Source organism: Alexandriicola marinus, from assembly GCF_004000435.1.
GTDB lineage: Bacteria > Pseudomonadota > Alphaproteobacteria > Rhodobacterales > Rhodobacteraceae > Alexandriicola > Alexandriicola marinus.
The window spans coordinates 1-54,430 of sequence record NZ_RBVZ01000008.1 but is presented as its reverse complement, the minus strand read 5'-3'; the positions used below and the strand labels follow the sequence as shown (position 1 = coordinate 54,430).

Below are 54,430 nucleotides of genomic sequence, written 5' to 3'. Positions count from 1 at the left end.
GGGTGCATCCCTCTCGCTGGCCTCGGGCGATACGCTCTTGCGGGCGGTGGTCACGCTGGCCTGTGTCACCCTGTTCCAGACACTGGCGCTGGGGGCCTGGTTGCTCTGGCGCGAGCGTGGCGAAATCGGCCGCGTGTTCGCGGCATGGCGCGTCGCGGGCCTTGTCGGGATCACAAGCATGATCGGATCGGTCTGCTGGTTCACGGCCTTCACGCTTCAGACGGTGGCCTATGTCAATGCGCTGGGGCAGGTCGAGTTGATCCTGTCGATGGCTGTTTCGATCCTGTTCTTCCGCGAGCGGATGACATGGCGCGAAGGGCAGGGACTCGTCCTGCTGTCGGCAAGCGTTCTGGGCCTCGTTCTCGTGACCTAGTCGAGCGGCCTGCGCCCGCCAAGCCGCGTGACCAGGTGCGCCTCGTCATCGTTGCGAAAGAACGGCACGTCATCAGGCGGCGTCGTGCCCGCGATGCGACCCGACAATTCGGCCAGGACCACCTCGGTGATGAAGGGCAGATCAAAGTCGCGCGCCGTATCGAGGGGTATCCACTGCAAATGGTTCAACTCGTCCTCGGCCCGCGAGAAATCGTCGGGATCGGTGGCCAGCGCTTCAGCGCGGGCGAGAAAGAACCGCGCGTCGAACCGGCGCGGCCGGCCCAACGGCGTCACGGCGCGAAAGATATAGGTCAGTTCGGCCCCGCTGGGCGCAAAGCCCGCCGCCGCGAATCCGCGCCAGCCGCGGGGCGGCGGCTCCGCCCAGCCGTGCGGATCGCCAAGGATCAGGCCGGTCTCTTCCCACAATTCGCGCAGGGCCGCGGCGGCAAGGGCCTCGGGCGTGCAACCGCTTTCACGGCCAAGCGCGGCATGGGTGTCTGGCCTCAGCGGTCTGGCCAGCGGGATCGTTCCGTCCACCGCATCGACCGCGCCGCCGGGAAAGACGAACTTGTTGGGCAAAAACGCAGCACCCGCGCCGCGCTGACCCATCAGGATGCGTGGCCGCGTGTCCTCATCGCGCATCAGCACGATGGTGGCGGCGTCGCGCAACTGGCTCTTGTCTGTCATGGGGCGCTGGGCTCCCGCCCGGTTATCAGCCTGTCTGGCCGAAACCGTGCATCCGCCGCGCCCATTGGAACGCCACGACCACGCCTTTCAGCCTGGGCAGAAGGTAAAGCGACAACGCCACGCAGCCAATGGTAAAGATCGTGGCCAGAACCAGCGGTTCAGGCCGGAACCGGGTGAACGCGATGTGGATCAGCGGTGCCATCAGGTGCCCCACCACGAGGATCGTGAGGTAGGCCGGGCCGTCATCGGCCCGATGATGCGAGAGATCTTCGCGGCAGGACGGGCATTGATCGCGCACCTTGAGATAGCCGTCGAAGATATGTCCCCGTCCGCAATTCGGGCAGCGCCGGCGAAACCCACGCAGGATCGCGGGTTTGGTCGGACGGTCGTCCTCGTCGGTGCCGGTATCGGAAGCGAGGGGGGATTCGAGCGATTGTTCGGACATGGAAACCTCTTTCGGCGCCTTTCTCTGCCTCGTTCCGTGAAAAGAAAACCCCGATCCTGTTCTTTGCGGCGCCATGACGCGGGCCGGATAATTTTTGCCCGCGCGCGACGGAACGCTCCGGGCCCGGCGTATCACTCGGGATTTCGGCGATAAGGCCGGGGAAAACGAGGCTGAAGAAAGTGGAGAACACGATGTCACATGGCATGATCAAGACGGGCGCGCTGGTCGCGGCGATTGCGGTGGGCTTTGCCGTTACCGGTGTCGCGGCGCAGGGCAACGGCCCGGATGGCACACAGGGCCGCGGCGGGATGATGGCGTTCGAGACGCTCGATCTTGACGGCGACGGGATAGTCACCGAGGCCGAACTTGCCGGTGCCGCGGAGGCCCGGTTCGCCGAGGCCGATCTGGACGGCGACGGCGCGCTGTCGGCAGATGAACTGACTGCACAAGCCGAGGCCCGGATGGCGGCCAGCCTGGCAGACCGGATCACCGGGATGATCGAACGGTTCGACGAAAATGGCGACGGTCTGATCCAACCCGCCGAGATGGCCGATCGTGGCCCGGATGCGGGCCGGTTCATGGCGCGGTTCGATGCCGATGGCGACGGGTCGGTCAGCGCGGAGGAATTCGACACCGCGCGCTCGGATCACGGTGGCCGTCGTCACGGCGGTGGCAAGAACGGGGATCGGCATGGCCCTCGCGACCGCGGCTGATGGCAGGGGCTGGGCGGACCGCTGGTCCGCCCTTGCCGATGGACGGGGCAGGGCCCCGCGGCTAGGAAGGCAGGCCATGACGATGCCTGCCCAACACGACGCCGCAGAAACGGCACAAGGCGACGAGGAGGGAGCCCTTCTTGTCGCCTATGCCAATGGCGATCCCGATGCGGGGCGTGACCTGACCCTGCGGCTTGCGCCACGGATTCTGGCACAGGCGGTCCGGATGCTGGGCGATCGCGCCGAGGCGGAGGATGTCACGCAGGAGGCGTTGATCCGGTTGTGGAAACTCGCGCCCGACTGGCGGCAGGGTGAGGCGCGTGTCACGACGTGGCTTTATCGGGTGACCGCCAATCTGTGCACGGATCGCCTGCGCCGCAGAGCAAGGGCCGTGCCGATCGACACCGTGGCCGAACCCGAGGACGACCGGCCCGGCGTATCCGACACGATGATGGGGTCGGCCCGGATGACGGCTCTGGCTGCGGCGCTGGCCGAATTGCCGGAGCGACAGGCGCAGGCCGTGGCGCTGCGGCATCTCGAGGGGTTGGGCAATCCGGAGATCGCCGAGATCATGGACATCACTGTCGAGGCGGTCGAAAGTCTGACGGCCCGCGGGAAACGGGCCCTTGCGGCGCTCCTCGCTCACCGGAAGGCGGAACTGGGATATGAAGATGACTGATGAAACCGACCAGAGCCTGATTGACGCCCTTCTCGAGGATGTGGCGCAGCATCCTGTCGCGCCGATCGATGCGGTGTTGATGGCGCGTCTGGTCGAGGATGCCGACAGGCTTGTCCCCCGACCCGAGCCGGTGGCGGGCGCCATTGCCGCGACGGGCTGGCGCGGCGTGCTCGATCTGATGGGGGGATGGCCCGCCATGGGAGGTTTGGTCGCGGCCGGTGTCGTCGGGCTGTGGATCGGCCTCGCCCCGCCCGATCTGGTCGATGACGCGGTGGCCGGGCTGCTGGGCGGCACGGTCGCGGTTGATCTGACGGGCCTTGGCGACAGCCTCGGGATGGAGGGATAGATGGCCGATGCCAAGCAAGCCCCGGGCGGCACGCCGCGCTGGCTTAGGATCGTGCTGGTCGTGTCGCTGGGCGTGAACCTCGCGGTGGCGGGCCTTGCCATCGGGTCCGCCTACAAATGGCGGACGGATGGCGGGCCGCCCCGGTCGGTGGACCTGACGCCTGGCCCTCTGAGCCGCGCGCTTACCCCGGAGGATCGCCGTGCCGTCATCGAAGAGATGCGCGCGCGAGGGGAGGGTCAGCGGCCCGGGTTCCGCGAAATCCGCGGCCGAAGCGAGGATCTGCTGATCCTGCTGCGCGCCGATGATTTTGACGCGGGCGCCTTCGCCGAAACGCTCGACCGCATTCGCGACATGGCGCTTTCATTTCAGGAGGACGGGCAGGCGGCGATCATCGCGCGGATCTCCGAGATGTCGCCCGAGGACCGGCGCGCCCTCGCCGACCGTCTCGAAGAGCAAAGCCGCAGAGGGTCGCGCGAGGATGACCGGACGGACCGGACCGACGGCTAGAATTGCGGGCCCCGGCGCCGCCACCTGTCAGGCGGCCGAGGGGCAGAGCGTGACGGTGTTCCGGCCCGCCGTCTTGGCCGCGTAAAGCGCTGCGTCGGCGCGGGCATAAAGGCCCGTGATCCCGGCCTCGGAGCAGGCTTCCGCCCCGCCGAGCGCCACGCCGACAGACAGGGTCACTGTCACATTGGCGCGCAGGATCGCCTCTGCCCGGTCGGAGTCACCGAAAGGCGCGGTCCGGGTGACAGAGATCGGCTGCTCGGCCACTCTCTGCCGCAGGCTGTCGGCCAGGCTCTGGGCCTCGGCCTCGGTCGTGTCAGGCAGGGCGATCAGGAATTCCTCGCCCCCGATCCGGCCGACGATCCCGCGCGGTTCGACCTGCTCGCGCAGGATCTGGGCGACGCCGCGCAGGACCTTGTCCCCTGCGCTGTGGCCAAACTGGTCGTTCACCGATTTGAAATGGTCGATATCGAGGACCATTGCCGCAAATCGGCGCCCCGAGATGGCCGCCTGCTCCGCCAAACGGGCAAGCTGCGCCATGGCATAGCGGCGGTTGTAGAGGCCGGTCAGGGGATCGGTGATCGCCGCGCGCAGACCGTTTCGGACCTTGTCGCGCATCCGGTCGGCCTGGCCCTTCTGGCGCAGGACATTGCGGATGCGGATCGCCAGTTCGGCTGTGCTGACCATGTGGCTGACCACATCATTGGCGCCGAGGTCCAGCGCCGTGGCGGCCAGATCGGGTGCCTCTGCAGGCAGGATGGCGATCTGTGCCGCGTGACGCCCCGATGGCCTGCTGCGAAGATCGGAAAGCAGGCGCAACAGATCGCCGGGAGACAGATGGGCACCGACACCATCGATCAGGAACAGGTCGGGCTCCGGTGGGGCATCCTCTGACAGGTCTTCGCCCGGTGTCAGGAATTCGACCCGGTCGTTCATCGCGACGGTCGCGGCCTCGATTGCGGGTTTGAGTACACTTTCCCGCGCGGACAGGACAACGATGCGCCTCGGACCGTGAAACTCCTCGTCGGCGTCGGCAAAGCCGGCGGAATATTCCTCGACCGACGCGAAATCATCCAGGGCATCGCGATTGCGCAGGATCGACCGGATACGCGCCAGAAGCAGCCCCTCGCAAACCGGCCTGTCGAGCACCTCTGTCGCACCGGCCTTGAGCGCGGCAAGGCGCGCGGCAGGGCGATCGGTGCTCGCCAGGCCGATGATCGGGATTGGCCTCGCGGGGGCGTCGTGGTTCAGGCCGAACGTGGACTTGAGCGATTCGATGACGCCGCTTCGAGTCATCCGGCGGCAGAATTCCAGAACCGCCGGTAAGCCCTCATCAAGACCAAGAAGGATCAGGTCGGGCTGTGCCTCGCCCAGTCGGGCCATCGCATCCGCCGGACCATCGGCGCACAGGACCCTGTAGTTCGCGGATTCGAGAGCGCTTCGCAGCGTGATCCTGTTCGTAAAGACCGGATCGACAAGAAGGACGAGACAATTCATCCGGTTTCCCTTTCGGGCTTCTGCCCCTTTTCAACCACTACATTCGGTGGGAATGGTTAAGAATGCGTTTCTGCGACAGGGGAGCCCGCCATGACACCGGATCGAGCCGAAGATATCGCGGTGCAGGCGCTGGTCTGGATCGCCGGGCATGAAGACCTCGGGGCCGTGTTTCTTGGTGCCACCGGGGCCGCCCCCGAGGAGCTGCGCCAAAGGGCCTCGGATCCGGTGTTCCTATTGTCGGTTCTCGAATTCCTGACGATGGATGATGCCTGGGTCATGGGGTTCTGTGATGCACAAACGCTTGATTACGCCCAGCCGATGATGGCACGAAAGGTGTTGGCAGGTCCGGGACAGGACGGCTGGGACTAGAGGCGCCCGGTGTGCCGTCGCCTTGTCATGCGAGGCCGGTCGCCCGCCAATCCGTCACGTCACGATCATTTTGCCCAAAAGCGACGATCCCCGTCGCATTCTGGCCGATGCCGCACCGTCTGACCTGCGACGATCTGTTCCGAGTGCAGCGGAGTTTCGGATATGGATCAGGTCTTGAACCGGCGCAGACGATCGGGCGGACGCGCGGGCAATGCCGCGCGGCGCGGCAGTTCGGGGATCGAACAGAGCGCCTGGCGGCTCCCTCTTAATACCGACAGGCCGACCGAGCCGCTTCCGGCCGAAGGGGTTGCTGCGATCCATAATGGCGCGATGCGGGTCCTTGAAGAGATCGGGATCGAGTTCCTCAATGAAGAGGCGCTGAGCCTGTTTCGCAAGGCAGGGATGACAGTCGATGGCACGAATGTCCGGATGGGCCGCGATTGGGTGATGGAGATGGTGGGCCGCGCGCCCGCGCAATTCGACATCACCCCGCGCAACCCGGCGCACAGGATCACGCTCGGCGGTGGGCATATCCTGTTCGGCAACGTCTCTTCTCCGCCCAATTACTGGGACCTCGAGCTTGGCCGCAAGGTGCCGGGGACGCGCGCCCATTGCGCCAACCTGCTGCGGCTTACCCAGTTCTTCAACTGCATTCATTTCGCAGGTGGATATCCGGTCGAGCCGGTCGATATCCATGCCTCCGTCCGGCACCTCGACGTGCTCTTCGACAAGCTGACCCTGACGGACAAGGTCATGCACGCCTATTCTCTCGGGCCCGAGCGGGTCGAGGACGTGATGGAGATGGTCCGGATCGCCGGTGGCCTGAGCCACGAGGAATTCGAGGCGACGCCGCGGATGTACACCAACATCAATTCGACCTCGCCGCTCAAGCATGATGTGCCGATGATCGATGGCTGCCTTCGGCTGATCCGGCGGGGGCAGGCGGTGGTGGTGACGCCCTTCACCCTCGCGGGGGCGATGGCGCCGGTGACGATGGCGGGTGCAGTGACCTTGTCGATCGCAGAGGCCCTCTCGGCGATCGCATTGTTCCAATACGTGGCGCCGGGCTGCGCCTGCGGGATCGGGACGTTCACCTCGAATGTCGACATGAAATCCGGTGCCCCCGCCTTCGGCACCCCGGAATACATGCGGGCCACCCAGATGACCGGGCAGATGGCGCGATTCTACGGGCTGCCGATGCGGGCAAGCGGGGTCTGCGCCGCCAATGTCCCCGACGGGCAGGCCATGTGGGAGACGTCGAATTCGCTGTGGTCTGCCGTTCAGTCGGGCGCCAACATGGTCTATCACGCCGCGGGCTGGCTTGAGGGCGGGCTGATCGCCAGCCCCGAGAAATTCGTCATGGATTGCGAGATCCTGCAGATGATCCAGCGCTATCTGGAGCCGTCGATCTGCGCGACCGGACCCGAAGAGATCGCCGTCGAAGCGATCCGGGAGGTCGGCCCACGCGGGCATTTCTTCGGGATCGAGCACACCCAGGCGCGCTATGAAGAGGCATTCTACCAGCCGTTCGTATCGGATTGGCGGAACTACGAGGCTTGGGATCTGGCGGGCGGGGTCTGGACGCCGGACCGGGCCCATGGTGTCTACAAGTCCATCCTTGCGGAATTCGAGCCACCGCCCATGGATGCGGCGATCCGGGACGAGTTGGCCGCATTCGTCGACAGGCGCAAGGCCGAGGGCGGCGCGCCCACGGATTTCTGACGCGCGGCCAAAATTTCGAAATTTTGGCAGCCCTCCAAAATTCTGGAATTTTGGACCGCCCCCATCCTTGTGATCGGGATCGGGCCATCCGGGCGTCAGCTTTCCGGGTCCATTGTCGATCTCGCAGTGTGGCGGCGGGTGCCGTTGCGGCGTTCAAGATCAGCCGATTATGGCAGAGAGGCGCGAGCCGCGCCCGACCCCGCTGACTGGGGAAAAGGCAGCGCCCCGCTAGCCGCGGGCCCGGGCGCTGCCAGTCCACGAACCTGCGCTGGCCCTAGCTCTCTGCGAGGCAGTCGGCCAGATCATCGGCCAAAGCCCGGAGTGTCGCGATATACAGGTCCGGCCCCGGTTCTGGATCGCGACCCTCGGGATCGGCGAGGACGATGCGGGCCCCAGTGACGCTGGCCACGAGGTCCACGGTCTCTGACGGTGTCTCGATATCCGACAGAACACATGCGACGCCCTCGTCCGCCATCAATTCGCGAACCTCAGCCAATCCGCGGGGGCCCACATCATGCGCCCCGGGCGGCAGAATCGCACCGCTTGGCGCCATGTCGAAAGCGCGGGAAAAATACCCGTAGGCATCATGCCCCACGACGAAGGCCCCACCCCGATGAGGGGCCAGGATATCGTTGATCTCGCTCTTCAGCGCTGCGATCTCGGTGGCGAATGCTTCGAGGTTTGCCGCGAATGCGGCGGCCTCATCGGGGGCGAGGCGCGAGAGTTCTGCCGAGATTGTCCCGGCCCATGCCAAGGCGACGTTTGGGTCAAGCCAGGCATGGGGGTCGACCACGTCACCGGCGTGGTCGTCCGTGTGCTGCTCGTCATGGTCATGATTGTGTTCGTCCTCATGCTCATGCTCATGCTCATGGTCTGCGTCCGCGTGATCATCGTGATCATCGTGGTCGTCGTGATGTTCGTCATGCTCGTCGCCGTGGCTGTGCGCCACTCCGGCCAGTGGCTCCCAGCCGTCGGTCGCCAGCAATTCCACATCGCGCGCCTGCGGAGACAGGGAGGCCAGCGCAGGGGCAAGCCAGGGCGTCAGGTCCTCCCCCGTCCAGAACATGAGGTTTGCCGAGGCGATCGCCCGGGCCTGCGACGGGCGAAGGGCGCCGTGATGGGCCGAGTAATCGCGTGAGAGCAGTAATGCGGGTTCAACTGCCGTGCCTTGGGCGATCCGGGTCGCGAGGCTGTGCATGATCGGTGTATCTGCTATGACGACCGGAGCTTCCGCAAGTGCGGGCAGGGGAAGAAGTGACAGGGCGGCGGCAATAGGTTTCATCGGGTCCTTGAGTGTCTGTTACGGGTCTCGTATAATTAGTATGTTATAACATAACAACCAGAAAGTCCGCAATGACCGACGGTTTCGACCGACATGACCATTCCGCCTGTGTGAAGACGGCGCTTGCCGCTGCAGAAGCCGCCTGTGCGGAGCGTGGAGTTCAGCTGACGCCGGTCCGGCGCCGGGTTCTCGAGATCCTTCTCGAGAATCATGTGGCGATGGGGGCCTATGATGTGCTGGCTCGCCTGTCGGAGGAGGGGCTGGGGTCCAAGCCACCCGTGGCCTACCGCGCGCTGGGGTTTCTGACGGAGCAGGGCTTTGCCCACCGGATCGAACGGCTCAACGCCTTTGTCGCCTGCGCGCGGCCCGGCGCGGACCACGATCCGGCCTTCATGATCTGCCGCTCCTGCGGCACCGTGGCCGAAGCCGGGCAGGCCCGGGGCGGGCCGCTTGCGCGGTCGGCACAGGCGGCGGGCTTTGTCATCGAACAGGCGGTCGTCGAGGCCGAGGGCCTTTGCCCGTCCTGCCAGACCGGAGCGCAAGCATGACGTTGATATCGGCCGAGGGGCTGCGCGTCCGGCAGGGCGGCCAGATCGTGTTGCGGGATGTGAACCTCACCATCGAACCGGGCGAGATCGTCACGATCGTCGGGCCCAATGGATCGGGCAAATCGACGCTGTTGCGCGCGCTGATCGGCGCTGTCCGCCCCGAGGCAGGGCGTGTTGTCCGGTCGCGGGGCCTGAAGATCGGCTATGTGCCGCAAAGCCTCAAGATCGACACGACCCTGCCGTTGACGGTGCGTCGGTTTCTGGACCTGCCGATGCGGGTCAGCGATGCGCTGGCCGAGGCCGCGCTTGACGAGGCCGGAGTGGCCCACGTCGCGCAAAAGCAGCTGGCCGAGCTTTCGGGCGGTCAATTTCAACGCGTGCTTCTGGCCCGTGCGATCATCGGCAAGCCTGACATCCTGATGCTTGACGAGCCGACCCAAGGCCTTGATCAGCCGGCGCAGGCCGCATTCTACAAGCAGATCGAGGCGCTGCGCGATGAACTTGGCTGTGCCGTCCTTATGGTCAGCCACGAGTTGCACGTGGTGATGAGCGCCTCGGACAGGGTGATCTGCCTCAACGGGCATATCTGTTGCGAGGGAACCCCGGAGGTCGTCCGGGCGGCACCGGCGTGGCGCGAGCTGTTCGGCACAGGCACACAAGGCGCGCTGGCGCTCTACCGCCATGATCACGACCACGACCACGATCATGACCACGATCACCATCACGGCCATGATCATGCGCAGGGCCACGCCCATTCCGACGCGACGCTCGAAAGCACCGGACAGTGATGTTCGATGCCTTCCTGTTGCGTGCGGCCCTTGCCGGGCTCGGCACGGGCCTTGCCGCGGGCCTGCTGGGTTGTTTCGTCGTCTGGCGGCGGATGGCCTATTTCGGCGATGCGACGGCCCACGCCGCGATCTTGGGCGTGGCCCTGTCGCTGGTGACGAACCTGCCGATCTTTGCGGGTGTTCTGGTCATGGCGCTTGTCATGGGGCTCGCGCTCGACCGGCTGGACAGTCGCGGCCACGAGGTGAACACGGCGCTGGGTGTGCTGGCGCATTCGGCGCTGGCGCTGGGGCTTGTCGCGGTTGCGCTTTTGCCGGGGCGGCAGGTGAACCTCGATCTTTATCTCTTTGGGGATGTGTTGACCGTCGGATGGGGCGACATCGCGGTGATCTGGGGCGGCGCGGCGGTTGTCATCGGGCTCTTGTGGTGGTTCTGGTCGCGGCTTCTGGCGTCGACCCTGACGCCGGATCTGGCGCATGCGGCGGGCTTTGATCCGCGCCGGGATCAGCGGCTTTTAACCCTGGCGATTGCCTGCGTGGTCGCGGTCGCGATCAAGGTCGTGGGCGCGCTTCTGATCGCGGCCCTTCTGATCATGCCGGCCGCCGCGGCGCGGGGCCTGTCGCGCACGCCCGAGGCCATGGCGATCCTGTCGATGACGATCGCGGGCATCGCGGCCGTCGCGGGCCTGTGGATGGCGGTCTGGCTCGACACGCCGGTGGGGCCGAGCATCGTTTGCGTCGCGGCGGGGATCTATCTGCTTTCTCACCTCGCAACCGGGCGTTAGTCTTTTCGCGGTTCTGTAACGTCCCGCCCTTCCGGAGTGCCGCTCATGTTTCGAAGTATTCTTTCGCTGGTCATCGTCTTTTTCGCCAATGTCGGGCTCGCGCAGGGTAGTTGCACCACACCGGCCAATGTTCAGGCGCTGGCCGATGGTCTTGGTCAGGGGATCAACGCGGCGCGGCAGGGGCAGGGGCTTCGGGCCCTGCGCGGGGATGCCGACCTCATGCTGGCGGCACAGCGCCATGCCTGCGACATCGCGCGCGATGGCCAGATGACCCATCAGGGCAGCGACGGCAGCAATTCGGCCCAGCGGGCGCAACGGGCCGGGTTCGACACCTGCCTCACCGCCGAAAACTTGGCGTTCGGCTTTCCTCGTGCAGAACAGATCGTGGCCGGCTGGATGAATTCCCCGGGCCATCGCCGCAATATCCTTCTGGATCGCGCGACACATTACGGCATCGGCATCGCGAATGGTCCGCAAGGGCCGATGTGGGTCATGCTTTACGCCCGCCAATGCTGAACGATTGCCCGGGGAACGCGCCCAAGAGGAGGATCAGCGGGTGACATTGATCGGGATCAACGACTTGCCGCCGCCCGGTCCGGATGATGCCCCATGGAAAACGCTGTTGTTCTGACAACGCTGGGTGTGCTGTTTCTGGCCGGTCTGGTCGCCGACCAGTTCGGCAGCATGACCCGGCTGCCCCGTGTCACGATGCTTCTTCTGCTTGGTCTCGGGGCCGGGCAGGCGGGGTTCGACCTCATCCCCGAAGACGTGACCTTATGGTTCGATGCCATCTCCATCGTGGCGCTGACGATGGTGGCCTTTCTGCTGGGCGGCGCCCTGTCGCGCGATAACCTGCTCAGCCATGGCCGGGCGATCCTCGCGATCTCGGTGGCAATCGTGCTGGCAACACTGGTGATGGTCTCGGCCGGGTTGATCCTCGTCGGAGTTCCGCCGGGGCTGGCCCTGATCCTCGGAGCCATCGCGACCGCGACCGCCCCCGCGGCCATGGCCGATGTCATCCGGCAGTCGGGCATCAGCAATCCCTTTACCGACACGCTCAAGGGTATCGTCGCGATCGACGATGTCTGGGGGCTTCTGGTCTTCAGCATCGCGCTTGTCCTTGCGGGGCAGGCGGCCAGCTGGGGCGACGTGGCGGTCGGTGCGGCCCGGGATTTGGGTGGCGCGGTCGTTCTCGGGATCGTTCTGGGCATTCCCGCGGCCCAGCTGACCGGCCGCCTGTCCCCCGGAGAGCCGCTACAGGCCGAGGCGATCGGTGTCGTCTTCCTGTCGGCCGGTCTGGCCCTGTGGTTCGAAGTGTCGTTCCTCGTGACGGGCATGACCGTCGGCGCGGTGGTGACCAACCTTGCCCGGCATCACGAACGCGCCTTTCACGAGATCGAGAACCTGCAATGGCCGTTCATGATCCTGTTCTTCCTGCTGGCCGGGGCATCGCTTGAGGTGGAGGCGCTGTTCCTGCTGGGCTGGACCGGGGTGATCTACATGGTGTTGCGCATCGTCGCGCGATGGATCGGTGGCATCGTGGGGTCATGGATCGGGGGGGTCGACGGGCGGGACAAGGTCCTGTTCGGCCCCGCGCTCCTGCCGCAGGCGGGGGTCGCGGTGGGCATGGCGCTTGTGGCCGGGGATACCTTTCCCCAATGGGCCGCTTCGATCATGGCGCTGACGATTGCCAGCACCGTTGTCTTCGAGATCATGGGCCCGCCGATCACGCTTGCAATAATCCGTCGGCAGGCGCGCGGCGGGTCAGGGTCCTAGACGTCGAGCCAGATCGTGACGGGCCCATCATTGACCAGCGCCACCTTCATGTCCGCGCCGAACCGGCCCCGCTCGACCTGCGGCCCAAGTCCGGCCAGCGCCTCGGCGAAAGCCTCGTAGAGCTGTTCGCCGTCGGCCGGCGGGGCCGCCGCGGAAAACCCCGGCCGGTTGCCGCGCGATGTATCGGCCGCCAGCGTGAACTGGCTGACGACAAGGGCCGCGCCGCCCACATCCAGCAGCGATCTGTTCATGCGCTCGGCCTCGTCGCGGAAGATGCGCAGTTTCGCGATCTTGGCGGCAAGCGCCGCGGGCTTGTCGGCCGTGTCGCCCTGCATCGCGCAGACGAGGATCAGAAGCCCCGGCCCGATCTGGCCGATGATGGTGCCGTCAACCGTGACAGAGGCCTCGCTGACGCGCTGAACCAGCGCCCTCACAGCTCGTCTGCCCAGGGTGGATTGGCCCCGGCGCGCGACACGGTGATGGCTGCGGCCCGCACACCAAGAGAGATCGCCTCGCCGATCACGTCGACCCCCAGCGTGGGCAGGATGTCCTTGCGCAGAACGCCCGCCGCATGCAGCGAGGCCAGCACGCCCGCGTTGAACGTATCGCCCGCGCCGACGGTGTCGCCCACCTCGACAGGGTTGGCGGCGACCTTGATCTCGTCGGTGGCGGTGTAGCCCGTCGCGCCTTCGGCACCGCGGGTGATCAGAACAAGGCTCGGCCCCGTCTCGAGAACCGATTTTGCCAGCGTGTCGATGCTGCCTTCGCCGCACAGCCAGTGCAGATCCTCGTCCGACAGCTTTACGATGTCGGCCCGCGCCATCATCCGCTCGATCCGCTGCCGGTAGGAGGTTTCTTCGCTGATGAAGCTTGTCCGGATGTTCGGGTCGATCATCGTCACGGTGCGTTCGGCCTGCCATGCCTGAAGGGTTTCATAGGCCGTGCCGCAGGGTTCGACCACGAGGCTGATCCCGCCAAAGAACGCGGCTTCGGGCGCGATGTCGGGCAGGTTTTCCTCTGACAGCATGCGCCCGGCGGTGTTCTCGTCATAGAACGCATAGCTGGCCTGACCGTTCTTGAGCGTGACGAAGGCGAGAGTCGTGGGCCGGTCGGAGATATGGGCCGGGCTCGCATCGACCTTTGAATCGGCGAGGGAGGCGCGCAGGATGTCGCCGAACAGATCCGAGGACAGGCCCGAAAAGAAGGCCGACGGCGCACCAAGCCGCCCCAAAGCAATGGCCGTGTTAAACACCGCGCCGCCCGCATAGGGCGCAAAGGCGGCTTCCCCCGCCTCGGTTTCACGGGGCAGCATGTCGATCAGGGCTTCGCCGCAGGAAAGGATCATGGGGATCTCCGGTCTTGTGTTAGCGCCAACATCTCCGTCTAGACCGCTGTTTTTGACTCTGGTCAAGGCGGCGGTGCGGATTTCGTGATTTCAGAATGACGTTGATCGAGTCGCAATGAAAGGAGGAGCGATCATGGTTGAAACGAACCAGACAAGCGGATTGTGGCCATCTCTCTACGAGCCCTTCCGGAATTTCGGCACCCGGCTGGCGAACCTCGTCTCGCCCGCGTCTGATGCCTCCACCGATGATCAGAGCTACCGCATCTCGATGGAATTGCCCGGCGTGGACCGCGATGACATCGAACTGACGGTCGACGAAGGCGTGGTGACAGTCACCGGCGAGAAGAAGTTTGAACGCGAGGACAAGGGCGACACCTGGTATTTCAGCGAGCGACAGTACGGCGCGTTTCGCCGGTCGTTCCGTCTGCCCGGCGATGCCGATCACGAAAAGGTCTCGGCTGACCTGAAGGACGGGGTCCTCGTGGTGACGGTTCCGAAACGGGCCGAGCCCGAACGTTCGTCGCGCAAGATCGAGGTCAGGACTGGCTGATCCGGCGCCGGACAGGCCCCGCGCACCCCGCGACGCGGGGCCCAGTCCGGGCTACTGGTTCAGATAGGCGACATAGCCGATTGCGCCCGCGACGATCAGGCCAAGGACGACGGCGATGGCGATCTTCCAGGCCGACCAGGGCCTCTCGCCCTTGACCTTGCCAGTCTGGCCGTTGACGACAAAACGGTAGGTCTTGCCGCGATACTTGTAGGCGGCGAGCCAGACCGGCAGCAGGACATGCTTGAACGTGATGTCCCAGTAATCGCTGTCGACATGGTTGATCCGCTGTGCGTCGCCGCCGATATCGCGGCGCACGTCCTGCCGGATGACCTGATCCATCCGGTCGCGCGCCTCGGAATAGCCGTCGACCAGTTCGACCTGATACCCCTCGGCCCGGAACCCGGCGAGGTATTCAGGCTGATACGGCTCCAGATCGCCCAGATCCCAGGGTTCCAGCGCGTCGGTATAATCCTTGGGCAGTGACCGCGAGGCCAGTACCAGCAGATCGTCGAAATTCCGCGCCACCGTCCCCGAAGCCGGATACCAGCGCGTCTTGCGTTCGCGAACCTGTTCGGTCTTTCCGTTGCGCCGCACGGTTCGGGTGACCCAGTAATGTTCTCCCCGCGCGCCGCGATAGCGGCTGCGGGTCTTGGTGTCATAGGTCCAGTAGGGGACGTAGATGCCGCTCATGGTGCGGCCCTTGCGGGCATATTCCTGCAATCCGTTGGGCGCGAACCAGAGCCGGCCCAGCCATTTCGTCATCGAGGCGCGGGCCACGCCCTCCTCGATCCTGAAGGGCAGGACGGCGGCGGGCTTGATATGCCGATGCGTGCCGGTATCGGTGACGACGGGGGTGTCGCAGAACGGGCAGCGGCCGGCCTGATCGGCCTCGTCGAATTCCGTCTGGGCGCCGCAATTGGGGCATTTGACGACGCGCGTTTCCTCGATATCGGCGGTGTCGATCTGGTTGCGCAGGGCCGCGTCGAAGTCGCGCTCACGCAGGGCCTCGGTGCGGTCGGCGCTCTGATCGATCGTTTCCTCGTGGCCGCAATGCGGGCAGACCAGATGCGTCTCTCCGGGTTGGTATTCCAGATCGCCGCCGCATTGACCGCAGGGGAAATGGTGCTTCTCCTCCGGGATCGCGGGTGCGTCGTCCTGATCGGTCATGTCGGGGCCTCAGAGATACTTGTAGAGCGCGCGCGGCGCCATGATGCGCAGTGCATTGTCGCGCAGGGCGACGTGGCGCCAGATGTGAAAACCTGCGTGAAAGGCGATGATCGCCGCCAGCAGGTAGAACTCGATCGTATGGATCAGGCCGATCACGTCATTGGCTTGCGGCAGGCCAAGCGGAACACCGATCGGCACGATCCCCCCGGCCCAAAGCTGACGGCTGGCCGTCAGCCCGAGGCCGAGGCCTGTCAGGGCGACGCCGAACAGGCCCCAGATCATCACGCGGTGCAGGATCGCATGGACCCGCCGCGCCCAGGGCGGCAGTTTCGGGCCGGGCCGCGAGGCCAGCCCGCGGCGCAGGTAATCGGCCCACCAGATCAGCGCGCCCGACACGAAGACCAGTCCGAGGATCGAATGCAGCTCGACCGCCCAGGGGCCGATCGCGGCCACGTCGCGGGGCTGAACCAGCGTGAACCACAGCGCGAGCGGCACCATCGACCAATGGATGGTCTTGAGCATCGTGCGTCGCGCGGGCAGTCTCATTGCGGCTTGATCATCCGGCGCAGGGTGCCGTCCTTTTTCACGTAGTGATGATAGAATGCCATCAGCGCATGGCCAAGCGCCACGACCATCAGGGCCTGTCCGGCGCTGCCATGCAGATCGTCGAGAGCGTGGATCCCGACGATCCATGTCAGGAACCCGCCCAGAGGCACGGCCAGAAGCAGAAGGTAAAGCAGCCGATGCCCCCAGATCGCGGCGGTCTGGGCCAGTCCCTCTCCCTCCGGCTCGGGCGCGTTGCGCCGCCGGAGCCAGAGCCGGATCAAGACCAGCCAGAACACGGTGATCCCCGCGACGCTGTGGATCGTGGGGTGGGGCGAGCCGCCCGTGTCGCGCAGCGTCTCGAACGCGTCTTCCATCCCTTCATGGCTCAGAAAGGCGATCACGACGCCGATTGCCGTCAGCCAATGAAGCGCAATCTGGCTGCGCGAATAGCCTGTTGTCGTCGACATGTGTGCTGTCCTTTGTGAAGGAATATGACCCGTCAGATGCCCGGTGGCGGGGGCGGGGGCAGAACGGTGAAGAGCTGTGCCAGTTCCGGCACATCCTCGGCCCGCATCCAGCCGTCCTGTCCGGGGGTCCAGACCATCGACTCTCGTGTCAGATCACCCGCCGCGGCCTTCTGGCCCATCGTCGCCTTTGAAAACGGACCATGGGTCTGGCCATCCTTGGCGATATGCCAGACATGCTCGACCGGCGGAGGCGGTGGCGGCGGCGCAGCCGCGGGTGCCTGAGGTTGCGGAGCCGCGCCCCATGGGCCGGTCATCCCGCCCATGGCCATGCCCATGCCCATGCCAAGCCCCGCGCCCATGCCGGCGCCCGCGCCGCCCTGGTTCTCGGCGGCCATGCCCATCGCTTCGGCGGCGGCAAACTGGGAATAGCGGTTGAGATCACCCACGATCCCCATCGAAGTCCGCTTGTCGAGGACCTTCTCGACTTCGGAGGGCAGCGAAATGTTCTCGATGTAGAATTCCGGGATCGCGAGGCCGTATTGCGCGATTGTGGGCGCGATGGCCTGCGTCACCAGCTTGCCCATGTCAGCCGTGTTGGCCGCCATGTCGAGCACGGCGATGCCCGAAGAGGCCAGCACCCGAGAGACTTCCTGCACGACGATATTGCGGATCTGCATCGTGATCTCGTCGGACGTGAATTCACCGTCGGTGCCGACGATCTCGGTCATGAACTTGGCAGGCTCGGCCACGCGCATCGTATAGGTGCCGAAGGCGCGCAGGCGGGTTGGCCCGAATTCCGGATCACGCACCATGATCGGGTTCTTGGTGCCCCACTTGTTGTCGGTAAAGCGGGTGGTGTTGACGAAATAGACCTCGGACTTGAAGGGCGACCGGAACCCGTGATCCCAGTGCTGAAGCGAGGTCATGATCGGCATGTTGTTCGTCTCGAGCATGTAGAGCCCAGGTGAGAACACATCCGCCAGAACGCCCTCGTGCACGAAGACGGCGGATTGCCCTTCGCGCACCGTCAGCTTGGCGCCGTACTTGATCTCGTGGCCCTCGCGCTCGAACCGCCAGACCATGGTGTCGTTGGTGTTGTCGGTCCAGTGGATGACGTCAATGAACTGGCCGGAAAGAAAATCGAGAATGCCCATGGGCAAGGCTCCCTTAGCTATCTGTAAGAACGGTGTGCCCGAAGGCTCGAGAAAGTCAACTTTCGCCTCCGATCAACTCGGCTGCGATCTGCCGCGCGATGGGGGCGGCTTCGGCGGCGGTCATGCCGGGGCGAAGGCGGTCATCGTAGAGCATGCGCAAGAGCAGCTCGTCATGCCGGGTCAGAAGCCCGAATTCCTCGTCATCGTTGAAGATCGAGGGGCGGGCCTGCGGGCTGTCATTGGCAAGTCCCATGCCCTGCGCCAGTTCCTCATGAATGCAGGCAAGGCGCAGAAGATCGGGATGTTCGCCCCGGATCAGCGCCACGGCGCGGCTGTAGGTGGGGGCGCCGGCCTCGGAAAACGCGATGACGAGGCACAGAGTTTCGCGGCCCGGCGCCATGAAGGCTCGGACTGAGCTTTCGCCGATGCCGGGCACGATCTGGCGCAACCTGTCCTCATAGCCGACCCGGTCATCCTCGTTCAGGATGAAGACATGGAAATTCGCGTCGTTCGACGTCTGGGTGATCGGAACATTCGTCAGGCGCGACAAACGCGCGGCATAGGCGCCAATCGAATTCACATCGCGCGCGCGCTGATCCACAGGGATCGACTCGCCGAATTCGACGGCCATCCGGATCGGTTGTTCCCAGCGGCGCAGACGGCTGATCGTCGCCTCGGCGCGCAGGATGTCGCCATCGGCCCGGTATTCATCAAACAGCGCAATGCGGATGAAGTTGCGCGCCAGCATCTCGTCGGTGAAGGGCGTGTCCGGCCCGCCGCCATCGCCCCTCAGGAGACCCTGAACCAGAAGATCGTTCTGCAGTCGGCGGTAATAGACGGCAAGGGCCGCGCTGTTCTCGGACGGGGGGGGCAGGTCGAGGCCCGCCCCCATGTCCGGCGCGAGGCCCCCATCCGGGTCTGGCCCGCCCGGCGTCGAGGGGTCCTCGCAGGCCGACAGAAGCCCCAGCGCAAGGACCGCCGTGCAAAGCAGACCGGACCGGTTCCCGGGTTTCATGGGCGATCAGGTCGCCGGATCGACGGCTTCGCCAACCTGGGCGCCGGTGCCGCTGCCGCGCGCCTTGGCGGAGGCAAGCGTGTCTTTCAATTCGGCTTCCATCTCTTGAAGATCCGCTTCGGCCTCGGCCCGTTTACGCTTGCCCTCGTCGGCGATCTGAAGGCTTTCCTCGATCGTCGCGATCAGGTTGGCGTTGGCCGACTTGACGGCCTCGATGTCGAAAACGCCCCGCTCCATCTCGGTGCGGATCGCCTTGTTGGCAGAGCGAAGGTTTTCGGCATTTGCGGTCAGAAGCTCGTTCGTGAGATCGTTCGCCTCGCGGACCGCCTTTGCGGCCTCGGCCGAGCGCTGGATCGTCACGGCCTGCGCCAGCTGGGTTTCCCAAAGCGGCACCGTGTTGACGAGGGTGGAGTTGATCTTGGTGACAAGGCTCTTGTCGTTTTCCTGAACCAGCCGGATCGAGGGCAGCGACTGCATCGTGACCTGCCGTGTCAGCTTGAGGTCGTGGACCCGGCGTTCCAGATCGTCCCGGGCCGAGCGCAGATCGCGCAATTCCTGCGCCTTCATCACGCCCTCATCTTCGGGGGCGGCCTGCACCTCGGCCTCCTTGGCGGGGATCGTCGTGGTGTCGAGTTCCTCGATCTTGGCCTCGCCGGCCGCGATATACAGCGCCAGTTCGTCATAGAAGGCGAGGGTCTTGTCATAAAGGACATCGAGGCTTTCGATATCCTTCAGCAGAACATGTTCATGTTTCAGCAGATCATCGGTGATGCTGTCGATCTGGCCCTGAACCTCTTCGAAGCGGGCGGCGAATTTCGCCATCGGCGCCGCGCGGCCCAGAAGCTTTTCCCAGAAGGTGCGCTCGCGCCGCACATCGAGTTCCGAGACATTGAAGCCGCGGATCGTGGTCACGATGGTGCGCAGGCTGTCGCCTGCGGGGCCCACGTCCTTGTTGCGGACGCCCTGCAGCATGGATTGGGAGATCTGCTGCAATTCCGCCTGTGCGGACGATCCGAACGACACGATCGAATTCGTGTCGGACATGTCGAGTTCCGACATGCGCCGGGTGATTTCTTCGGCCTGTGGCGCCGGGGCGGCTGCAAGCGACACGATCTCTCCCTTCGGTTCGGGCAGGACGACGGCGGTGACTTTCTCCACCTCTGCAAGCGCGGCGTTGGCGCGGTTACGAACATCTTCTGACATACCAAAACTCCCTGTTTCGGGCCTTACTCCGGCGGAGCGACCCCTTCACGCTGCAAACGGTCGCGCAGCACCTTGATTTCAATATCCATGTCCGTGCGGTCCCCCTCCAGAAGTTTCTCTGTCCGGGCCGCGAAATTCTGTTCCAGATCGACCAGTAGTGCCTCGTATTCGGCGCGGGCGTCCTCGTCTCCGTGCTTGCGGTAAAGATCGGCGAACTTGGCCGAGGCGTCGCGCGCGCCCATCAGGTAGACGCCGAGGTATTTGCGGGCTGCCGTCAGATCCCTCGGATCCTCTTCGACGGTGCGGATCATCTGGCGGGCCGTGGCCTGAAACCGCGCGACAGCCAGATCGAGCTTGCGATCCTTGAGGCTCGCGATCTGACCGCGCATCGCCTCGAGCAGGCTTTCGGCCTCGTCCACGACACGGGCCACGCGATCCTGCTGGAACGTGTCGATGCCTTCCATGCGCTTGTCTTTCAGCGGGTCGATGCCAAAGGCGGTCACATGCAGGCCGATCCCGACCAGCCCGTAAAGGCCAGCGGCAAGGATAGACCCGTCCCCCGTGGTGGCGGCAAGGCCGATCCCGATCCCGGTCAGGACCGAGGACAGCATCTTGCGCGGCAGCGCGGGGCGCCGCGCGATCGGGCGGGCATTGTAGGCGGCCTCGGCCCGCAGGCCCTCGCGCAGGAGCCAGGCCGCCAGAACGAGGATCGCGCCAGACAGAACGGCAACGGTCAGGGCCGCGGCCCCTTCATTCAGTGACAGAAAGACAAGGAGCACCGGCGGCAGGAACAGGATGTTTGCCCTGGCGCCGGCCGCATCGACACGGGCGTCTTCGCGGCGCGCCTGGCGCAGGCTGTCTGTCTTGCCGCCCTGGGTCTGTCCGGGACTGTGTTCACCGCCGAATCTGCGTGCCATCACAGGCCCCCGATCAGCCCGGTCGCGACACCGAACATCAGAATGACTAGAAGAACGTAAGCGATGGTCTGGATGGCTCCGGGCATCGAAAACTCCATCTGAGGGCCCGAAACCGGGCGGGGCTCCCCCCCGCCCAAAGACCGGACGAGCGACATAACGAACGAGACCGTGACGGCGATCACGGCGACAGACAGCAGGATGAAGATCAATCGGGTCATTGTGAAACTTGATCGTGCTCTGGCTGCGGGCGAAATACCCGCCCATGAGGTTAACATATGTGGAACATCGCCGCGATTGCGAGAGGGCGATTGCTCCAACTGTCACCAAGACCCGCCGATTGACGGAGTAACGCTCTGGAAACAAGCGATTTTACGATTTCATTTCGGGAAAAACAGCGGCCTTTTCCCCCTGTTTCGTCATAGGGTGCAGGATCATGGTGCCGTTGCGTCACCAGCGGGCTTGTCCTGGGTGGGGGCGTCCCGGGTGGGGAGCAAATCCCTTGATACCCCGTCCGGCAGGCGGCGAATCTTGAGAAGGTGGTATGATATTCATGCCTTCGTGTTGGTTCAGGTCCGCCGCGACATCCCTTTGGGGGTGGAGGGGTCCGCTGTCCCGGCGGGCCCCTTTCTGCGGCGCTGGACCTTGGTGCCGGGACGCGGGGGCTTGCCGCCCGGCCGCACGGGCTTGCCCGCCTGCGTCGGCGCATCGATCCCAAGCTGATCGCGGACCACCTTGGCGCGCACCTCCTGCACGTCGCCCGCGGCGAGGTTGCCAAGCTGGAACGGACCATAGCTCAGCCGGATCAGCCGGTTGACCGTCACCCCAAGGGCCTCCATCGCGCGGCGGATCTCGCGGTTCTTGCCCTCGCGCAGCGATACGGTCAGCCAGGCGTTGGCGCCCTGCTGGCGATCGAAGGTCACCTCCATCGGCTGGTAGGTGATCCCTTCGACGGTGATCCCCCGGCGCAAGGTGTCGAGCGCGGCTTCCGACAGCGCGCCCTTGATCCGCACCCGGTACCGGCGGAGCCAGCCGGTCGAGGGCAGTTCCAGCCGCCGTTTGACCTCGCCGTCATTGGTCAGAATCAGAAGACCCTCCGAGGTCAGGTCGAGACGCCCGACCGGCATCACGCGCGGCATGTCGTCGGGCAGCCGGTCAAAGATGGTGGGCCGGCCCAGTTCATCCCGGCTCGTTGTCACAAGGCCCGTCGGCTTGTGATACAGCCACAGGCGCGGCGGTTCGGGCGGGCCGACCGGTTTGCCATCGACGGCGATCTTGTCGCTGGCCGCGACGTTGAGAGCGGGGCTCGTGATCTTCTTGCCGTTGACCGAGACGCGTCCGGCCTCGATCATACGTTCGGCATCGCGCCGGGAGGCGACGCCCGCGCGGCTGAGGACCTTGGCGATCCGGTCGCCTGCTTGCGGGGAGGAGGGTTCTCTGGACATGTCCCGGCTCTAAGCTATCGCGGCGGCTCTTGCCAGAGGCCCCGGGAGCCGGGCAGATGGGGGCATGGTGTTTCGCAGCTACATGGAGATCGCGCTGGACGAGGCCCGCGCCGCCGCCGCGCGGGGCGAGGTGCCCGTGGGCGCGGTCATCGTGCGGGATGGTGAGGTGCTGGCGCAGGCCGGCAACCGGACCCGCGAGCTTGCCGATCCGACCGCCCATGCCGAGATTCTGGCCATCCGCGCGGCCTGCACCCGGCTCGGCCAGGAGCGGCTGACCGGTGCTGATATCCACGTGACGCTCGAGCCCTGCGCGATGTGTGCGGCCGCGATTTCCCATGCCCGTCTGTCGCGGCTCTATTTCGGGGCCGCCGATCCGAAATCGGGCGGCGTGACGCACGGCGCGCGCGTCTTTGCGCATCCGCAATGCCACCATGTCCCCGAAATCTATGACGGGATTGCAGAAGAACAGTGCGCGACCCTCCTGCGCGCGTTCTTCGCCACGCGGCGGGGCAGCCAAAATTAGATAATTTTGGCACGACCGTGGCACGGGGGACGGGGGCCGTCGTCCCGGCCGGACAGGACAAAAGCGCCAATCCACAGAAAGATGAGCGAGGCAGCCTTGATTGTGGCGCACCCGCTCACGATACTCTGCCCATGAGTCTGCCCCCCGGTTTCATCGACGAGCTTCGTGGCCGCCTGAGCCTTGGCCAGGTCGTGGGCCGCAAGGTCATGTGGGACAACCGGAAATCCAATCAGGGCAAGGGCGACCTCTGGGCGCCATGTCCGTTCCACCAGGAAAAGACAGCCTCCTTCCACGTCGATGACCGGAAGGGATTCTATTATTGCTTCGGCTGCCATGCGAAGGGCGATGCCTTCAACTTCGTGCAGGAAACCGAGAATGTCAGCTTCATGGAGGCGGTCGAGATCCTCGCCCGCGAAGCCGGCATGCCGGTGCCCCGCCGCGACCCCGAGGCGCAGCAGAAGGCCGACCGCCGCACCCGGCTGAGCGACGTGATGGAGCAGGCCGTTCAGCATTACCGCCTGCAACTCAGGACGGCGCAGGCCGGGTCCGCGCGTGACTACCTTGACGGCCGGGGCCTTGATGCCGCCGCGCTGGAACGGTGGGAGATCGGCTTTGCGCCAGACCAGAGGCAGGGCGTGCTTTCGGCGCTCAAGGCCAAGGGGATCGACGAGGCGCTGATCGTCGAGGCGGGTCTTGCGGCCCGGCCAGATGACGGCGGCCCGGCCTATGACAGGTTCCGCGGTCGGATCATCTTTCCGATCCGGGATTCACGTGGCCGCGCCATCGCGCTGGGCGGGCGGGCGATGGATGCGAATGCCCGGGCCAAGTATCTGAATTCGCCTGAAACCCCGCTGTTCGACAAGGGACGGAGCCTTTACAACCACGGCCCCGCCCGGGAGGCTTCGGGGAAGAACGGGCCGCTGGTCGTGGCCGAGGGCTACATGGATACGATCGCCCTCGTGGAGGCGGGGTTTGCCGCCACCGTGGCGCCTTTGGGCACCGCGATTACCGCCGAACAGTTGCAGCTGATGTGGCGCATGTCGCCCGAACCCGTGATCGCGCTCGATGGCGATACGGCCGGGCTCAGGGCGGCGATGCGGCTGATCGATCTGGCGCTTCCGCTGCTCGAGGCGGGACGGTCGCTGCGCTTTGCCATCATGCCGGCGGGCCTCGATCCCGACGACGTGCTGCGCGCGCAGGGCGCCGGTGCCATGCGGCGCATCATCGAGGGCGCGGTTCCGCTGGTTCAGCTGTTGTGGCGGCGCGAGACCGAGGGAAAGGTCTTCGACAGCCCGGAGCGCAAGGCGGCGCTCGACAAGGCGCTGCGCGACGCGATCCGGGTCATCCCCGACCCCTCGCTCAAGAGCCATTACGGCCAGGAGCTGAAGGACCTGCGCTGGGAATTGTTCGGCAAGGGCCGATCTACCCTGCGCCGTGGCGGGCGTGGCGACTGGCGCCGCGATCCGCCGCCGCATCCCACTGCCGGCACCCGGGCCTCGGCCCTTGCCGTTGGCGGTGCCGCGGAGGACCGGCTTCGCGAAGGGGTGATATTGGCGGTTCTGCTGCGCAATCCGGGGCTGATCGACGAATTCGAGGCCGAGATCGAGAGGATGGATTGCCACGACCCGGATCATGCCACCCTGCGCAGCGCGATCCTTCGGCGCTCGGGAGCCGGAGAGCTGGAGGCCGCCGTCGAGGATGAACTGGGCGCCGAGATGGTGGCCCGCCTTTTCGCCCAGCCGCACATCGCCGTCGTGCCCGCGGTGCGCCGGACGGGCGATGCGTCGAACGCGCGCCTCTGCCTTGCCGAGGAGCTTGCCAAGCTGAGCGCGCGGCGCGGCCATGCCCGCGAGATCGAGGACGCGATCGAAGATGTGGCGGGCGTCGTGGACGAAGGTCTGACATGGCGATTGCGCAAGGCCGCCGAATCGGTCGACCGTGCAGGGCGCGGAGACAACGAGGACCGCGCCGAATACGATACCGGCGACAATGGCGCCCGGATGAGACGGGACGAACGAAACGCGCTTGATAACCTTTTGGGGTCGATCAACTTTGCAAAGCGCGGAAGCTGACCTATCTAGAGGGGGAAGAGGTCGGAGAGGACGGCAACACTCGGCAATGAATTCGCGCGCCTCTGGTTGCGAATCACTTTTCCACAAGGTTGATTCGGTATTTGAACCGATTCGGGCGAATCATCCCTCTGGCCCGCTAAAATTTTCAGGAGTCGTGCATGGCCGCGAAAGACACCGACGACCAGAACAAGGCAGACGTTCAGGACGGCGATATCAGCCTCGACATGAGCCAGGCCGCGGTCAAGAAGATGATCGCCGATGCGCGCGAGCGCGGCTACATCACCTATGATCAGCTCAACAGCGTTCTTCCCCCCGACCAGGTGTCGTCCGATCAGATCGAGGACGTGATGTCGATGCTGTCGGAAATGGGCATCCAGGTCACCGAGGAAGAAGAGAGCGAAGAAGTCGAAGATGACGGCAAATCCCGCGAGGTGGCGACCGTCGGTGGCAACCGCGATGTGGCGATTTCCTCGGGCGAGACCGAGAAGCTTGATCGCACCGACGACCCGGTGCGGATGTATCTGCGGGAAATGGGGTCCGTCGAACTGCTTTCCCGCGAAGGCGAGATCGCGATCGCCAAACGGATCGAGGCTGGCCGGAACACGATGATCCTCGGGCTTTGTGAAAGCCCCCTGACGTTTCAGGCGATTACGATCTGGCGCGACGAACTTCTGAGCGAAGACATTCTTCTGCGCGACGTCATCGACCTCGAGACGACGTTCGGCAACCAGCTTGGCGAAGACGGCGATGAGCCTGTCGTCGACACCTCTGTCGCAAGTGGCGCCGAATCCGGGCCGAAATCTGATGAGCCGGAACTCGACGCCGATGGAAATCCGATCGCGCGCGATGACGACGAGGATGACGACGAACAGGCCAACATGTCACTGGCCGCGATGGAAGCCGCGCTGAAGCCCCGGGTCCTCGAGACGCTGGAGCGGATCGCCCACGACTTTTCGCGCCTGTCGGAAATGCAGGACGCGCGGATTTCGGCCACGCTGAACGAGGACGACAGCTTCTCCGACCGGGACGAAACGACCTATCAGTCGCTGCGATCAGAAATCGTTGAGTTGGTGAATTCGCTACACCTGCACAACAACCGGATCGAGGCGCTGATCGACCAGCTTTACGGGATCAACCGGCGGATCATGTCGATCGACAGCGCAATGGTGAAGCTGGCAGACCAGGCCCGGATCAACCGTCGCGAATTCATCGACGAATATCGCGGCCGCGAACTTGATCCCAGCTGGCTTGAAGACATGGGCCAGAAATCGGGCCGCGGCTGGCAGATGCTGATCGAACGGTCGACGTCGAAGGTCGAGGAGTTGCGCAACGACATGGCCCAGGTCGGGCAATATGTCGGTGTCGACATCCAGGAATTCCGGCGCATCGTGAGCCAGGTCCAGAAGGGCGAGAAAGAGGCCCGTCAGGCCAAGAAGGAAATGGTCGAGGCAAACCTCCGGCTCGTGATTTCCATCGCCAAGAAATACACGAACCGCGGCCTGCAATTCCTTGATCTCATTCAGGAAGGCAACATCGGCCTGATGAAGGCCGTCGACAAGTTCGAATATCGTCGCGGCTACAAGTTCTCGACCTATGCGACGTGGTGGATCCGGCAGGCGATCACCCGCTCGATCGCCGATCAGGCGCGCACGATCCGTATCCCCGTCCACATGATCGAGACGATCAACAAGCTGGTGCGCACCGGCCGCCAGATGCTCCACGAGATCGGCCGCGAGCCGACGCCCGAGGAACTGGCCGAAAAGCTGCAGATGCCGCTGGAGAAGGTCCGCAAGGTGATGAAGATCGCCAAGGAGCCGATCTCTCTCGAGACGCCGATCGGCGACGAGGAAGACAGCCAGCTGGGCGATTTCATCGAGGACAAGAACGCGGTCCTGCCTCTCGACAGTGCGATCCAGGAGAACCTCAAGGAAACCACGACCCGGGTTCTGGCGTCGCTGACCCCCCGGGAGGAGCGGGTTCTGCGGATGCGGTTCGGCATCGGCATGAATACCGACCATACGCTTGAAGAGGTCGGCCAGCAGTTCAGCGTCACCCGCGAACGGATCCGCCAGATCGAGGCAAAGGCCCTGCGTAAACTGAAACATCCGAGCCGGAGCCGCAAACTCCGCTCGTTCCTGGATCAATAGGCGCGGACCATGTCGATCTTGTCGAGATTGTTCGGAAGCAAGGGAACGGCCAGTGAAGGCGGGTCCTCTGCGGGTCCGGCCGAAGAGTACAATGGCTTTACCATTACGCCCGAGCCGATCAAGGAAGGCGGCGTCTACCGTGTCGCCGCGCGGATCGAGAAGGATGGCAAGGTCCATCAGCTGATCCGTGCCGACACGCTCAACAGCAAGGATGACGCGGCCGCGGCCTCGTCTTCCAAGGCGCGCCAGATGATCGACGAACAGGGCGACCGGATTTTCGACTGATTGCCCGTGCAAACGGTCTTCCGAATCCAGACGCAGGGGCAGGGCCTGTACGAATTCACCCGCGATGTTGCGCGTTGGGTCGATGGCGATGGTCTGTTGACGCTGTTCGTGCGCCACACGTCCTGCTCGCTACTCATCCAGGAGAACCACGACCCCGAGGTTCAGGACGATCTTGCGGCCTTTTTCAGCCGCCTCGTTCCGCCCACCACCGACCCTTCGATGTTATATCTGACGCATACCTACGAAGGTCCGGACGATATGCCGGCTCATATCAAGGCGGCCCTACTGCCGACACACTTGTCAATTCCTGTTCTGAATGGACATCTGGCGCTTGGAACCTGGCAGGGGATCTACCTTTTCGAACATCGTGACCGTTCTCACAGTCGCGAGGTCGTCGCCCATCTGGCCTGAGACGCGCGCTTTGAGTGGTTGCGCGTCCGCGTTAGGCTCCAACCAGTGATTCCGTCAAAATGATTCCATTGGTGAGAAAATCCCTATGCGCCGTCGTATTGTCTGGCTTTTCGTCATTGTCGCTCTGGCGGGGGTTTTCGGGTGGGTCGTCCCTGACCTGATCACCCGCCAAACGCAGGCCGAGGCCGACACCTGTGAAGAGCTGACAGGCGACAGGGATCGCTGCGTCTTCGTGGGCGCGCCCCTTCGCATGGCGGGCGAGGCGGTTTTTGTCGAAAAGTTCGAACATGCCTTTCTGGCCACCGACAACGTTCTTGAATTCGTCGACGCGCGCGGAATCCGCTGGACGGCGCCGCGCCGGACGCTGACCGACGGCGCCTCGATCCCCACGATATTCGAAATGATCGTGGGTGACAGGCAAAGACGGGAATTCCTTTTGGCCGCTGCCCTGCACGACGCCTATTGCGGGGTCGGCAACGAGGCGCTCGAGACCTATCAGACACGCCCGTGGACCGAGGTTCACCGCATGTTCTATGAGGCGCTGATCGCGTCTGACACCCCGCCGGCCAAGGCCAAGGCGATGTTCGCGGCGGTCTATCTGGGCGGGCCGCGCTGGGATGATCCGGAGCGGTCGCTTGACGGGGTGCCGCCCGAGGTTCTGCGTCAGGAGATGGAATGGTGCCTGGAATGGATCGAGCGGAATGACCCGGGCATCGCGCGCATCGAGGAATGGATGAAAGAGCGCGAGGCGCTCCTTCAGGCGGGCACGGCGGAGCGTCCAGCGGTGCTCGACGGCGTCTGATACGCACCGGAAGTCCGACGCAGTGTATCCCTGAGGACTCAGCTTCCTATCGAGATGTGGGGTGTGAATTTGCGCCCTACCCAACCCGTCGCGGCGCACTTATAAACATCGTATAACATAAGGGGTGCACCCCAAGAGGCAGAGACGAGGGATTGACCATGCGTTGCCCGTTTTGCGGAAACGTCGATACACAAGTGAAGGATTCGCGACCGGCGGAAGACCATGTTGCTATCCGCAGGCGGCGGTTCTGCCCGGCCTGCGCCGGCAGGTTCACCACCTATGAACGGGTCCAGCTGCGCGACCTCGTCGTGATCAAATCCAACGGGCGGCGCGAAGATTTCGATCGCGACAAGCTTGAACGGTCGATCCGGATCGCGTTGCAGAAGCGCCCGGTCGAGCCAGAGCGGATGGACCAGATGATCTCCGGCATCGTGCGCCGTCTGGAAAGCATGGGCGAGACGGATATCCATTCCAGCCAGATCGGCGAGATCGTGATGGAAAGCCTCGCCCGGATCGACACCGTGGCCTACGTGCGTTTCGCGAGCGTTTACAAGAACTTCCAGGCCGTCGATGATTTCGACAAGTTCATGGAAGACCTGCGTCCCGAGAAGAAGACCGAGGACGGGGTCGAAGGCTAGGCCGCGATGCCCGGCGCCGAGGATCAGCGATACATGGCCCTGGCCCTTGCCATGGGGCGCCGGGGCCTCGGCCAGCAGCAACCCTATAGCTGGCCGTCGGTGGGCTGCGTTCTGGTCCGGGACGGCAGGGTTGTCGCGCGCGGCACGACGGAAGCGGCGACCCGACGCCATGCCGAACGTGTCGCGCTCGACCGCGCCGGCGCGGCGGCGCGAGGGGCCACGGCCTATGTCACGCTGGAGCCTTGCGCCCATCACGGCAACACGCCGCCCTGCGCCGACGCGCTGATCGCGGCAGGTGTGGCGCGCGTCGTGATCGCGTTGTCCGATCCGAACGAGACGGCGGCCGGCGGCGCCGCGCGTCTGCGCGCAGCGGGCATTGAGGTCGTCACCGGCGTCCGCGAGGCCGAGGCGCGGCGTGATCATGCGGGCTTTCTCAGCGTTCAGGCAACGGGCCGGCCCTTCGTGACGCTCAAGCTGGCGACGACGCTGGACGGGCGGATCGCGACGGCCTCGGGCGAGAGCCGCTGGATCACCGGGCCGCACGCGCGCCATCTGGTGCACGCGATGCGCGCGCGCCACGACGCGGTGATGATCGGCGGCGGCACGGCGCGCGCCGATGATCCGATGCTGACGATCCGGGGATTGGGCGTCGCACGGCAACCGGTGCGCATCGTCGTCTCGCGCTGGCTGGACCTGCCGATCGGGGGAAAGCTTGCGCAATCGGCGACCGAGGTTCCGCTCTGGATCGTGCATGACGCCGCGGCACGGCCCGATCAGACCGCTCCGTTCGAGGCCTTGGGCGCGCGGTGCCTGCCCTGCGCGGTCGCGGGCGCGCAGATATCCATTCCCGAGGCGCTGACGGCCCTTGGGACGGCCGGTCTGACCCGTGTCTTCTGCGAGGGCGGCGGGGCGCTCGCGGCCTCTTTGCTGGCCAGCGGCTGCGTTGACGAACTGGTGACCTTTCACGCAGGCCTCGTGATCGGGGCGGAAGGCACGCCTGCCGTCTCGGTCATGGGGCTGGAACGTCTGGCGGATGCCGAGCGGTTCCAACTGGCCGAGACGCGGTGCGTCGGGGGCGACACCCTGTCGGTCTGGCGGCGCACGGGCTGACCCCGGGCGCGGGCCAAATTTCGCGAAATTTGGCGGAGGGGGCTGCCGCCCCCGGCCCTGATGGGCCATCCCGCGTCACGCGATTCAGCGCCAGAGGTGGGCGTAGCTGGCGAAGGCGCCCTGCAACTTGGCCAACGCCCGGTTGGCGCGGCCCGGTTTCGGGATCGTGCCAGAGGCCAGCCTGTCGACCGCGATCTCGACGGGGCAGGGCCGCCCGGTCAGCGGATCATGATATCGCGGGTAGGCGATGAGCGTGGCATGAACCAGCGCCTCGAGCGAGGGTCGGGCCACGCGGCGCGGGATCGGCATGGCGCGATCGTCTGTCAGGCCCCAGCCGGCATAGAAGGGCTGGCCCAGACAGGTGACGCGCCGCCCGCGCAGGAGCGCCTCGAACCCCAGCGCCGAGGTCATCGTCCAGACCTCGTCGACGGCCCCGAGGGCCGCGGCGGGATCGGTCCGGTCGAGGATCACGTCAGCGATCCGGTCGGCATCGGGCACCGCGCCCTGTCGCAGGCCCGCCTCCACATCGGGATGGGGTTTGTAGAGCAGGATCGCCGCCGGGTTGGCCGCCCGTGCGGCCTCCAGCAGGGCGCGGTTCGTCCGGACCTCCAAGGCGCCGAGTCGGATCGAGGCATCGTCTTCAACCTGTCCGGGAACGAGAATGCGGCGACCCGTCGGCAGGTCCTCGGGCAGGGCGCTGCCGGGCAGATTGTACTTGCTCAGGCCGAGGCGGAGAATACGGGCGATCAGCGCGCGGGCGCGATCGATCTCGGCGGGGCGCAGCCGATCGGACCGGTTGATCAGCCATTCGAGGCGGCTTTCGCGCGACGGGTCATAATAGATCCCGAGATCGTCGAGAACGAGGCTGAGCGGCGGGATCAGATCGGCGCCAAGCCCGCGCGAGCGCAGGAACCCGTCCTCGACCTTCAGCGCCCCGGCGGCATCGAGCGCCTCGGTGGTCTTGCCGGCCCAGACCATGAGCCGGCGGTCCTCGCGTGTTGCGAGTTCGATCGCGGGGGAACCGTCGGCGAAGCGCATCTTGCGGTGCTGTCCGAAGACCCGGCTCAGCGGCGCGCGTTTCCAAAGACGCATGCCCGCACCGACCCAGCCCGCGTGATCGTCGCGCCAGGCGCGGGTTTCGGCCTCCAGCGTGGCAAGCGCGTCTTCGAAGCTGCAAAGCCGGTCGCGGTAGGGATCGTACCACGTCGGGTAAAGGATCATCGCGGCGGCGAACAGCTGCGCGCGGGTCAGCCGCCTTTGCCGCCGGTCAAGCGGTGTGCGGTCGTCGGTCAGCCCCCAGCCCATGTAGAAGGGCTGGCCCAGAACCACGGGCTTGTGGCCCGCAAGGATCGCCTCGAAGCCCAGCTGCGACGACACGGTATAGACCGCGATCGCGCCCTCCAGCAGAACCCAGGGCGACACCGCATCGGTGAGCAGTTCCATCCCGTCGGACAGGTCGTCCTGGCCGAGATAGCCCGGCCTGTGGCCGAGGCGGGTTTCGGGGTGGGATTTGACCAGTATCCGCGCGCCGGGATGCGCCTCGCGGGCCAGGAACAACATCTCGAGGAAGGTGTTGCGGTCGGCCCGGCTGGCCTTGACGCTCGCGTCGCCCCTGGTCTGGTCGATCACGAGGACAAATCCCGGGTCGGGGGCGGGCAGGGCGGGATCGAAGCCGGTGTATTTCGACAGATGGCCCGCGCGAAGCCGTTCGATGCCCTCGCGTGCCCGATCCAGAAGCGCGGTGTCATCCAGAGGGGCGTTGGCCAGCAGGTCCTCGAGGTCGGAGACCGTCGCCGGGTCGAAATGCACGCCGGAGCGGTCGAGGTGCAGGCCGAGAGGCGGTTCGCCGTTCCGGCCGGGCAGGACGGACCGCAGGAACGCATCCTCGACCCGCAGGATCGCGGCCTCGGTCCGGGCCGCGACGGCCTCGCCTCTGGGGGAGGTCGGGCTTTGCCCCCAGATGCCGATCAGGTCGTCCGGGCCGGGCTTGCCCAGCCGGATGTCATAGCCCGAAAGCTCGAGAATGCGGCGCACCCGTTTCTGCGTCAGAAACCCGCCGTTATAGACATAAAGCCGCCGCGGGGTTTCCTCCGCGGCGGCCTTGGGGCCGGTATCGGCCAAGGCTCAGAAGCTCTGCGCGACCGAGTTGGCCGATTCGATCGAGGCCAGCGTCCCGGTCAGTGCGGAGATGATCCTGTCGAACTGCACGAAGGGCGCCTCGGTCACATAGACCGTGTCACCATCGCGGATCGCGAAGTCGCGCGCATAGAACATGCCGTTCGGCACCGTCAGGTCGAGCACGTAGATCATCCGCTGGGTGCCCACGAGGTCCTGACCGACAAGCTGTTCGGCGATCGGCTCGGGCTCGTTGCGCAGGATGAAGACACCGGTGGGGTCGGCCACGGCCGAGGCCAGACCGCCCACCTGAGCAATGGCCTCGATCGCCGAGATCGACTGACTGCGGAATTCCACCTGCGCCTGTGTGCCGGTGGCGCCAAGCGCGGTGAAGGTGCGGGTGTCTTCTTCCACGATGATCTCGTCGCCCGATCTGAGCGCGATGTCGTGGGCGGGGTGATCATAGAGATCCTCGAGCCAGACCGTGCCCTTGTGATTTCCGCGCACGACAGTGACCTGCGCGATCTCGGGTTCGATGGCGACCCCGCCGGCCCGGGCCAGCATGGCGGCCAGCGTCCGGGTCGGGCGTTCGATCGGATAGACACCCTGCGCACCCACGCCGCCCAGAACCGTCACGGTCGAGCCGTCACCGGCCAGCCTGCGGACCTGGACCTGCGGATCGGGGGTCTGTTCTTCGAGTTTCTCGGTAATGATCCGGCGGACGGTTTCGGGCGAATTGCCGGCCGCGCGGATGCGCCCCGCGTAGGGCACGAAGATGTAGCCGGCACCATCGACCTGCACTTCCTCGAGAACCGTCGCGTTCTGCCCCACCGGGACCAGAAGACCGTCATCGACATTTTCCCAGATCGTGAGGCCCAGCACGTCGCCGGGGGCGATCGTGTCGGATCCCACGACACCGGCATTCTGGAAGCCTTCCGCAAACCCGAGCGCGGGCGTCACGCCTGCGATCAGATTGACCCGGTCATCGACCACAAGAACGAAAGCGTCCCCCTGTTCCAGAACGGAACCGGAGAAGATCTCGTTCTTGTTGGGGCCGGGTCTCGGAACCGCACACGATCCGACAATTGCCATCGCCGCAACGGCAACCACGCCGCGGGAAAAGCGCGTTTTCATGATACTCACTGCTCGGTCTCCTCGACCTTGTTCTTTGTCTGCCTCGACTTTTTTGTCAGGTTACTGGACTCCGCGGCGTTTCGCCACTCTCGCGCCATCGGCCGAAAGTGAGCCGAGCAAGGTGTTGCGCCCATGCCGCGATCAAGACGTGCTGCGAAACAAAGCCCCTAGGTCTGGTAGTGCGGAGCGCGCGGCGCACAAGGATTTTGCCCTGTCCGGACAGGGCATTCGTGCAGGGTCAGGGGGTGGAATGTCGGTAACTGCGGCCCCCCGGTGCGCAGGCTTCTCAGGGTGTCCAGAGTGCCGTGCCGGGATGAAATTGAGACCAGGCGAACCAGAACGCCTCGTGGCTGCCAAGGTCTTCTCCGTCGATGCCGACGGCGCGAATGCCGCCTGCGTCGAGTTCCAGGCGGATGTTTTCAAAGCGGATCTCGGCCCCATCGCGAAGCGCCAGCAAAGACGCTGCCCGCGGGAAGGCGACCGGCGTGCCCGAGGCGGTGATCACGCCGATCACATCCTCCTGAACCGGCAGGCGCGGATCGACATCGCCCACGGGGAAGATCGGCCCGAACGCATCGCGGCCGTTGCGGAAATCGAAGTTGCGTCCCAGCGCCAGCCGTTCTTCCAAGACGGTCGTATGCGGATACTCGGCCTTCCATGTCCCCCAGTCGGTCGTGATGACGGTGGCCTTTTCCAGTTGAAGGCCGATCTCGCCCAAAGGTCCGGTGACCGCCTGCCCGAGGAACGTATCGAAGACGGAATAGGTGGTGATGTCGTACATCACCTTGTTCGATCTCGACAAAAGCCCGCTGGTGCGCAGGACGGGTCGCGCCACTCCGGGCGGCAGGGCGTCGGTGAAATAGGCCTGCGCCGCGCCGCAAAGCGTGCAATAGGGGATGCCCAGATCACGCCCGCCCAGCGTGTCATTGACCATCTCGCGGACTTCCATGATCTGGCGGGGATAGGCGCGGGCCTCGCCGTTGATCTCGATCCCGAAGACGATGGCGTCGTCATCCAGCCAGGTGGCCTCCTCGGCGGAGGTGGCGGGCGGGTTGTCGGCGGCGGGGATGCAGTTGCAGGATAGGTCCGTCTGGTCGAAAGGCCGGTCATCGATCAGCACCCCACCCCATGACACCAGCCGCCAGTCGATATCCCCCTCGACGAACAGGCGGTCCCAGCCGGGGACGAAATGGGTAAAGATCGCGCGCTTGGTATCAAGATACCTGGGGTAGGCGGGGATGTCCCATGCGATCATGTGATTGGTGAGCCGGCCCCAGCGGTCGGGGCCGCGAAACTCGAGCTCCAGAAGCGCCTCTGCGGCATCTCCCAGCGCCTGATCGAATTCCTGCCGCCAAGTGAACCGCATCATGTCGGTGATCGGCCAGACCAGCCGGGGATCACCCGATTGCGCGATCCGCTCGAGCGCGGCCACCTGTGGCGGGCCCCAGAGCGAAAACTCAAGGCTGTCGACGAACACGACGCGCAGCGCGTCTTCAAGCTCTGTCGAAATCGGCCCCTCGGGCACGTCGGGCGGCTGGCCGAAGGCTTCGATGACGTAATCGGGCAACGGCTCCTGCGCGGCAAGATCGCCCGACCGCAGGATCGACAGGGCGGCAATCACCGCGATCAGGATTGGACGACAGAGACTGGACATGGCGGTTCCCGATACGGATGCGTGACGGACGCCGCAAGCTTCGGGGCAAAGCGCGCCTCTCGCCAATCACGTTTGCATAAGTGTTCGTGAACGCCCGCGCGCGCTACTGAACGATCCTGAGCGGCTGGCGCGGCGCGGCTTTGCCGGAGCGGAGCGCGTCATAGGGATCATCCTCGTCGAGCATCATGTCGACGACCTGCCGCATCAACTGACGGCGGCCCTGGCTGGAATAGAACCCGCCGGGGATCTGGCTCGTTTCCAGAAGATAGCGCCGATAGTCGCGATAGGCGCGGCTGTCGGGGCGCAGCGGCTGGGAGAAGAATTCGGCAAGCGGCTGCGTCGCCACGAATTCCGGCTTGGCATAGACCGCGCGCCCGAACACCTTGAGTGGGATGCCGCGCCACAGGACCTGCTGGGCGGCGGTCGAATTCACCGTGACGGCCGTGCGCGCATGATCGAGAAGGCGGGCGAGCTTGCCGCCGCGGACATAATGCAGCCGGCCTTCGATCCCGTGCTTGCGGGCAAGGCCTTTCAGGATGCGGCGCACCGGCGACCGGCCGTTTTCCAGTGGATGCGCCTTCAGCACGAGGTGATGGTGACGCGGGGCGCCTGCGGCGAACCCCTCGATCACGACCTCGAGGAATTCTTCCATCCGGGCAAAGGGCGAGTGCGTCTGAAAGCTTGAATCATGTTCCAGCTGCAGCAGGACCAGATGATAGGGAAAACCGCCATACTTGATCCGCGCGGTGGCGATCATCCGTCCCAGCGCCGTGAACGGCATCAGAAGGAGCCTGCGGGTATAGAGCATCGTTTCGGTCGAGACGGGCAGATCGCGATGGGGCCGGAAGTTGCGGTATTCGCCGTTCCGGAACATCACGAACCAATGATACAGCGCGCCATAGAAGACATGGCTTTTCATGTCGCCCCAGCGCGCGGGCGGTTCGGGCACGTCGAGATCCGACATCTCGAGCGCAGTCTTCATCTCCGGAACGGTCATCTCCATCAGCCGGGAATTCCCGTTCGAGCCGCCTCGCTCGTAGGTCACCCAATAGGGGCGCATATAGCCCTCTTCGAAGACATGGATCGTCAGGCCCGCCGCCCGGGCCGCCTCGATCGCCTGCGCATGGATGGGACGGGTGTCGCCGTAGAGAACAAGATCGGTAATCCCGTGTTCGTCGATCAGCGTCCGGATCGTGTGGGGCCAGTCCTCGGGCGTGCCGCGATAGGAGATATAGCCCGGTGCCCCGAACCAGAACGCGCGATCGCCGGCATTGAACCCCACGCGCCAGACCTCGGCCCCCGCCTTGCGCATCATCTTGGCAAGCTGATGGAAGAAAGGCCCGTGCGGACCCTGCAGGAACAGGAACTGACGGTCTTTGGGGTCGGTCACGATACGCGCCATTTAAACAGGAACACCTTTCCACCGGATACACTATCGATGCGGCATCAATATGGCGGAGGGGGAAACAGAGACAAGCCACCTTGCCGCCCCGAGCCTCCAAAGCTAGGTCTGGGGCGAAGGAGAGCGGCACATGTTCACGGGCATCATCACCGATATCGGCGAAATCCTCGAGGTCGAGCAGCAGGGCGACCTGCGCGCGCGGATTGGCACGTCTTACGACATCGGGGGGATCGACATCGGCGCCTCGATCGCCTGCGACGGCGTTTGCCTGACGGTGATCGCCACCGGCAGCAAGCCCCGGGGCTGGTTCGATGTGCAGATCTCGGCCGAAAGCGTCGGGCTGACGAATATCGGGCGCAACAACTGGGCGCCGGGCCGGCGGATCAACCTCGAGCGCGCGCTCAAGGTCGGGGATGAGCTGGGCGGGCACATCGTGTCGGGCCATGTCGATGGCGTCGCCGAGCTGACCGATCTTCGGGACGAAGGCGACAGCACGAGGATGACCTTCCGTGCGCCCGACGCGCTTGCAAAGTTCATCGCGCCCAAGGGCTCCGTGGCTCTGAACGGCACGTCGCTCACCGTCAACGAGGTCGAGGGCAGCACCTTCGGCGTGAACATCATCCCGCACACCAAGGCCGTCACCACATGGGGTGATGTCGCGGTGGGCGATCCGATCAACCTCGAGGTCGATACGATGGCGCGATACGTCGCGCGCCTTCGGGACTGGGGATGACCGGCCCGGACGCTCTGCCACGCTCGTTGCCCGCCAAGTCGATGCCGCCCCTTTGCAATTCCGCGCCGCTCGGCTATCTGCCGCGGGTGGAACCGAAGGGAACGATCTGATGGCTCAGAATTTCGAACAACCCGGCCCTGTCGAGCAGGACTGGTCCGACGCGATCTCGACCGTCGAGGAGATCATCGAGGATGCCCGCAATGGCCGCATGTTCGTTCTGGTCGACCACGAAGACCGCGAGAATGAGGGCGATCTCGTCATCCCGGCACAGATGGCCACGCCCGAGGCGATCAACTTCATGGCGACCCACGGGCGCGGCCTGATCTGCCTGTCGCTTCCGGGCGAAAGGATCGACGCGCTGGGCCTGCCGCTGATGTCGTCGCAGAATTCCTCGCGGCACGAGACCGCCTTCACCACCTCGATCGAGGCGCGCGAAGGCGTCTCGACGGGGATCTCGGCGCATGACCGGGCCCGGACCGTTGCGGTTGCGATCGACAACGCAAAGGGTGCGGCCGACATCGCGACGCCGGGCCATGTCTTTCCTCTGCGCGCCCGCGATGGCGGCGTGCTTGTCCGCGCGGGCCACACCGAGGCCGCCGTCGACATCGCCCGACTGGCCGGTCTGAACCCGTCGGGCGTGATCTGCGAGATCATGAAGGAAGACGGCTCCATGGCGCGGCTGCCTGATCTGGTGGCCTTCGCGCAGCTGCACGGGCTCAAGATCGGGACGATCAGCGACCTGATCGCCTATCGCCGCCGCCATGACAATCTGGTCAGGGTCCGCGAGGAATCGATGGTCACCTCCGAATTCGGCGGCGACTGGAAGATGCGGGTCTATACCGACGAGACACAGGGCGCGGAGCATATCGCGCTGATCAAGGGCGATCTGTCGGGGCCGGAGCCCGTTCTGATCCGGATGCACGCGCTCGACCCGCTGCTTGATGTCGTGGGCACCGGGCCGCGAGGGCGGCGCAACGAATTCGGGGACGCGATGGAGCTGATCGCCGCCGAAGGGCGTGGCGCGCTTGTTCTCTTGCGCGACCTGCACATGAAGCTCGACCCTTCCGAAGAAACGACCCCGCAGAAGCTGCGCCAATACGGGCTGGGCGCGCAGATCCTGTCGTCGCTGGGCCTGTCGCAGATCGTTCTTCTGACCAATTCGCCCATGCCCAAGGTCGTGGGGCTTGAGGCCTATGGCCTCGAAATCGTTGGAACACGCAAAATTTCGGAGATCGGGTAATGGCCGGAGCCTCGCATTACACACCGCCGCTGCCGGAGTTCGATGAACCGGTCAAGCTGCTGATCGTCGTGGCGCCCTATTACAAGGACATCGCCGACGATCTGATCGCAGGCGCCATTGCCGCCGCCGAAGAGGCGGGTGCCACCCATGATATCGTCGAAGTGCCCGGCGCGCTCGAGGTGCCGACGGCAATCGGCATCGCCGAACGGATGAGCAATTTCGACGGCTATGTCGCGCTGGGGTGCGTGATCCGGGGCGAGACGACGCATTATGACACGGTCTGCAACGATTCCAGCCGCGCGCTGCAGCTTCTGGGCCTTCAGGGCCTGTGCATCGGCAATGGCATCTTGACCGTCGAGAACCACGAACAGGCCGCCGTGCGCGCCGATCCCAAGGGCCAGAACAAGGGCGGCGGCGCGGCGCAGGCGGCATTGCATCTGATCGCCCTGTCGCGCAAATGGGGTCGCAAGGAAAAAGGCGTGGGATTCACCCGCGACATTCTGCTGGCGAAGGGCGGCGATACGGTATGACGCTTTCGGGCAATCAGAAGCGCAAGATGCGCTCCGCCGCGCGGTTCTATGCCGTGCAGGCGCTGTTCCAGATGGAAAGTTCGGGCCAGACGGTCGAACGCGTGATCCGGGAATTCGAGGATCATCGTTTCGGCGCGGTCTATGATGGCGACGAGATGGTCGAGGGTGATGTCGACCTGTTCCGCGAATTGATGGAAACTGCCGTCAACCACCAGGCCCGGATCGACCAGATGACGGATCGGGGGCTCGTGGCGAAATGGCCGATCGCCCGGATCGATCCGACCCTGCGGGCGCTGTTCCGTGCCGCGGGCGGTGAAATGATCGAGGGCGACACTCCGCCGCGTGTCGTGATCACCGAATTCGTGGATATTGCAAAGGCGTTCTTCCCCGAGGGGAAAGAGCCGAAATTCGTCAACGCCGTGCTTGATCACATGGCCCGCGAGGCGTGCCCCGAGGCGTTCTGATCTGGCAGATTCCGACAGCACGGCCATGTTTGCCCCGGAGCGGGCAAAGGAGGCAGCCATGCCGGCACTGATCAAGCTTTATATCCGGTCCTGTCTGACGGGCTTTGCGGTCGCGGCCATCTTCGTCGGGCTGCTTGTTTACTACGACATCGCGCGAATCGGATCGCTGGTCGCGAATTCCGACAAGGGACTGCTTGCCCTGCTTGTTCTGTGGGTTCTCAACGGGATCGTCTTCGCGGGTGTTCAGTTCGGCATCGCCATCATGGGAATGGCCGAAAAAGACGAGTGATCCGCCCCGTCAGGAGCGCGGAAAGTGGCGGGAACCACGGCATCCGTGGGCGATATATTCCCGAGGACCTGTGAGTACAGGTGGGCGCCAGGTAACCAGGCCAGGGCCAGGACAGAGCCAGCTCCCTCGGATTTGCTTAAGGCCACTGGAATTGCACGCACGTATCACGAGAAGCGCAGAAGCCCGCCGCTCTCAGACGTAGGGCCGGCATGCGGGTCGTGCAAGGGGAGAAACGGTTTGTCGCGCCTAGTCGGTACTGCCGGTATCAAGCAGCCAGCCGCCCGGCCCGACGATATCGGAGGGCAGCGAATACAAGAGCCGTTCGGCCACGCCGAAGACAATCAGACCCATGCCGACTTCAAAGAAGGTGACGTTGCTGGCAAGCTGGATAAGCGACGACATTGCGGTGCTCCTTACGGCACGAATTGCGTGGTGTGTCCGACACTGCCGCAAGGTCGTGTTCAGAATTTGTCGCGAATGTGATTTTCCATGATCGTCGGCGCGTCGGCGCCGCATTCTCGGCCGGAGTTGACGGATGTTCATGAATTGTTCATGCTCGTGACATGCCCGATACCATCCTTCCCCCGACGTTGCAGCCGGGCCAGATTCTGGCCCGCGGTGTCTGTCGCCATCTGCTGAGCCATGATTTCGTCACCGTCGAGGAACTCACGCCCACGCGCGGTCTGCGTGTCGATGTCATGGCGCTGGGGCCGAAGGACGAGATCTGGGTCGTCGAGTGCAAGTCCAGTCGCGCCGATTTCCAGTCCGACAGCAAGTGGCAGGGATACCTGGAATGGTGCGACCGGTTTTTCTGGGCGGTGGATGAAGATTTTCCAACCGATCTGCTGCCCGAAGAGACGGGCTTGCTGATCGCCGATGGCTATGATGCCGAAATCCTGAGAATGCCGCCCGAGACAAAGCTGCCGGCCGCGCGGCGCAAGGTCATGATCCGGAAATTCGCACGCCACGCCGCCTTGCGGTGGCACAGCGCGCGCGATCCGGGCGTCAGCCTTTCTTCTTGGTAGCGGCCCGTGCGGTCCGCGCCGCGGCGCGGATTTCCTCGGCGATCTCGTCCGCCTCGTCCGGCTCGAAATCCATCGGCAGTTCGACCCCGCCGCCTTCGACGAAAATGCGAACCATGCCAAGCTCTGTCGGGCCGATCTGAAGGTTCGCCTCGATGTCGCTTTCCGAATTGATGCCCATGCCGATCTCTCCAATATGCTGACCGCCGGGGGCGCCATCAGGCCGACCGGGGCAGAGCGCATCGCATAACGCAGGGCGGCACGACTTGGCAAGCGGGGCACGCCAAAGCCGTGCATGTCGCCCCTTTCGGGGGCTTGCATTCGAACGCGGTCGCGTTTAGTTCGGCGCCAGTGCCGCCTTAGCTCAGTTGGTTAGAGCGCTTGATTGTGGATCAAGAGGTCGCCCGTTCGAACCGGGCAGGCGGTACCACCGGACCCTTCCCCAGCATCGCCGTGCATCCCCGACTTGCGGGCGCGATCTCGTGGATCGCCATATCGGCCTTTCATCGCGGCCGTTGCGGTGGTTACATGACCATTGCCGTGGGAACGGCAGGTGTCGCCTCGCGCGACGTGCCAGATGAAGGTCAATTGACATGCATGGAAACCCCGGCCCGGATCACAGCATAGCCGGTGGCCCGCTCGGGCAGATCCGGAGCGGTTTGATCGTGTCCTGCCAGCCGGTCGTGGATGGCCCGCTGGACCGGCCAGATATCGTGGCGGCTCTGGCATTGGCCGCACTTGACGGCGGCGCCGCGGGCCTGCGGATCGAGGGGCTGGCGAACCTGCGCGCAGTACGGGCCGTGACCGAGGCCCCGATCATCGGACTGATCAAGCGCGACATGGAGGGCTATGCCCCGCGCATCACCCCCACGCTTGAAGATGTCGACGGGCTGATCGCCGAAGGGGCCGATATCGTGGCTGTCGACGCCACCGACCTGACCCGGCCCGTGCCTGTGGCCGATCTGATCGCCGCGATCCTCTCGGCGGGCCGGATCGCCATGGCCGATTGCGCAACGCTGGAGGATGCGGTCGCGGCCCGCGATGCGGGCGCGCAGGTCACCGGCAGCACCATGTCAGGATATACCGGAGGACCGATCCCCGATGCCCCCGATCTCGATCTCGTGCGCGGCATGGCCGGCCTTGGCGGGTTCGTCATCGCGGAGGGGCGCTATCACAGGCCCGAACAGGCGGCGGACGCCTTGCGGGCCGGCGCGGATGCGGTCGTCGTCGGTTCGGCTATCACCCGGCCCGAACATGTGACCGGCTGGTTCGCCGGGGCGATGCGCAAGGCCCGGGGCTGATGCCTGTCCTCGCCATTGATCTGGGCGGGACAAAGACGCTTGCCGCCCTCGTGGACGGGGCCGATATCGTCGCGCGGCGCGAGGTTGCCACGGATCGGAACACCGGTCCTGCGGCATGGGTCGCGGGCATGGCCAATCTGGCGCATGACTGGCGCAGGCGGCATGACGGGATCGGCCTCACGGTGACGGGGCTGGTCGCCCAGGGGCTGTGGCGGCCTCTCAATTCCGAGACGCTGCCCTTGCCGGTGGAGGGGTTTCCCCTTGCCCGCGAGGCCGAGGCCGCCCTTGGCGGGCCGGCGGTCATCCGCAATGACGCGCAGGCCGCGGCTTGGGGGGAATATCTTCACGGTGCGGGGCAGGGGCGCGATATGGTCTTTCTGACCGTCTCGACCGGGATCGGAGCGGGCATTGTCCTGAACGGCCAGCTGGTCGAGGGGCGGTTCGGGCTCGCGGGCCATGCGGGACAGATGATCGCCCTGCCCGACGGGGACGATGCCCCGTTCGAAGACATGGCTTCGGGCCGCTGGATCGCCCGGAAGGCCGATCGCTCCGATGCGCGCGCCGTCTTTGCCGGGGCTGATGATCCGGCTTGTGCCGAGGCGATCGAGACGTCGGCTCAGCGCGTTGCGCGGCTGTGCCGGAACCTGCAATTCCTTCTTGCGCCCGAAGTCATCGTGATCGGCGGCGGGATCGGGCTGGCGCCCGGATACCTGTCGCGGCTGCGCGCGATCCTCGCACCGCTTGATCCGATCCGGCGCCCGGTGATCGAACCCGCGGCACTTGGTGGCGATGCCGGGGTCATCGGGATCGCGGCGCTTGCCGCCGCGCAGGCGCGGGCGGAGCATTGACCAAAGATCATGTTGGCATGATAATGTAATAAGTTGCGACGGGTTGTGACCTGACCGACCCGCATTCAATCGGGAGCTGACATGACGTCGACTGTCTTGATGGCGGGCCTGTTCCACGAAACCCATACCTTTCTAGCGCAAACAACGACGCTTGCGGATTTCCGGGCGGGTGTCTTTGCCGAAGGGGCCGAGATGTTGGCGCAGGCCCGCGGCAACGGCTCTCCGATGGATGGGGCGCTCGAGGTGGCCGATGATCGGGGCTGGCAGGTCGTGCCTTCGGTCCAGATGTCGGCCATGCCGGGCGGCATGGTGACGGCCGAGGCGGTCGACCGGTTCGAGGCGCGGTTCCTTGCCGATCTCGAGGCCAATCTGGGGCAGCTCGATGCCATTTTTCTGATCCTGCACGGGGCCATGGTCAGCGAGGGCTGCGACGATGTCGAAGGCCATCTGCTGGAGCGGATCGCCCGGACGCTGCGCGCCGCCGGGCGAGAGATACCGGTCGTGGGGGTTCTCGATCTGCATGCCAATGTCTCGCAGGCGATGATCGACAATTCCACGCTGCTCGTCGCCTATCGCGAGAACCCGCACAGCGACGCGCGCGAGACAGCGGTCCGCGCGGCGCGGCTGTTGGATGATCTTCTGGTGACACCACGCGCGGTGCATCAGCTGCATTTGCCGACACCTTACGTTCTGCCACCGACCGGCGTCGGGTCGGCGGCAAACCCGATGCGGGCGGTTCTTGACCGGGCCCGCGCGATCGAGGCCGAGGATCCTGACGTCATCGGCATCAACGTCATGGCGGGCTATTCCTATGCCGATATCCCCGATTGCGGGTTCAGCCTGAACGCCGCGACCACGGGCGATCCGTCGCGCGCGCGCGCCTATCTCGAGGAACTCGCGACTCTGCTTGAAGCGCATCTGGCCGATGGCTATCCGTCGGAAGCAAGGCTCGACGATGTTCTGGCCCGGATCGACGCGCTCCCGCCCGGGAAGGGGCCGGTCCTGCTGGTCGAGGCCGCAGACAATATCGGGGGTGGCTCGCCCGGCGACGCGACCGATATCCTCGGGCCCCTGCTGCAGACCGGCAGAACCGGGATCGTCGCCGCGATCAACGACCCCGAGGCGGTGAACGCCTGCAAGGATGCGGGCCTCGGTGCCGAAGTGACGCTGAGCATCGGCGGCAAGACCGATAATCATCACGGAGCGCCGGTTCAGGTCACGGGCCGCGTGCGGCACCTGTCCGACGGTGTCTTCGATCTTGAGAACCCGAAATCCCACCTTGCCTCCATGCGCGGCACCCGGATCGACATGGGGCCCTCGGCGGTGATCGTCACGCAGCAGGCCGAGATCCTGCTGACCACCCACAAGACCGCGCCGATGGACCTTGGTCACCTGCATTCGCAGGGCATCCGGCCAGAAGAGGCCGATCTGGTGATCGTCAAGGCGGCGGTGTCGCACAAGGCGGCCTATGATCCCATCGCGCGCGCCTCGTTCAACGTCGACAGTGCGGGCCTGTGCACCAGCAACCTGACCCGGCTGCCTTACAGGAAACTGCGCGGCAAACAGATCGCGCTTGATGGAACACGGGCGGAACAGGCAGATGCGCATCATTCCTGACGGCGAGGTCACGATCTATGCCAATCCGGCGCCCCTGCTTCTGAGCCGGCAGGCGGTGTTCCCGGGCGTGGTGCAATTGCCCGGGGGCGAGTTGCTGGCGATGTTCTCCATCGGGCAGGCCTTCGATGCCGCCGATATGCGGGCCGTTGTCTCGCGCAGCACTGACGGCGGACAGACATGGTCGCCGCCACAGGCGCTGCACGAGGGCACCGAACTTGCCTCCGAAAGCTTCAAGCCGGTGGTGCTGCCCGACGGTCGGGTGCTTGCCACGGGCTATGTCTTCCTCAGGCCCGACATGGAGACCCCCATCGTCGATGGCGGAACCATGGAAACGCTTCCCCTGCGCAACAGGCTGTCGGTTTCGGCGGATCGGGGGCAAAGCTGGTCGATGCCGGCCGATTTCTCGGTCGAAGGCGCGCCGCTGGAGTTGTCGGGCCCCGCGATCGTCCTGCCATCGGGGCGCATTCTGGCAGCCGCGGCCCCGTTTCACCTGCGGCCCTCGGGGCATGAGGGCTGGATCATCGCCAGCGATGATAACGGCGGGTCATGGCGCAAGCTGTCGGTCTTCTACCGTTCCGACGGCGGGCAGATCGCGCCGTGGGAATGCCGCCTGTGCCATAGGGGCGATGGCCGCGTCGCAGTGATCTTCTGGGCCTATGATCTGGCCGGGCAGGTCAATCTCGACAATCATATCGCGATCTCGAACGATGGCGGCGAGAGCTTTGATCAGGTTCTGCCGACCGGGATCATGGGGCAGGCCTCCAACATCATGGCGCTGGATCATGACCGGCTGCTGAGCATCCATTGCCACCGCGACGCGCCCGTCAGCCTGACCGTGCGGGTGTTGCGCCTGACCGGCGACGGGATCGCCGTCGAGGCGGAAGCCGCGATCTTCGGCGCGCAGGATCAGGGCAGTGCGACTGACGGCATCGTCAATCAATTCGCCAGCCTGCGGTTCGGGCAACCCGCGCTCTTGCGGCTCGACGCCGATCGGGTGCTTGCCACCTGCTGGAAGGTCGAAGACTGCCAGCATGTGATCAAGGGCTACCATCTGCGGATCGGGCCAGAGGGGTGACAGGGCAGGCGGCATCCCGGGGGCAGAGCGATTACGACAAGCTGCGCCGGTTGCCATGGCTCTATGGCTCCACGGTGATGACGGCGATGGCCGTCCTGTGCACCGTCACCGCGCCGCTGACCCTTTTCGCCGCCGAACTGGGGCTGGGGGAGGACCGCATCGGCCTTCTGTCCGGGATCATGCCGTTCTTTCAGGCGCTTGGTGTTCTGGCTCTGCCGCTGATCCTGAAATTCGGAAGCCGCCGGGTCGCCGCGACGGCCCTGTCGATGCGGTATCTGTTCCTGATCCTGTTTCTCGTGGCGCCGGCCTATGCCGCCAGTCCCGACGCCGTCTTTGCGATCCTGCTTGCCGCGATGCTGGGCTTTGCGATCTGCCGCAGCCTTGCCGAGGCGGCCCTTGTCCCCTGGAGCCAGGAATTCATGCCCCGGTTCGTCCGGGGTCGGATCACGGGCCGCATGGCGCTGATCTATGTGCCGGTGGCGCTGGGCGTGTCGTGGGCGATCCAGTCGTGGCTGGATGCGCAGACCGGGCTCGATCGGTTCATGCCGGTCTTCGTGGTGGGCATCGTCGTGGGGCTTGTGGGGGCGCTGATGCTCCTTGGTCTGCGCGGCGGCCATCCGGGCGAGGCAGGCCAAGCGCCGCGCGGCCGCCTGACAGAGCCGCTGCGGGACCGGAACTTCGCCCTATTCCTGTTCGCCTCGGCCTTGCAGGCGCTGGTGGCAACCGCCATCGGGCTGTTCCTGATCCTGTTCTTTCGCGAACGGCTGGGGCTGAGTTCGGGCGCGCTTGTCCTTCAGGTCGCGCTGATCCCGGTGGGCTCGGCTGCCGGCAACGTGGCGGCCGGCTGGTTCGTCGATCGCTATGGCACCCGCGCGATCCGGACGGCGCTGCAGGTGGGGCAGATCCTTCTGCTGCTGGCGCTGCCGTTTCTGGGACTGCAGGTCTCGGGACTGGCGTGGCTGGTGCCGGCGGCCTTCTTCTTTTTCGGGTTCCTGTTTCAGGCGGGGATCGCGGTTGCGCATGTCTATATGCTCAACGTCATCCCGCCCGCCTCGAAAGAGGCCTATACCGCGCTTCACTACAGCATCGACGGGATGACAGCGGGGCTTGCTACGGTTGCGGCGGGGTATCTTCTGGTCTGGCTCGGCCCTGGCGAGACGGTTCTCTTCGGGCTGGGCCTCGGCAATTTCGAGGTCTTGTTCGTGCTGGCCGCCTGCGTGACCGCGATCTCCATCCTCGCCTTCAGCAGGCTGCAGGAAGAGGGCGCCCTGTCGGTGCGCGAATTCGTGGGCCACTTCACCACCGGCAATCCGATGAAGGCGCTGTGGGGGATCAACCGCTATGCCAGCCGCACCTCCGAAGACAGGCGGCGCGATCTGGCGTTCCGGTTCTCCGGCCTCGGAAGCCCGCTGGCCAAGGAAGAGCTGATCGCGGCGCTGCGCGATCCCAGTTTCGATGTCCGGCAGGAGGCGATCAGCGCGCTTGGCCATATCGGGCGGCATCCGGCGGTCGTGCGCGCGCTGGAAGAGGTGCTGGAGTATCAGGGCCTGGTCGAGCTGCGCTACGAGGCGCTTCGGTCGCTGGGCCGTCTGAGGGCAATCGGCAGCGCGCCGCGCGTGGCCGCCCTGCTGGACGACGCACACCCCATGCTTCGCGCCAGCGCGGCACGGGCGCTGGGTGAAATGGGCCACGCGCAAAGCCTGCCCCGCATCCGCGAGATGCTGGCCGGTGACGACGAACTGGATTGCAGGCTTGCCGCCGCCTCGGCGCTGGGCAAGCTGAAGGATCGCGAAAGCCTGACGGGTCTGGTCGCGCTCTACCTGTCGCAGGCCGCCGACATCGAGACCCCGGTGGCCGAGCCGCGCGGCAAGGTGGTCCTGCTGGCGATCACCAAGATCCTGCGCTGTGAAGAGGACTTCGCCCATCAATGGCGGCGCGAAGAGGCGCAGCCGGGGCTTGCGGTGCCGGGGCTCCTGCTTCAGCTGGGCCGCCTGCCCACTAGCGCATCGCGGGAGTTGCGCGCGCTGGCCGCCGAATATGATCCTGATAAGACGGGCGCCGCGCTCAGGGTCCTGACCCGGCTTGCCCCCGATCTCGATGCCTTGGCGCGGCCGGATGCGCAGGCTGCGGCCCGGGTCCTGCGGCAGGTCGGTGATCTTCGCGATCCGCATCCCGCCCTTGTCGTGGCGCTTGGCGTTATCGCTCTGAGGGTTCTGGGTCGCTGAGCCGGGCCCAGTGAATGTCCATCCGCTCGGGCGTGCCGGCATACCACAGGATCAGCACCGCGCCGCCCGGCAGGACCTCGGCCCAAGGCAGGCCATAGCTCCATTGCGACATCTGGCTCAGGGTTTCCTCCCCGGCGGACGCGGCATCCGTTTGGGCCTTCTGCCGGTGCAGAACGATGGGGGCGCCGAAGTCCCCGTCCGGCCGATGGGCGACGCGCGCACAGATTTGCCCCGCGCCGAACCGGTCGACGTAAGGCAGCACCAGCCGGCCATCGGGCAGGATCGCCGGTCTCCCCGGCTGATCCGCGAAGCCAAGCGGGACGGGTTCCGTGACATCGCTTGCGTCCGCGGTCGTGGTTCTGCGGTGTATATCCAGATAGGCCCCCGCACTCGTGTCATAGGTCCAGGCAAAGGTCTCGATCCGGCCATCAGGCCGCACGGCACAACGCATATCCCAGTTGAACAGCCGCCCCGAGGGATCACGCGCCACCGTTCGTGGCTCCGACCATGTGGCCCCGCCATCGCCGGAACGCAGGAACACGGCCCGCTGGTCCCATGGTCCGGCATTGGCATAGGTCTTGTTCGTCTCGATGCTCATGACAAGGCCGCCATCGGGCAGCACAAGGATCGGGGCGGTCAGGCTTGGCGGGCCAAGCCGGGCGGGCAGGGGCACTCTTTGCCACGGGCCCCAGCTCTGGCCATCATCATCGCTGCGGGCCAGCAGGATCGCCATGGGCAGGCAGCCATCCGTCTCGGCATTGAACAGGGGCGCGTCGGGATGGCTTTGGCGGTCGACCCACATCGCCGCGGCCAGAAGCGATCCGGGCGTCGTTTCGGTCAGGTAGCAAAGCTTGAGGCTGCCGGCCTTGCCGTCGATCTGAGGTGCGGGCAGGACGGCCACCGGGCCTGACCATGCGTCCCCTCGGGACGCCGCGCGATGGATCTCGATCCGTTCGCCGGCATCGTCCTTGGACGCGCCCGCGCGCAGCGTGGCGATCAGACTGCCGGAGGCCAGCGCGGTCACGGATGGGAAGGTCAGCATCGCGCGGTCGGTCCCCGCCTCGGCGTGGGACAGGACGCCGCGCGCGGCGATGATCACGCGGGGCCTGCGCGGAACCGCTCGACCCCGCCGATATAGGTGGCGCGCACCGCGTGGGTGATCGGATCGAGAACCACGAAATCGGCGAGCTTGCCGGGCGCGATGCTGCCCATATCCGCCTCGCGCCCGATGACGCGGGCGGGGACAAGGCTGGTGGCATGGCTGGTGCGGACCAGATCGGCCCCGCCAAGGGTCATGAAATTCCCCATCGCCTCGTCGGGTGTCAGCGACGATCCGCACAGGCCGCCGTTCTCGTCATGGACGGCATTTCCCTTGACGCTGCGGACGCGGTAGCCGGGATAGAATTCGAACTCCATATCCTCGGCGCCCGCATATTTCATCGCGTCGGTTTCGAGGAAGACACGGGTGTCGGGCAATTGCGCCAAAAGCCGGATGAAGCCCGGATCGGTGTGAATGCCATCACAAATAAGCCCTACCGCGACATCGCGCTCTGCCAGCAGCGCATCGGGCAGGGAATAGGGATGGATGCCCATCCCGCCATAGGGTTTCGGCGGCATGGCGTTGAAGATATGCGTCGCCGCGTCGATCCCCCATGACACATAGCGCGGCACGTCATGAGGCTCGGCGAAGGAATGGCCCAGATGGATCGAGACGCCATGCGCCTTGAGCCTTCGGATGAAATCCTCGGCGCCCGGGCGTTCGGGGGCAAGCGTCACGCCCAGAAGCATACCGTCCGCCGCCTCGAGCATTGCCTCGGCCAGCGGGATCGACGGGTCCACGATATTCTCGGGGTTGTGTGCGCCGGGATCGGCGAAGCAGGGCCCCTCGCTGTGAACACCCAGAGCGCGCGCGCCGGTCGCGCCCTGGCACTGGGCCGCCAGTTCGGCCAGAACCTCCATCATGCGCGGCGATTTGGTGCAGCCGAAGGAAGGCAGAAAGGCCGTGGCCCCGCACGACAGCAGGAATTGCGAGGCCTCGTCGACCGCGCCGGGTTCGGCATCGCCGTAAAGGTGGCGGAACATCCCGTGCTGAAGCAGGTCGATGATCCCGGGATAAAGGACCGCGCCGTCCCCGTCGATCATCCGCCAGTCCGCGCTGCCGGGCTCGCCCCGATCGGCAAAGCCCGCGAAGCGGTCGCCTTCGATCATGACGTCTTTGGACAGGATGCCGCCCGGCGTTACGACCGAGACATTCGACCAGCGTTGATTGACACTCATCGCAAAATCCATATTACCATGTTATTATATTAACAGGTTAATCTGATGGAACAAGACTTCTCTCTTCGCGTCCCGAGGCGTGTTTGCGTGACGGGCGCGACGCAGGGCATCGGGCTTGCCATCGCCCGGGCCTTTGCTGCGGATGGGGCGCGTGTTGCGCTCAACAGCCACGAGCCGCAGGACGGCGGGGCTTTGGCCCGGATGCCTGAGGGGGCAGAATGCCATTATGTGCAGGCCGATCTGTCGACGTTGGACGGGCCGGCGGCGCTCGTGGCGGGAGCCATGGATGCGCTGGGCGGGATCGATACGCTGATCTGCAACGCAGGCAGTTTCTATGACACCGCCTTTGCCGATCTGACCGCCGACCGGATCGACCGGACCTATAACCTCAATGTCCGGGGCGCGATGCTTACCGCACAGGCCTTTGCCGCGCAGGTGACGGAGGCGCATGACAACCCGTCGATCGTCTGCACCGGTTCGACGAATTCCCGCGCAGCCGAAAAGGACAGTGTCGCCTATGACACCTCGAAAGGGGCGGTTCTGATGATGATCCGCTCGCTGGCGGTCACGCTGGCCGGGCGCGGCATCCGGGTCAACGGGATCGGCCCCGGCCTTGTCGACACGCCGCTGACGGCCGGGGGGCTGGCCGTTCCCGGCGTCCGCGAAAAGGTCATCACGCAAATCCCGCTGGGCCGGATCGGGCGGCCCGAGGATATCGCGGGTGCCGCGGTTTTCCTTGCCTCGCCGCAGGCCGCTTACATTACCGGCCAGATGCTTTATGTGGACGGCGGAATTCTGGCCCAGCAGATGTCATGGGATCCCGCGACGTGAAGACCGAACTCGTTCCACGCCACCTGCAACTCAGGGAGATGCTGTTTCACCGCTGGAAGGCCAATGGTCTACGCACCGGTGATCGCATCGAATCCCAGAACGAGATTTCGCGCTTCTGCGACTTTTCCCTGATCACCGTGATCAAGACGCTCAAGGACCTCGAGGCCGAGGGTATCATCCGCCGGCAAGTCGGCCGGGGGTCGTTTCTGGAACGCACGCCCTGGGCCGAGGCGCATCACAGGGTCGGGTTCTTCTATAACCGCGACGTGGTGGGCGGCGGCATCTTCGACAACGATTTCTACACCCGCCTTGTGGTCGGGCTGGAACGGTCGGTGGTGTCGGACGGTCACGAGTTCATCCTGGGCAGTTTCACGAACACGAAGATGCCGATGGCCGTCTGGGACGCGCTCGACGTGATCGTGCTGACCTCGATCACCGGGGATACGCAGCTGGATTTCCTCGATCAGACGGCCAGCCAGATCAGCGTGATCGACCAGACGCTGATCCATCCCAAGGTGCACAGCTACCGGCTCGATTTCACGCGGGCCTTTCAGGACATGTTCAAGAGCCTGAACGGCGCGCCGCTGCGGGTCCTGTATCTCGACAGCGCGATTTCCTCGAACGAACAGAGGCTCAGGCGTGATGCCTTTACTCAGGCGGCGGCCGAATTCGGGCCCGACTGCGTGCCCAGCTTTGCCAAGGTGAACCAGGAAGACGTGGAGGGCGGCCTTGCGCCCGTGCTTGATGCGATGCGCGCGCATGATCCGGACCTTGTCGTGGGCTATGCCAATTCCGGCTGGCTGGCCGCGATCCGGACTGCCGTGCGCCCCGAGACGCAGGTCTATCCCTATGGCCTCGATGCGACGGGGCCGGGCTTCGTCGTCAGTTCGACGGAATGGATGCAATCCGTTCTGCCCATCATCTACAGCAACCTCGCGGACCGGAAGGCCCGGGGTGCCATTCACGATTTCAAGGTACGGTTCGTGCCGGCCGGAACATGATCAGGAAAGGGTCCATCACATGCTGAAGATCGTCGACAAGGGGGCACGCTCCAATCTGCCGTTCAGCCCGGCCATCGTGGCGGGCGACCTCGTCTTTGTCTCGGGTCAGGCGTCGGTCGATCGCGAGGACGGCCACATCATCAACGGCACCTTCGAAGAAGAGATGCGCCGCTCGATCGAGAACATGGAAGTTATCCTTCAGGCCGAAGGGCTGAGCCTCGACCACGTGATCAACGTGCGGTGCTATCTTGGCAGCCCCGATGACGTGGCCGAACACAACCGCATCTATGCCGAGTATTTCTCCGAACCGCGCCCCACCCGCACGACCATCACCGGCGTGCTGGGCACCATGCTGAAATACGAGCTGGATTGCGTGGCCTATGCCCCGACCCGCAGGCAGGACGCGGCCCGCAGCTAGAATTCGGTCAGCACGCCGCCCGTCACGTCGTAGTCGTCGCTTACCACCGGCAGGAACCGCCATTTGTCAAAGGCGGTGCAGGGATGCGAGATGCCCGACCCGATCATGTCGCCTACCGCCCAGTCGCTGCCCTCGGGCAGCCTGACGAATGCGTGCTGGTCGTTCATGGCAAAGATCTCGGCCTCTCCGACAGGGGCCGGGCCGGTGCCGGGGACATGGCGCGCAAAGGGGACGGGCAGGCCCGCATCATAGGGGGCGTCGCGCTTGCCCATCGTCAGAAGGGCAAGGCCCGGTTCGGGGCGCGACTGCACATAGGCCCAGATTTCCAGCGCGGGTTTCAGCTGTGATTTCCAGCCTCGGGCGGGGTCTTTCCGCGCGGCCTCCTGCGCGGTGAAATAGGCGCCGGAATCGTTGGTGACATAGCATCCGCTTCGCAGGACGATCCGGACCGGGATCGGAAGTTTCAGGGTGGCGAAAGTGTCTGCCATGATGTCGAAATGGCCCGATCCGCCGCCCGTCAGGACGAATTCCTCCAGCCCTTCGAGCAATGAGCCGGGCAGGGCCTGCGCGATATCGGTGACCATCTGCGCATAGTCCCGGACCGGCGCGTCACTGTCGGCGATACCGGGCACGACGCCTTCGAAGGCGGCGACACCGCCAAAGCGGATGTGGCGCATGTCGGCGGCGGCGATCGCATGGGCCAGCGCCTGCGCTTCGGCCCGTGTGCGAACACCCGTCCGGCCACCCGCGACGCCCACCTCCAGCAGGACGCGGATCGGCCGGGGGGGCGGGTCGGCGGCAAGGTGCCGGGCCACGATGTCCAGCTGTGCGATCGAATCGACAAAGCAATAGAAGTCGAGCGCCGGTGCATCGCGCAGCATCGCCACGACGCCCGCCACGGCCGCGCGTCCGATCAGCTGGTTGGCCATGATGATGCGGTCCACGCCGTGATGCTGCATGACGCGCGCCTGCTGCACCGTGGCCGCCGTGATCCCCCATGCGCCGGACTTGAGCTGTTCGTCGAAGATCTGCGGTGACATCGTCGTCTTGCCATGCGGCGCAAGCGACAGGTCGTTGGCCGCAAGATACTCTGCGAAGACGCGGGCATTGTGATCGAGGTTCGACCGGCGGAGCAGCATCAGAGGCAGGGGCATGTCCTCGGCCATGACATTCCAGCCCTGCGCCGCGATATCGCCAAGCCGGAACGGCGCTGCATTGGCCGGAATGCCCTTGGTCCGTCCGTCAAGGATCGTGTCTGACAGCGCTGCGATATCCACTAGAGATCCCCGAAAGCGGCCATTGCGGCGTCGGCGTAATTGACCAGCGCGATCACGTCGGCACCCACGTTGAGGAAGTTGTAGCCCATATCCGCATAGCTCTGGATATTGGCCTGCGAACAGACTGTGGCCGCGATCTTGCCGTTCTTGCGCGCGATGGTGGCGACCCGTTCGCGAACGGCCTGCACGTCGGGATGGTCGATCTGCCCCGGAATGCCCAGTGCGACCGAGTAATCCCCCGGCCCGAAGAACAGGCAATCGACGCCGTCGATCTCGGCGATGGCTTCGAGGTCATCCAGCGCCTCCGGGTCCTCGATCTGGTGGCAGACGAAACGCTCGGCATTGGCCTGCGCCATGTAGTCCAGCAGGCCCACCCGGGTGAAGCCAGCATCGGCGTTGCCGCCATCCACCGCGCGACGGCCGAGCGGCGCGAATTTCGTGTAATCGCGCACCGTCATGGCGTCGGCCACACTCATCACATGGGGCACGATCAGCCCCGTCGCATCGAGTTCCAACCCGCGGATATAATCGCTGTAGCTGCCGCGCGCGACGCGCAGGACAGTGTCCACGTCGTGGATGCGGGCCGCGCGGATCTGATGTTCGATATCCGACCAGCTGGCGCCCACATGCTCCATGCAGAGCCAAATCGCGTCGGGCTGGGCACTGGCAAAGA

Annotated in this window: 60 protein-coding genes and 1 tRNA gene (1 of these 61 cut by a window edge); 36 read left to right on the top strand and 25 right to left on the bottom strand. The window is 65.3% G+C overall.

Annotation, left to right across the window (positions count from 1 at the left end):
* Window positions 1–373 carry the end of a DMT family transporter gene (locus EP376_RS17950; RefSeq protein ID WP_127657006.1) on the top strand. The gene continues 530 nt to the left of window position 1, outside the view, so 373 of the gene's 903 nt are visible here — the last part of the coding sequence; the start codon falls outside the window, past its left edge; the stop codon is at window positions 371–373.
* Here EP376_RS17950 and EP376_RS17945 read toward each other — a convergent pair.
* Entirely contained in the window at window positions 370–1,059 is a 690-nt protein-coding gene (locus tag EP376_RS17945) for an NUDIX hydrolase (RefSeq protein ID WP_127657005.1), read from the bottom strand. The two genes, EP376_RS17950 and EP376_RS17945, sit on opposite strands and share 4 nt — an antisense overlap.
* Before the next feature lie 25 nt (window positions 1,060–1,084).
* Window positions 1,085–1,504 (bottom strand): DUF983 domain-containing protein, encoded by a 420-nt coding sequence (locus EP376_RS17940; protein ID WP_127657004.1) that lies wholly within the window; start codon window positions 1,502–1,504, stop codon window positions 1,085–1,087.
* A 191-nt stretch (window positions 1,505–1,695) separates the two neighbouring features.
* Here EP376_RS17940 and EP376_RS17935 point away from each other — a divergent pair, with 191 nt between their 5' ends.
* The 4 genes from EP376_RS17935 to EP376_RS17920 all read left to right on the top strand — a co-directional run bounded on the left by EP376_RS17935 (window position 1,696) and on the right by EP376_RS17920 (window position 3,749).
* On the top strand, window positions 1,696–2,217 hold the full coding sequence (locus EP376_RS17935; RefSeq protein ID WP_238928791.1) for an EF-hand domain-containing protein: 522 nt from the start codon (window positions 1,696–1,698) through the stop codon (window positions 2,215–2,217).
* A gap of 76 nt (window positions 2,218–2,293) precedes the next feature.
* Complete coding sequence (locus EP376_RS17930; protein ID WP_238928790.1) at window positions 2,294–2,896, top strand: RNA polymerase sigma factor; 603 nt, start codon at window positions 2,294–2,296, stop codon at window positions 2,894–2,896.
* Window positions 2,889–3,242: a hypothetical protein gene (locus EP376_RS17925; RefSeq protein ID WP_238928789.1), complete on the top strand. Its 354-nt coding sequence runs from the start codon at window positions 2,889–2,891 to the stop codon at window positions 3,240–3,242. Before EP376_RS17930 ends, EP376_RS17925 begins: the two co-directional genes overlap by 8 nt.
* Window positions 3,243–3,749, top strand: coding sequence for a periplasmic heavy metal sensor (locus EP376_RS17920; RefSeq protein ID WP_127657003.1), 507 nt, complete (start codon window positions 3,243–3,245; stop codon window positions 3,747–3,749).
* 27 nt (window positions 3,750–3,776) lie between these two features.
* Here EP376_RS17920 and EP376_RS17915 read toward each other — a convergent pair whose 3' ends face one another.
* The gene (locus EP376_RS17915) at window positions 3,777–5,243 is read right to left on the bottom strand and encodes a diguanylate cyclase (protein WP_127657002.1); all 1,467 of its coding nucleotides are present in this window, start codon (window positions 5,241–5,243) and stop codon (window positions 3,777–3,779) included.
* Between the two features lie 90 nt (window positions 5,244–5,333).
* Between EP376_RS17915 and EP376_RS17910 the strand changes: the two genes are divergently transcribed.
* Complete coding sequence (locus EP376_RS17910; protein WP_127657001.1) at window positions 5,334–5,612, top strand: DUF3572 domain-containing protein; 279 nt, start codon at window positions 5,334–5,336, stop codon at window positions 5,610–5,612.
* 162 nt (window positions 5,613–5,774) lie between these two features.
* Entirely contained in the window at window positions 5,775–7,334 is a 1,560-nt protein-coding gene (locus EP376_RS17905) for a trimethylamine methyltransferase family protein (RefSeq protein WP_127657000.1), read from the top strand.
* A gap of 274 nt (window positions 7,335–7,608) precedes the next feature.
* On the opposite strand, the gene EP376_RS17900 is transcribed toward EP376_RS17905, so the two are convergent.
* Window positions 7,609–8,616 carry a metal ABC transporter solute-binding protein, Zn/Mn family gene (locus EP376_RS17900; RefSeq protein ID WP_127656999.1) on the bottom strand — a complete coding sequence of 336 codons (1,008 nt, stop codon included), beginning with the start codon at window positions 8,614–8,616 and terminating at the stop codon, window positions 7,609–7,611.
* Window positions 8,617–8,687: 71 nt separating this feature from the next.
* Between EP376_RS17900 and EP376_RS17895 the strand changes: the two genes are divergently transcribed.
* The 5 genes from EP376_RS17895 (at window position 8,688) to EP376_RS17875 (ending at window position 12,510) form a co-directional block, all read left to right on the top strand.
* Window positions 8,688–9,164: a transcriptional repressor gene (locus EP376_RS17895; RefSeq protein ID WP_127656998.1), complete on the top strand. Its 477-nt coding sequence runs from the start codon at window positions 8,688–8,690 to the stop codon at window positions 9,162–9,164.
* The gene (locus EP376_RS17890) at window positions 9,161–9,952 is read left to right on the top strand and encodes a metal ABC transporter ATP-binding protein (protein ID WP_127656997.1); all 792 of its coding nucleotides are present in this window, start codon (window positions 9,161–9,163) and stop codon (window positions 9,950–9,952) included. Before EP376_RS17895 ends, EP376_RS17890 begins: the two co-directional genes overlap by 4 nt.
* A complete protein-coding gene (locus EP376_RS17885; RefSeq protein WP_127656996.1) occupies window positions 9,952–10,734 on the top strand; it encodes a metal ABC transporter permease in 783 nt (260 codons plus the stop codon). The genes EP376_RS17890 and EP376_RS17885 overlap by 1 nt, the downstream gene beginning before the upstream one ends.
* Before the next feature lie 45 nt (window positions 10,735–10,779).
* A complete protein-coding gene (locus tag EP376_RS17880; protein ID WP_127656995.1) occupies window positions 10,780–11,250 on the top strand; it encodes a CAP domain-containing protein in 471 nt (156 codons plus the stop codon).
* Between the two features lie 93 nt (window positions 11,251–11,343).
* Window positions 11,344–12,510, top strand: a complete 1,167-nt coding sequence (locus EP376_RS17875) for a cation:proton antiporter (RefSeq protein WP_127656994.1) — start codon at window positions 11,344–11,346, stop codon at window positions 12,508–12,510.
* Here the strand turns inward: EP376_RS17875 and dtd are convergent.
* Both dtd and EP376_RS17865 read right to left on the bottom strand, forming a co-directional pair.
* A complete protein-coding gene (dtd, locus tag EP376_RS17870) occupies window positions 12,507–12,944 on the bottom strand; it encodes a D-aminoacyl-tRNA deacylase (RefSeq protein WP_127656993.1) in 438 nt (145 codons plus the stop codon). The genes EP376_RS17875 and dtd overlap by 4 nt on opposite strands.
* Window positions 12,941–13,855, bottom strand: coding sequence for a carbohydrate kinase family protein (locus EP376_RS17865; protein WP_127656992.1), 915 nt, complete (start codon window positions 13,853–13,855; stop codon window positions 12,941–12,943). Before EP376_RS17865 ends, dtd begins: the two co-directional genes overlap by 4 nt.
* Window positions 13,856–13,988: 133 nt before the next feature.
* Between EP376_RS17865 and EP376_RS17860 the strand changes: the two genes are divergently transcribed.
* Window positions 13,989–14,405 (top strand): Hsp20/alpha crystallin family protein, encoded by a 417-nt coding sequence (locus EP376_RS17860; RefSeq protein WP_127656991.1) that lies wholly within the window; start codon window positions 13,989–13,991, stop codon window positions 14,403–14,405.
* Window positions 14,406–14,456: 51 nt separating this feature from the next.
* Here the strand turns inward: EP376_RS17860 and EP376_RS17855 are convergent, their stop codons facing one another.
* The 9 genes from EP376_RS17855 to EP376_RS17815 all read right to left on the bottom strand — a co-directional run bounded on the left by EP376_RS17855 (window position 14,457) and on the right by EP376_RS17815 (window position 22,316).
* Window positions 14,457–15,572 carry a TFIIB-type zinc ribbon-containing protein gene (locus tag EP376_RS17855; RefSeq protein ID WP_127656990.1) on the bottom strand — a complete coding sequence of 372 codons (1,116 nt, stop codon included), beginning with the start codon at window positions 15,570–15,572 and terminating at the stop codon, window positions 14,457–14,459.
* A 9-nt stretch (window positions 15,573–15,581) separates the two neighbouring features.
* A complete protein-coding gene (locus tag EP376_RS17850; RefSeq protein ID WP_127656989.1) occupies window positions 15,582–16,118 on the bottom strand; it encodes a cytochrome b/b6 domain-containing protein in 537 nt (178 codons plus the stop codon).
* Complete coding sequence (locus EP376_RS17845) at window positions 16,115–16,585, bottom strand: cytochrome b (RefSeq protein WP_127656988.1); 471 nt, start codon at window positions 16,583–16,585, stop codon at window positions 16,115–16,117. Before EP376_RS17845 ends, EP376_RS17850 begins: the two co-directional genes overlap by 4 nt.
* A gap of 32 nt (window positions 16,586–16,617) precedes the next feature.
* Entirely contained in the window at window positions 16,618–17,739 is a 1,122-nt protein-coding gene (locus tag EP376_RS17840; RefSeq protein ID WP_127656987.1) for an SPFH domain-containing protein, read from the bottom strand.
* Between the two features lie 55 nt (window positions 17,740–17,794).
* Window positions 17,795–18,754 carry a DUF2927 domain-containing protein gene (locus tag EP376_RS17835; RefSeq protein WP_127656986.1) on the bottom strand — a complete coding sequence of 320 codons (960 nt, stop codon included), beginning with the start codon at window positions 18,752–18,754 and terminating at the stop codon, window positions 17,795–17,797.
* 6 nt (window positions 18,755–18,760) lie between these two features.
* Window positions 18,761–19,957, bottom strand: a complete 1,197-nt coding sequence (locus EP376_RS17830) for a toxic anion resistance protein (RefSeq protein WP_127656985.1) — start codon at window positions 19,955–19,957, stop codon at window positions 18,761–18,763.
* Between the two features lie 23 nt (window positions 19,958–19,980).
* On the bottom strand, window positions 19,981–20,874 hold the full coding sequence (locus EP376_RS17825; protein ID WP_127656984.1) for a 5-bromo-4-chloroindolyl phosphate hydrolysis family protein: 894 nt from the start codon (window positions 20,872–20,874) through the stop codon (window positions 19,981–19,983).
* A complete protein-coding gene (locus tag EP376_RS17820; RefSeq protein WP_127656983.1) occupies window positions 20,874–21,092 on the bottom strand; it encodes a hypothetical protein in 219 nt (72 codons plus the stop codon). Before EP376_RS17820 ends, EP376_RS17825 begins: the two co-directional genes overlap by 1 nt.
* A 348-nt stretch (window positions 21,093–21,440) precedes the next feature.
* Window positions 21,441–22,316, bottom strand: coding sequence for a pseudouridine synthase (locus EP376_RS17815; protein ID WP_127656982.1), 876 nt, complete (start codon window positions 22,314–22,316; stop codon window positions 21,441–21,443).
* 64 nt (window positions 22,317–22,380) lie between these two features.
* On the opposite strand from EP376_RS17815, the gene EP376_RS17810 reads away from it, so the two are divergent.
* From EP376_RS17810 to ribD, 8 genes are all read left to right on the top strand, one after another.
* Window positions 22,381–22,839: a nucleoside deaminase gene (locus tag EP376_RS17810; RefSeq protein ID WP_127656981.1), complete on the top strand. Its 459-nt coding sequence runs from the start codon at window positions 22,381–22,383 to the stop codon at window positions 22,837–22,839.
* A 131-nt stretch (window positions 22,840–22,970) separates the two neighbouring features.
* Window positions 22,971–24,911, top strand: a complete 1,941-nt coding sequence (dnaG, locus tag EP376_RS17805; protein WP_127656980.1) for a DNA primase — start codon at window positions 22,971–22,973, stop codon at window positions 24,909–24,911.
* Between the two features lie 158 nt (window positions 24,912–25,069).
* The gene (gene rpoD, locus EP376_RS17800) at window positions 25,070–27,058 is read left to right on the top strand and encodes an RNA polymerase sigma factor RpoD (RefSeq protein ID WP_127656979.1); all 1,989 of its coding nucleotides are present in this window, start codon (window positions 25,070–25,072) and stop codon (window positions 27,056–27,058) included.
* 9 nt (window positions 27,059–27,067) lie between these two features.
* On the top strand, window positions 27,068–27,343 hold the full coding sequence (locus tag EP376_RS17795; RefSeq protein ID WP_127656978.1) for an HlyU family transcriptional regulator: 276 nt from the start codon (window positions 27,068–27,070) through the stop codon (window positions 27,341–27,343).
* Window positions 27,344–27,349: 6 nt separating this feature from the next.
* Complete coding sequence (locus EP376_RS17790) at window positions 27,350–27,754, top strand: secondary thiamine-phosphate synthase enzyme YjbQ (protein ID WP_127656977.1); 405 nt, start codon at window positions 27,350–27,352, stop codon at window positions 27,752–27,754.
* A gap of 85 nt (window positions 27,755–27,839) precedes the next feature.
* Window positions 27,840–28,556 (top strand): DUF1353 domain-containing protein, encoded by a 717-nt coding sequence (locus tag EP376_RS17785; RefSeq protein WP_238928787.1) that lies wholly within the window; start codon window positions 27,840–27,842, stop codon window positions 28,554–28,556.
* A gap of 158 nt (window positions 28,557–28,714) precedes the next feature.
* The gene (gene nrdR / locus EP376_RS17780; protein WP_127656976.1) at window positions 28,715–29,194 is read left to right on the top strand and encodes a transcriptional regulator NrdR; all 480 of its coding nucleotides are present in this window, start codon (window positions 28,715–28,717) and stop codon (window positions 29,192–29,194) included.
* Window positions 29,195–29,200: 6 nt separating this feature from the next.
* Window positions 29,201–30,304: a bifunctional diaminohydroxyphosphoribosylaminopyrimidine deaminase/5-amino-6-(5-phosphoribosylamino)uracil reductase RibD gene (gene ribD, locus EP376_RS17775; protein WP_127656975.1), complete on the top strand. Its 1,104-nt coding sequence runs from the start codon at window positions 29,201–29,203 to the stop codon at window positions 30,302–30,304.
* 84 nt (window positions 30,305–30,388) lie between these two features.
* Here the strand turns inward: ribD and EP376_RS17770 are convergent, their stop codons facing one another.
* The 4 genes from EP376_RS17770 to EP376_RS17755 all read right to left on the bottom strand — a co-directional run bounded on the left by EP376_RS17770 (window position 30,389) and on the right by EP376_RS17755 (window position 36,609).
* Window positions 30,389–32,425 carry a capsular polysaccharide biosynthesis protein gene (locus EP376_RS17770; RefSeq protein WP_127656974.1) on the bottom strand — a complete coding sequence of 679 codons (2,037 nt, stop codon included), beginning with the start codon at window positions 32,423–32,425 and terminating at the stop codon, window positions 30,389–30,391.
* A gap of 3 nt (window positions 32,426–32,428) precedes the next feature.
* On the bottom strand, window positions 32,429–33,553 hold the full coding sequence (locus EP376_RS17765; protein WP_238928822.1) for a polysaccharide biosynthesis/export family protein: 1,125 nt from the start codon (window positions 33,551–33,553) through the stop codon (window positions 32,429–32,431).
* Window positions 33,554–33,839: 286 nt separating this feature from the next.
* The gene (locus EP376_RS17760) at window positions 33,840–35,207 is read right to left on the bottom strand and encodes a DUF3179 domain-containing (seleno)protein (RefSeq protein WP_127656973.1); all 1,368 of its coding nucleotides are present in this window, start codon (window positions 35,205–35,207) and stop codon (window positions 33,840–33,842) included.
* Between the two features lie 103 nt (window positions 35,208–35,310).
* Window positions 35,311–36,609, bottom strand: a complete 1,299-nt coding sequence (locus EP376_RS17755; RefSeq protein WP_127656972.1) for a capsule biosynthesis protein — start codon at window positions 36,607–36,609, stop codon at window positions 35,311–35,313.
* A gap of 130 nt (window positions 36,610–36,739) precedes the next feature.
* Between EP376_RS17755 and EP376_RS17750 the strand changes: the two genes are divergently transcribed.
* From EP376_RS17750 to EP376_RS17730, 5 genes are all read left to right on the top strand, one after another.
* Window positions 36,740–37,342 carry a riboflavin synthase gene (locus EP376_RS17750; protein ID WP_127656971.1) on the top strand — a complete coding sequence of 201 codons (603 nt, stop codon included), beginning with the start codon at window positions 36,740–36,742 and terminating at the stop codon, window positions 37,340–37,342.
* Window positions 37,343–37,451: 109 nt separating this feature from the next.
* The gene (gene ribB, locus EP376_RS17745; RefSeq protein WP_127656970.1) at window positions 37,452–38,582 is read left to right on the top strand and encodes a 3,4-dihydroxy-2-butanone-4-phosphate synthase; all 1,131 of its coding nucleotides are present in this window, start codon (window positions 37,452–37,454) and stop codon (window positions 38,580–38,582) included.
* A complete protein-coding gene (locus EP376_RS17740) occupies window positions 38,582–39,112 on the top strand; it encodes a 6,7-dimethyl-8-ribityllumazine synthase (RefSeq protein WP_127656969.1) in 531 nt (176 codons plus the stop codon). Before ribB ends, EP376_RS17740 begins: the two co-directional genes overlap by 1 nt.
* The gene (gene nusB, locus EP376_RS17735; protein WP_127656968.1) at window positions 39,109–39,576 is read left to right on the top strand and encodes a transcription antitermination factor NusB; all 468 of its coding nucleotides are present in this window, start codon (window positions 39,109–39,111) and stop codon (window positions 39,574–39,576) included. Before EP376_RS17740 ends, nusB begins: the two co-directional genes overlap by 4 nt.
* A 58-nt stretch (window positions 39,577–39,634) precedes the next feature.
* Window positions 39,635–39,865, top strand: a complete 231-nt coding sequence (locus EP376_RS17730) for a hypothetical protein (RefSeq protein WP_127656967.1) — start codon at window positions 39,635–39,637, stop codon at window positions 39,863–39,865.
* Window positions 39,866–40,111: 246 nt separating this feature from the next.
* Here EP376_RS17730 and EP376_RS23045 read toward each other — a convergent pair whose 3' ends face one another.
* Window positions 40,112–40,267 (bottom strand): hypothetical protein, encoded by a 156-nt coding sequence (locus EP376_RS23045; RefSeq protein ID WP_164744975.1) that lies wholly within the window; start codon window positions 40,265–40,267, stop codon window positions 40,112–40,114.
* A 161-nt stretch (window positions 40,268–40,428) separates the two neighbouring features.
* Between EP376_RS23045 and EP376_RS17725 the strand changes: the two genes are divergently transcribed.
* On the top strand, window positions 40,429–40,890 hold the full coding sequence (locus EP376_RS17725; protein WP_127656966.1) for an MmcB family DNA repair protein: 462 nt from the start codon (window positions 40,429–40,431) through the stop codon (window positions 40,888–40,890).
* On the opposite strand, the gene EP376_RS17720 is transcribed toward EP376_RS17725, so the two are convergent.
* On the bottom strand, window positions 40,871–41,068 hold the full coding sequence (locus EP376_RS17720) for a DUF6324 family protein (protein WP_127656965.1): 198 nt from the start codon (window positions 41,066–41,068) through the stop codon (window positions 40,871–40,873). The genes EP376_RS17725 and EP376_RS17720 overlap by 20 nt on opposite strands.
* Before the next feature lie 172 nt (window positions 41,069–41,240).
* On the opposite strand from EP376_RS17720, the gene EP376_RS17715 reads away from it, so the two are divergent.
* The 6 genes from EP376_RS17715 to EP376_RS17690 all read left to right on the top strand — a co-directional run bounded on the left by EP376_RS17715 (window position 41,241) and on the right by EP376_RS17690 (window position 47,953).
* Window positions 41,241–41,317, top strand: a tRNA-His gene (locus tag EP376_RS17715).
* Window positions 41,318–41,480: 163 nt separating this feature from the next.
* Window positions 41,481–42,188, top strand: a complete 708-nt coding sequence (locus tag EP376_RS17710; RefSeq protein ID WP_127656964.1) for an N-acetylmannosamine-6-phosphate 2-epimerase — start codon at window positions 41,481–41,483, stop codon at window positions 42,186–42,188.
* Window positions 42,188–43,036 (top strand): ROK family protein, encoded by an 849-nt coding sequence (locus tag EP376_RS17705; RefSeq protein WP_127656963.1) that lies wholly within the window; start codon window positions 42,188–42,190, stop codon window positions 43,034–43,036. The genes EP376_RS17710 and EP376_RS17705 overlap by 1 nt, the downstream gene beginning before the upstream one ends.
* 81 nt (window positions 43,037–43,117) lie before the next feature.
* Window positions 43,118–44,653 (top strand): M81 family metallopeptidase, encoded by a 1,536-nt coding sequence (locus EP376_RS17700; RefSeq protein WP_127656962.1) that lies wholly within the window; start codon window positions 43,118–43,120, stop codon window positions 44,651–44,653.
* Window positions 44,637–45,728 (top strand): sialidase family protein, encoded by a 1,092-nt coding sequence (locus EP376_RS17695; protein ID WP_164744976.1) that lies wholly within the window; start codon window positions 44,637–44,639, stop codon window positions 45,726–45,728. The genes EP376_RS17700 and EP376_RS17695 overlap by 17 nt, the downstream gene beginning before the upstream one ends.
* Entirely contained in the window at window positions 45,725–47,953 is a 2,229-nt protein-coding gene (locus tag EP376_RS17690) for an MFS transporter (protein WP_127656960.1), read from the top strand. The genes EP376_RS17695 and EP376_RS17690 overlap by 4 nt, the downstream gene beginning before the upstream one ends.
* Here the strand turns inward: EP376_RS17690 and EP376_RS17685 are convergent.
* Both EP376_RS17685 and EP376_RS17680 read right to left on the bottom strand, forming a co-directional pair.
* Complete coding sequence (locus EP376_RS17685; RefSeq protein ID WP_127656959.1) at window positions 47,925–49,052, bottom strand: glycoside hydrolase; 1,128 nt, start codon at window positions 49,050–49,052, stop codon at window positions 47,925–47,927. The genes EP376_RS17690 and EP376_RS17685 overlap by 29 nt on opposite strands.
* Entirely contained in the window at window positions 49,049–50,230 is a 1,182-nt protein-coding gene (locus EP376_RS17680) for an N-acetylglucosamine-6-phosphate deacetylase (RefSeq protein ID WP_127656958.1), read from the bottom strand. The genes EP376_RS17685 and EP376_RS17680 overlap by 4 nt, the downstream gene beginning before the upstream one ends.
* Before the next feature lie 45 nt (window positions 50,231–50,275).
* Here EP376_RS17680 and EP376_RS17675 point away from each other — a divergent pair, with 45 nt between their 5' ends.
* From EP376_RS17675 to EP376_RS17665, 3 genes are read left to right on the top strand one after another with little or no spacing between them, the layout of a single operon-like run.
* Window positions 50,276–51,061, top strand: coding sequence for an SDR family NAD(P)-dependent oxidoreductase (locus tag EP376_RS17675; RefSeq protein ID WP_127656957.1), 786 nt, complete (start codon window positions 50,276–50,278; stop codon window positions 51,059–51,061).
* Window positions 51,058–52,062, top strand: coding sequence for a GntR family transcriptional regulator (locus EP376_RS17670; protein ID WP_240652477.1), 1,005 nt, complete (start codon window positions 51,058–51,060; stop codon window positions 52,060–52,062). The genes EP376_RS17675 and EP376_RS17670 overlap by 4 nt, the downstream gene beginning before the upstream one ends.
* A 19-nt stretch (window positions 52,063–52,081) precedes the next feature.
* Complete coding sequence (locus EP376_RS17665) at window positions 52,082–52,480, top strand: RidA family protein (protein WP_127656955.1); 399 nt, start codon at window positions 52,082–52,084, stop codon at window positions 52,478–52,480.
* Here the strand turns inward: EP376_RS17665 and EP376_RS17660 are convergent.
* Together EP376_RS17660 and EP376_RS17655 are read right to left on the bottom strand one after the other, a co-directional pair.
* Entirely contained in the window at window positions 52,477–53,757 is a 1,281-nt protein-coding gene (locus tag EP376_RS17660; RefSeq protein ID WP_127656954.1) for an amino acid deaminase, read from the bottom strand. The genes EP376_RS17665 and EP376_RS17660 overlap by 4 nt on opposite strands.
* Window positions 53,757–54,430 (bottom strand): HpcH/HpaI aldolase family protein (locus EP376_RS17655; RefSeq protein WP_127656953.1); only part of this gene is annotated, 674 nt, incomplete at its 5' end. The genes EP376_RS17660 and EP376_RS17655, both read right to left, overlap by 1 nt.

Coding starts and splice junctions, on each gene's coding strand:
- EP376_RS17945 (WP_127657005.1), bottom strand. CDS start 1,059: ATGACAGACAAGAGCCAGTTGCGCGACGCCGCCACCATCGTGCTGATG.
- EP376_RS17940 (WP_127657004.1), bottom strand. CDS start 1,504: ATGTCCGAACAATCGCTCGAATCCCCCCTCGCTTCCGATACCGGCACC.
- EP376_RS17935 (WP_238928791.1), top strand. CDS start 1,696: ATGTCACATGGCATGATCAAGACGGGCGCGCTGGTCGCGGCGATTGCG.
- EP376_RS17930 (WP_238928790.1), top strand. CDS start 2,294: ATGACGATGCCTGCCCAACACGACGCCGCAGAAACGGCACAAGGCGAC.
- EP376_RS17925 (WP_238928789.1), top strand. CDS start 2,889: ATGACTGATGAAACCGACCAGAGCCTGATTGACGCCCTTCTCGAGGAT.
- EP376_RS17920 (WP_127657003.1), top strand. CDS start 3,243: ATGGCCGATGCCAAGCAAGCCCCGGGCGGCACGCCGCGCTGGCTTAGG.
- EP376_RS17915 (WP_127657002.1), bottom strand. CDS start 5,243: ATGAATTGTCTCGTCCTTCTTGTCGATCCGGTCTTTACGAACAGGATC.
- EP376_RS17910 (WP_127657001.1), top strand. CDS start 5,334: ATGACACCGGATCGAGCCGAAGATATCGCGGTGCAGGCGCTGGTCTGG.
- EP376_RS17905 (WP_127657000.1), top strand. CDS start 5,775: ATGGATCAGGTCTTGAACCGGCGCAGACGATCGGGCGGACGCGCGGGC.
- EP376_RS17900 (WP_127656999.1), bottom strand. CDS start 8,616: ATGAAACCTATTGCCGCCGCCCTGTCACTTCTTCCCCTGCCCGCACTT.
- EP376_RS17895 (WP_127656998.1), top strand. CDS start 8,688: ATGACCGACGGTTTCGACCGACATGACCATTCCGCCTGTGTGAAGACG.
- EP376_RS17890 (WP_127656997.1), top strand. CDS start 9,161: ATGACGTTGATATCGGCCGAGGGGCTGCGCGTCCGGCAGGGCGGCCAG.
- EP376_RS17885 (WP_127656996.1), top strand. CDS start 9,952: ATGTTCGATGCCTTCCTGTTGCGTGCGGCCCTTGCCGGGCTCGGCACG.
- EP376_RS17880 (WP_127656995.1), top strand. CDS start 10,780: ATGTTTCGAAGTATTCTTTCGCTGGTCATCGTCTTTTTCGCCAATGTC.
- EP376_RS17875 (WP_127656994.1), top strand. CDS start 11,344: ATGGAAAACGCTGTTGTTCTGACAACGCTGGGTGTGCTGTTTCTGGCC.
- EP376_RS17865 (WP_127656992.1), bottom strand. CDS start 13,855: ATGATCCTTTCCTGCGGCGAAGCCCTGATCGACATGCTGCCCCGTGAA.
- EP376_RS17860 (WP_127656991.1), top strand. CDS start 13,989: ATGGTTGAAACGAACCAGACAAGCGGATTGTGGCCATCTCTCTACGAG.
- EP376_RS17855 (WP_127656990.1), bottom strand. CDS start 15,572: ATGACCGATCAGGACGACGCACCCGCGATCCCGGAGGAGAAGCACCAT.
- EP376_RS17850 (WP_127656989.1), bottom strand. CDS start 16,118: ATGAGACTGCCCGCGCGACGCACGATGCTCAAGACCATCCATTGGTCG.
- EP376_RS17845 (WP_127656988.1), bottom strand. CDS start 16,585: ATGTCGACGACAACAGGCTATTCGCGCAGCCAGATTGCGCTTCATTGG.
- EP376_RS17840 (WP_127656987.1), bottom strand. CDS start 17,739: ATGGGCATTCTCGATTTTCTTTCCGGCCAGTTCATTGACGTCATCCAC.
- EP376_RS17835 (WP_127656986.1), bottom strand. CDS start 18,754: ATGAAACCCGGGAACCGGTCCGGTCTGCTTTGCACGGCGGTCCTTGCG.
- EP376_RS17830 (WP_127656985.1), bottom strand. CDS start 19,957: ATGTCAGAAGATGTTCGTAACCGCGCCAACGCCGCGCTTGCAGAGGTG.
- EP376_RS17825 (WP_127656984.1), bottom strand. CDS start 20,874: ATGGCACGCAGATTCGGCGGTGAACACAGTCCCGGACAGACCCAGGGC.
- EP376_RS17820 (WP_127656983.1), bottom strand. CDS start 21,092: ATGACCCGATTGATCTTCATCCTGCTGTCTGTCGCCGTGATCGCCGTC.
- EP376_RS17815 (WP_127656982.1), bottom strand. CDS start 22,316: ATGTCCAGAGAACCCTCCTCCCCGCAAGCAGGCGACCGGATCGCCAAG.
- EP376_RS17810 (WP_127656981.1), top strand. CDS start 22,381: ATGGTGTTTCGCAGCTACATGGAGATCGCGCTGGACGAGGCCCGCGCC.
- dnaG (WP_127656980.1), top strand. CDS start 22,971: ATGAGTCTGCCCCCCGGTTTCATCGACGAGCTTCGTGGCCGCCTGAGC.
- rpoD (WP_127656979.1), top strand. CDS start 25,070: ATGGCCGCGAAAGACACCGACGACCAGAACAAGGCAGACGTTCAGGAC.
- EP376_RS17795 (WP_127656978.1), top strand. CDS start 27,068: ATGTCGATCTTGTCGAGATTGTTCGGAAGCAAGGGAACGGCCAGTGAA.
- EP376_RS17785 (WP_238928787.1), top strand. CDS start 27,840: ATGCGCCGTCGTATTGTCTGGCTTTTCGTCATTGTCGCTCTGGCGGGG.
- nrdR (WP_127656976.1), top strand. CDS start 28,715: ATGCGTTGCCCGTTTTGCGGAAACGTCGATACACAAGTGAAGGATTCG.
- ribD (WP_127656975.1), top strand. CDS start 29,201: ATGCCCGGCGCCGAGGATCAGCGATACATGGCCCTGGCCCTTGCCATG.
- EP376_RS17765 (WP_238928822.1), bottom strand. CDS start 33,553: ATGAAAACGCGCTTTTCCCGCGGCGTGGTTGCCGTTGCGGCGATGGCA.
- EP376_RS17760 (WP_127656973.1), bottom strand. CDS start 35,207: ATGTCCAGTCTCTGTCGTCCAATCCTGATCGCGGTGATTGCCGCCCTG.
- EP376_RS17755 (WP_127656972.1), bottom strand. CDS start 36,609: ATGGCGCGTATCGTGACCGACCCCAAAGACCGTCAGTTCCTGTTCCTG.
- EP376_RS17750 (WP_127656971.1), top strand. CDS start 36,740: ATGTTCACGGGCATCATCACCGATATCGGCGAAATCCTCGAGGTCGAG.
- ribB (WP_127656970.1), top strand. CDS start 37,452: ATGGCTCAGAATTTCGAACAACCCGGCCCTGTCGAGCAGGACTGGTCC.
- EP376_RS17740 (WP_127656969.1), top strand. CDS start 38,582: ATGGCCGGAGCCTCGCATTACACACCGCCGCTGCCGGAGTTCGATGAA.
- nusB (WP_127656968.1), top strand. CDS start 39,109: ATGACGCTTTCGGGCAATCAGAAGCGCAAGATGCGCTCCGCCGCGCGG.
- EP376_RS17730 (WP_127656967.1), top strand. CDS start 39,635: ATGCCGGCACTGATCAAGCTTTATATCCGGTCCTGTCTGACGGGCTTT.
- EP376_RS23045 (WP_164744975.1), bottom strand. CDS start 40,267: ATGTCGTCGCTTATCCAGCTTGCCAGCAACGTCACCTTCTTTGAAGTC.
- EP376_RS17725 (WP_127656966.1), top strand. CDS start 40,429: ATGCCCGATACCATCCTTCCCCCGACGTTGCAGCCGGGCCAGATTCTG.
- EP376_RS17720 (WP_127656965.1), bottom strand. CDS start 41,068: ATGGGCATCAATTCGGAAAGCGACATCGAGGCGAACCTTCAGATCGGC.
- EP376_RS17710 (WP_127656964.1), top strand. CDS start 41,481: ATGCATGGAAACCCCGGCCCGGATCACAGCATAGCCGGTGGCCCGCTC.
- EP376_RS17705 (WP_127656963.1), top strand. CDS start 42,188: ATGCCTGTCCTCGCCATTGATCTGGGCGGGACAAAGACGCTTGCCGCC.
- EP376_RS17700 (WP_127656962.1), top strand. CDS start 43,118: ATGACGTCGACTGTCTTGATGGCGGGCCTGTTCCACGAAACCCATACC.
- EP376_RS17695 (WP_164744976.1), top strand. CDS start 44,637: ATGCGCATCATTCCTGACGGCGAGGTCACGATCTATGCCAATCCGGCG.
- EP376_RS17680 (WP_127656958.1), bottom strand. CDS start 50,230: ATGAGTGTCAATCAACGCTGGTCGAATGTCTCGGTCGTAACGCCGGGC.
- EP376_RS17675 (WP_127656957.1), top strand. CDS start 50,276: ATGGAACAAGACTTCTCTCTTCGCGTCCCGAGGCGTGTTTGCGTGACG.
- EP376_RS17665 (WP_127656955.1), top strand. CDS start 52,082: ATGCTGAAGATCGTCGACAAGGGGGCACGCTCCAATCTGCCGTTCAGC.